The 57,671-nt window shown below is 41.3% G+C and carries 38 protein-coding genes, 2 rRNA genes and 1 pseudogene; 18 read left to right on the top strand and 23 right to left on the bottom strand.

All coding sequences use genetic code 11. From position 1 onward, the window contains the following. Positions 1-170 precede the first annotated feature (170 nt). The gene (gene pcrA / locus H6G08_RS12015) at positions 171-2,483 is read left to right on the top strand and encodes a DNA helicase PcrA (RefSeq protein WP_190542276.1); all 2,313 of its coding nucleotides are present in this window, start codon (positions 171-173) and stop codon (positions 2,481-2,483) included. Between the two features lie 265 nt (positions 2,484-2,748). On the opposite strand, the gene H6G08_RS12010 is transcribed toward pcrA, so the two are convergent. From H6G08_RS12010 to H6G08_RS11990, 5 genes are all read right to left on the bottom strand, one after another. Then, positions 2,749-3,042 (bottom strand): antibiotic biosynthesis monooxygenase family protein, encoded by a 294-nt coding sequence (locus H6G08_RS12010; protein WP_190542273.1) that lies wholly within the window; start codon positions 3,040-3,042, stop codon positions 2,749-2,751. Between the two features lie 120 nt (positions 3,043-3,162). Next, positions 3,163-3,846 (bottom strand): carbonic anhydrase, encoded by a 684-nt coding sequence (locus tag H6G08_RS12005; protein WP_190542271.1) that lies wholly within the window; start codon positions 3,844-3,846, stop codon positions 3,163-3,165. Between the two features lie 169 nt (positions 3,847-4,015). Then, positions 4,016-4,309, bottom strand: a complete 294-nt coding sequence (locus tag H6G08_RS12000) for a P-II family nitrogen regulator (protein ID WP_190542267.1) — start codon at positions 4,307-4,309, stop codon at positions 4,016-4,018. A gap of 4 nt (positions 4,310-4,313) precedes the next feature. Next, on the bottom strand, positions 4,314-5,303 hold the full coding sequence (locus H6G08_RS11995) for a sodium-dependent bicarbonate transport family permease (RefSeq protein ID WP_190542263.1): 990 nt from the start codon (positions 5,301-5,303) through the stop codon (positions 4,314-4,316). Between the two features lie 457 nt (positions 5,304-5,760). After that, positions 5,761-6,675 (bottom strand): metallophosphoesterase family protein, encoded by a 915-nt coding sequence (locus tag H6G08_RS11990; protein ID WP_190542260.1) that lies wholly within the window; start codon positions 6,673-6,675, stop codon positions 5,761-5,763. Positions 6,676-6,806: 131 nt separating this feature from the next. On the opposite strand from H6G08_RS11990, the gene H6G08_RS11985 reads away from it, so the two are divergent. From H6G08_RS11985 to H6G08_RS38675, 3 genes and pseudogenes are all read left to right on the top strand, one after another. Next, positions 6,807-7,706 carry a hypothetical protein gene (locus H6G08_RS11985; protein ID WP_190542257.1) on the top strand — a complete coding sequence of 300 codons (900 nt, stop codon included), beginning with the start codon at positions 6,807-6,809 and terminating at the stop codon, positions 7,704-7,706. Between the two features lie 313 nt (positions 7,707-8,019). Continuing rightward, the gene (locus H6G08_RS11980) at positions 8,020-8,421 is read left to right on the top strand and encodes a DUF4278 domain-containing protein (RefSeq protein ID WP_190542254.1); all 402 of its coding nucleotides are present in this window, start codon (positions 8,020-8,022) and stop codon (positions 8,419-8,421) included. A 171-nt stretch (positions 8,422-8,592) separates the two neighbouring features. Beyond that, a pseudogene (locus H6G08_RS38675) lies at positions 8,593-9,016 on the top strand (hypothetical protein); the annotation flags it as partial. A 298-nt stretch (positions 9,017-9,314) separates the two neighbouring features. On the opposite strand, the gene H6G08_RS11970 reads toward H6G08_RS38675, so the two are convergent. The 3 genes from H6G08_RS11970 to gap form a co-directional block, all read right to left on the bottom strand. Beyond that, a complete protein-coding gene (locus H6G08_RS11970) occupies positions 9,315-10,322 on the bottom strand; it encodes a transaldolase (protein WP_190542248.1) in 1,008 nt (335 codons plus the stop codon). Between the two features lie 446 nt (positions 10,323-10,768). After that, the gene (gene pyk, locus H6G08_RS11965) at positions 10,769-12,199 is read right to left on the bottom strand and encodes a pyruvate kinase (RefSeq protein WP_096643572.1); all 1,431 of its coding nucleotides are present in this window, start codon (positions 12,197-12,199) and stop codon (positions 10,769-10,771) included. Positions 12,200-12,629: 430 nt separating this feature from the next. Continuing rightward, positions 12,630-13,664, bottom strand: coding sequence for a type I glyceraldehyde-3-phosphate dehydrogenase (gene gap, locus H6G08_RS11960; protein WP_190542245.1), 1,035 nt, complete (start codon positions 13,662-13,664; stop codon positions 12,630-12,632). Positions 13,665-14,029: 365 nt separating this feature from the next. On the opposite strand from gap, the gene atpD reads away from it, so the two are divergent. From atpD to H6G08_RS11940, 4 genes are all read left to right on the top strand, one after another. Further along, entirely contained in the window at positions 14,030-15,478 is a 1,449-nt protein-coding gene (gene atpD / locus H6G08_RS11955; RefSeq protein WP_190542242.1) for a F0F1 ATP synthase subunit beta, read from the top strand. A gap of 92 nt (positions 15,479-15,570) precedes the next feature. After that, the gene (atpC, locus tag H6G08_RS11950) at positions 15,571-15,984 is read left to right on the top strand and encodes an ATP synthase F1 subunit epsilon (RefSeq protein ID WP_190542465.1); all 414 of its coding nucleotides are present in this window, start codon (positions 15,571-15,573) and stop codon (positions 15,982-15,984) included. Between the two features lie 273 nt (positions 15,985-16,257). Then, complete coding sequence (locus H6G08_RS11945; protein ID WP_190542239.1) at positions 16,258-18,351, top strand: SPFH domain-containing protein; 2,094 nt, start codon at positions 16,258-16,260, stop codon at positions 18,349-18,351. A 434-nt stretch (positions 18,352-18,785) separates the two neighbouring features. Further along, positions 18,786-19,253, top strand: coding sequence for a GNAT family N-acetyltransferase (locus tag H6G08_RS11940; protein WP_190542236.1), 468 nt, complete (start codon positions 18,786-18,788; stop codon positions 19,251-19,253). An 80-nt stretch (positions 19,254-19,333) separates the two neighbouring features. On the opposite strand, the gene H6G08_RS11935 is transcribed toward H6G08_RS11940, so the two are convergent. Next, the gene (locus H6G08_RS11935) at positions 19,334-19,564 is read right to left on the bottom strand and encodes an addiction module protein (RefSeq protein ID WP_190542232.1); all 231 of its coding nucleotides are present in this window, start codon (positions 19,562-19,564) and stop codon (positions 19,334-19,336) included. Between the two features lie 226 nt (positions 19,565-19,790). Further along, positions 19,791-20,939 (bottom strand): alanine--glyoxylate aminotransferase family protein, encoded by a 1,149-nt coding sequence (locus H6G08_RS11930; RefSeq protein ID WP_190542229.1) that lies wholly within the window; start codon positions 20,937-20,939, stop codon positions 19,791-19,793. Between the two features lie 619 nt (positions 20,940-21,558). On the opposite strand from H6G08_RS11930, the gene H6G08_RS11925 reads away from it, so the two are divergent. After that, a complete protein-coding gene (locus tag H6G08_RS11925; protein ID WP_190542226.1) occupies positions 21,559-22,773 on the top strand; it encodes a response regulator in 1,215 nt (404 codons plus the stop codon). A gap of 63 nt (positions 22,774-22,836) precedes the next feature. Here H6G08_RS11925 and H6G08_RS11920 read toward each other — a convergent pair whose 3' ends face one another. From H6G08_RS11920 to sbcC, 3 genes are all read right to left on the bottom strand, one after another. Next, entirely contained in the window at positions 22,837-23,607 is a 771-nt protein-coding gene (locus H6G08_RS11920) for a class II glutamine amidotransferase (protein ID WP_190542222.1), read from the bottom strand. A 107-nt stretch (positions 23,608-23,714) separates the two neighbouring features. Beyond that, complete coding sequence (locus H6G08_RS11915; protein ID WP_190542463.1) at positions 23,715-25,694, bottom strand: putative bifunctional diguanylate cyclase/phosphodiesterase; 1,980 nt, start codon at positions 25,692-25,694, stop codon at positions 23,715-23,717. A 1,204-nt stretch (positions 25,695-26,898) separates the two neighbouring features. Then, positions 26,899-29,925 (bottom strand): exonuclease subunit SbcC, encoded by a 3,027-nt coding sequence (gene sbcC / locus H6G08_RS11910; RefSeq protein WP_190542220.1) that lies wholly within the window; start codon positions 29,923-29,925, stop codon positions 26,899-26,901. Between the two features lie 765 nt (positions 29,926-30,690). Between sbcC and H6G08_RS11905 the strand changes: the two genes are divergently transcribed. Next, positions 30,691-33,948: an EAL domain-containing protein gene (locus H6G08_RS11905; protein ID WP_242046137.1), complete on the top strand. Its 3,258-nt coding sequence runs from the start codon at positions 30,691-30,693 to the stop codon at positions 33,946-33,948. Between the two features lie 185 nt (positions 33,949-34,133). Here the strand turns inward: H6G08_RS11905 and H6G08_RS11900 are convergent, their stop codons facing one another. Beyond that, the gene (locus tag H6G08_RS11900) at positions 34,134-35,888 is read right to left on the bottom strand and encodes an N-acetylmuramoyl-L-alanine amidase family protein (protein ID WP_190542214.1); all 1,755 of its coding nucleotides are present in this window, start codon (positions 35,886-35,888) and stop codon (positions 34,134-34,136) included. A gap of 83 nt (positions 35,889-35,971) precedes the next feature. Continuing rightward, positions 35,972-37,804, bottom strand: coding sequence for an N-acetylmuramoyl-L-alanine amidase family protein (locus H6G08_RS11895; RefSeq protein WP_190542211.1), 1,833 nt, complete (start codon positions 37,802-37,804; stop codon positions 35,972-35,974). A 194-nt stretch (positions 37,805-37,998) separates the two neighbouring features. Between H6G08_RS11895 and pyrG the strand changes: the two genes are divergently transcribed. The 3 genes from pyrG (at position 37,999) to H6G08_RS11880 (ending at position 42,361) form a co-directional block, all read left to right on the top strand. Then, on the top strand, positions 37,999-39,621 hold the full coding sequence (pyrG, locus tag H6G08_RS11890; RefSeq protein ID WP_190542208.1) for a CTP synthase: 1,623 nt from the start codon (positions 37,999-38,001) through the stop codon (positions 39,619-39,621). A 256-nt stretch (positions 39,622-39,877) separates the two neighbouring features. Continuing rightward, entirely contained in the window at positions 39,878-40,300 is a 423-nt protein-coding gene (locus H6G08_RS11885) for a hypothetical protein (protein WP_190542207.1), read from the top strand. Positions 40,301-40,516: 216 nt separating this feature from the next. Next, positions 40,517-42,361, top strand: a complete 1,845-nt coding sequence (locus H6G08_RS11880; protein WP_190542204.1) for a serine/threonine-protein kinase — start codon at positions 40,517-40,519, stop codon at positions 42,359-42,361. A gap of 84 nt (positions 42,362-42,445) precedes the next feature. On the opposite strand, the gene dxs is transcribed toward H6G08_RS11880, so the two are convergent. Both dxs and H6G08_RS11870 read right to left on the bottom strand, forming a co-directional pair. Beyond that, on the bottom strand, positions 42,446-44,353 hold the full coding sequence (gene dxs / locus H6G08_RS11875; RefSeq protein ID WP_190542201.1) for a 1-deoxy-D-xylulose-5-phosphate synthase: 1,908 nt from the start codon (positions 44,351-44,353) through the stop codon (positions 42,446-42,448). A gap of 764 nt (positions 44,354-45,117) precedes the next feature. Beyond that, positions 45,118-47,418 carry a monovalent cation:proton antiporter family protein gene (locus H6G08_RS11870; protein ID WP_190542198.1) on the bottom strand — a complete coding sequence of 767 codons (2,301 nt, stop codon included), beginning with the start codon at positions 47,416-47,418 and terminating at the stop codon, positions 45,118-45,120. A 486-nt stretch (positions 47,419-47,904) separates the two neighbouring features. Between H6G08_RS11870 and H6G08_RS11865 the strand changes: the two genes are divergently transcribed. The 4 genes from H6G08_RS11865 (at position 47,905) to H6G08_RS11850 (ending at position 53,244) form a co-directional block, all read left to right on the top strand. Then, positions 47,905-48,384, top strand: coding sequence for a hypothetical protein (locus tag H6G08_RS11865; protein WP_206758296.1), 480 nt, complete (start codon positions 47,905-47,907; stop codon positions 48,382-48,384). A gap of 118 nt (positions 48,385-48,502) precedes the next feature. Next, on the top strand, positions 48,503-49,324 hold the full coding sequence (locus H6G08_RS11860; RefSeq protein ID WP_190542192.1) for a hypothetical protein: 822 nt from the start codon (positions 48,503-48,505) through the stop codon (positions 49,322-49,324). Between the two features lie 300 nt (positions 49,325-49,624). After that, positions 49,625-51,634: a VWD domain-containing protein gene (locus H6G08_RS37475; RefSeq protein ID WP_242046136.1), complete on the top strand. Its 2,010-nt coding sequence runs from the start codon at positions 49,625-49,627 to the stop codon at positions 51,632-51,634. Positions 51,635-51,831: 197 nt separating this feature from the next. Further along, on the top strand, positions 51,832-53,244 hold the full coding sequence (locus H6G08_RS11850; RefSeq protein ID WP_190542189.1) for a M48 family metalloprotease: 1,413 nt from the start codon (positions 51,832-51,834) through the stop codon (positions 53,242-53,244). Positions 53,245-53,368: 124 nt separating this feature from the next. On the opposite strand, the gene H6G08_RS11845 is transcribed toward H6G08_RS11850, so the two are convergent. The 3 genes from H6G08_RS11845 to H6G08_RS11835 all read right to left on the bottom strand — a co-directional run bounded on the left by H6G08_RS11845 (position 53,369) and on the right by H6G08_RS11835 (position 56,222). Beyond that, a complete protein-coding gene (locus H6G08_RS11845) occupies positions 53,369-53,644 on the bottom strand; it encodes a MoaD/ThiS family protein (RefSeq protein WP_190542188.1) in 276 nt (91 codons plus the stop codon). 73 nt (positions 53,645-53,717) lie between these two features. After that, positions 53,718-55,022 carry a threonine synthase gene (thrC, locus tag H6G08_RS11840; protein ID WP_190542186.1) on the bottom strand — a complete coding sequence of 435 codons (1,305 nt, stop codon included), beginning with the start codon at positions 55,020-55,022 and terminating at the stop codon, positions 53,718-53,720. Between the two features lie 177 nt (positions 55,023-55,199). Further along, entirely contained in the window at positions 55,200-56,222 is a 1,023-nt protein-coding gene (locus H6G08_RS11835) for an isopenicillin N synthase family dioxygenase (protein ID WP_190542184.1), read from the bottom strand. Positions 56,223-56,516: 294 nt separating this feature from the next. Between H6G08_RS11835 and H6G08_RS11830 the strand changes: the two genes are divergently transcribed. Further along, complete coding sequence (locus H6G08_RS11830) at positions 56,517-56,771, top strand: hypothetical protein (RefSeq protein ID WP_190542180.1); 255 nt, start codon at positions 56,517-56,519, stop codon at positions 56,769-56,771. A gap of 301 nt (positions 56,772-57,072) precedes the next feature. Here the strand turns inward: H6G08_RS11830 and H6G08_RS11825 are convergent, their stop codons facing one another. The 3 genes from H6G08_RS11825 to H6G08_RS11815 form a co-directional block, all read right to left on the bottom strand. Next, the gene (locus H6G08_RS11825; protein ID WP_242046135.1) at positions 57,073-57,237 is read right to left on the bottom strand and encodes a helix-turn-helix domain-containing protein; all 165 of its coding nucleotides are present in this window, start codon (positions 57,235-57,237) and stop codon (positions 57,073-57,075) included. An 82-nt stretch (positions 57,238-57,319) separates the two neighbouring features. Further along, a 5S ribosomal RNA gene (gene rrf, locus H6G08_RS11820) occupies positions 57,320-57,437 on the bottom strand. Between the two features lie 132 nt (positions 57,438-57,569). Continuing rightward, a 23S ribosomal RNA gene (locus H6G08_RS11815) occupies positions 57,570-57,671 on the bottom strand; the annotation flags it as partial.

Below are 57,671 nucleotides of genomic sequence, written 5' to 3'. Positions count from 1 at the left end.
TGTTGACTGTTGACTGTTGACTTAATTTATCTGGTTACGGCTATGTAGGCTGAGTGAGAGAGTTGTTCAGGGAAATGAAACAAAGGTGAATTGAGATATTTTAATTAACCTAGAATAATATGCGTTGAGTGCGATACTCTCAAAATAAGCAATTCTCTGCCCAGTCATCCATGACCACAACTATAGACTTTCTCAGCCATCTTAACCCCAGCCAACGTCAAGCCGTAGAACATTACTGCGGGCCGCTGCTAGTTGTGGCTGGAGCAGGTTCCGGTAAAACACGCGCGTTGACTTATCGGATTGCTAACCTGATTCTCAAACATCGCGTCAATCCGGAGAATATTTTGGCGGTGACTTTTACAAATAAAGCCGCCAGGGAAATGAAAGAACGGATTCAAAAGCTGTTTGCGGAAGCAGAAGCGATCAAACAATATGACACCAAGTTTGATTTGTTGACTGAATATCAACAATCTCAACTGCGATCGCAAGTTTACCGCGAAACCATCAAAGATTTATGGTGCGGTACGTTTCACAGTCTGTTTTCCCGTATTTTACGGTTTGATATTGAGAAGTACCAAGACGAAAATGGTCGGCGGTGGAGTAAAAATTTCTCGATTTTCGATGAATCTGATGCGCAAAGTTTGGTAAAGGAAATTGTTACCAAACAGCTAAATTTAGATGATAAAAAATTCGATCATCGTTCGGTACGTTATGCAATTAGTAATGCCAAAAACCAAGGTTTATCACCCAAAGACTTTGAAAGAGAACAACCGAATTATCGCGGACGAGTAATTGCTCAAGTTTATAGTGCCTATCAAGATAGACTGGCACAAAATAACGCCCTAGATTTTGATGATTTAATTCTCATTCCTACCAGATTATTTCAGCAAAACGAACAGGTATTAGGTTATTGGCATCGCAAATTCTGTCATATCTTAGTTGATGAATATCAAGATACTAACCGTACTCAATATGACTTAATTCGCCTATTAGTTACCAATGGTGAAGATAGAAAGAGTGAATGGAATTGGCAAAACCGCTCGGTGTTTGTTGTGGGTGATGCTGACCAGTCAATTTACTCTTTTAGAATGGCTGACTTTACCATATTGCTAGAGTTTCAGCAAGATTTTGGCGATGGTTTACCTGATGAAGATACCAGAACGATGGTGAAGTTAGAAGAAAACTATCGCTCTTGTGAAAATATTCTGCAAGCGGCTAATGAATTAATTGAAAATAATACCCAACGAATTGATAAAGTTCTCAGACCAACAAGGGGAGCAGGGGAACAAATTTATTGTCATAAAGCAGATAATGAATTAGATGAAGCTGAGTTTATCATCAATCAAATTCGCTCTTTAGAATATCAAAATCCTGAGTTAACTTGGGGAAGTTTTGCTATTCTTTATCGGACAAATGCTCAATCTCGCCCATTTGAAGAACTGTTGGTGAAATATCAAATTCCTTATACAGTTGTCGGGGGAATGAGATTTTACGATCGCAAAGAAATTAAAGATGTGATAGCTTACTTGAGAGCGATCGCAAATCCTGCGGATACTGTAAGCTTATTACGAGTCATCAATACTCCCCGGCGCGGTATCGGGAAAACCACCATTGATGCTTTGATTAACGCTTCCCAGCAATTAGGAACCACCCTTTGGGAAATTTTATCTGATGATACATCAGTAAATACCTTGGCGGGAAGGGGTGCAAAATCGGTGAAAGGCTTTGCAGAAATGATTAACCGTTGGCAAGGCGAAATCGGCAATCGGCCAGCAGCAGAAATAGTTCAAGGTATACTAGATGACTCTGGCTATATTCAAGACTTGCTCAGTCAAGGTACAGACGAATCCCAAGACAGAATACAAAACGTTCAAGAACTTTATAACGCTGTACTGCAATTCCAAGAAGAAAACGAAGATGCAACTTTGCAAGGTTTCTTACAAAGTACCGCCCTTAGTTCCGATTTAGATAATTTAAAAGAAGGAAAAACTGCGGTTTCCTTGATGACTTTGCACGCTTCTAAAGGGTTAGAATTTCCCGTAGTCTTTTTAGTTGGTTTAGAACAGGGACTATTCCCCGGTTATCGTTCTTTAAATGATCCCGCAGCTTTAGAAGAAGAACGTCGCCTGTGTTATGTGGGAATTACCCGCGCTCAGGAAAGGTTATATTTGTCACATGCTCGCGAACGTCGCCTTTATGGTTCAAGAGAACCCGCAGTGCGATCGCAATTTCTCGATGAAGTACCAGAAGAATTGTTAACTAATGGGCGTAAGGTGCGCCAAACCTATACCAAAACTGCTGCAAATACCAATGGTAAGCAGAATTGGCACGTAGGCGATAGAGTATTACATAAATCTTTTGGTCTTGGTGAAATTACTCATGTATTTGGAGAAGGAAATAAGCTGTCTGTAGCGATTAAATTTGCCAATTTGGGACAAAAAATTATCGACCCCAGAGTAGCGCAGTTGCAAAAAGTAGATTGATAATTTGTCATTTGTCATTTGTCATTTGTCATTTGTCATTTTGATTTAATGATGAATTTCCCAATATCGGCTATTTTCATGTAGGGTGTGTTGTCGCGTAGCGCAACGCACCTTAAGATTTTATCTAGTATTTAAAAATACCTGAATATTTATGAATATATGTTACCAGTTCAAATAATTTTGGCGACACATTAATATATTCTAGAGGGCAAGGCAATGCCTTATCCCTACAATCTGTGGCATTCTTTTTTCAAATTGGTAGGAGTTAAATTTCTACTTCTGTAAAATGCTCAACAGTGGGAAATGGTTCATAAAAATGATGTAGTAATTGTTTCCATTGTTGATATTCAGCAGAACCGCGAAATCCTACCGTATGAGATTCTAAAGTTTCCCATCTCACAAGTAAGAGATATTTACCATTAACCTCAATGCAGCGATTGAGTTCATGAGATAAATATCCATTCATTGATGCAATAATTTTAGAAGCTTTTTTGAAAGCGAATTCAAATTCTGATTCCATCCCAGGTTTAACATGAAGCATCACTGCCTCAAGAATCATAAACTATATCCTGAAAACTGCAGCGGATGGTATTTAGTATAGTGCGATCGCGCACACTTGACTACTACTTTAAAAATACAGGGTTGGATGTTCTTCAACCCAACCCTGTAAATTAATCAATTAAACGGCATTTTTTGAATATGCGCCAAGCAGAGGATTTGGTACAGGAAAAGGTCGGTTATCTAAAATTTTAAATTGACCGATATTGGCGTCATAAGCAAAAACTTCGCCAGTTTCTATTTCATAAATCCAAGCGTGAAGAGTTAATTTACCACTATGTAATTTTGAGCGAACAGATGGATAAGTTTCTAAATTTTCTATTTGAGTTAAAACGTTTTGTTCAATAGTAATTTTTAGTAGTTTATCGGCTGGATAATCTTTATAATTATCAAGAACTATACGACGAGTTGGTTCAGCATATTGTTTTAGCCAATCATAAACTAACGGCATTTGTTGAGATAAATTTCCTATCTGTAACAGTCCTCTCATGGCTCCGCAGTGGGAATGACCACAAATAACAATATCTCTAATATCTAAAGCTTCAACAGCATATTCTATTCCCGCCGCTTCACCACTCTTGGGTGTACCATAGGCGGGAATAATATTACCAACATTACGAATAACAAATAATTCTCCAGGTAAACTTTGAGTAATTAAACAAGGGTCAATCCGCGAATCTGAACAAGTTATGAATAAGACTTCAGGATTTTGACCGTGAGACAACTGTTCAAATAATTCTCTATGGTTGATGAAGTAGTTGTCATGAAACTCATTTAAACCTGCTATTATGCGTTTTATTGGCACAATTGAATTCCTCTCACCAAAAATATGTTCAGTCTTTTATAGCTTCACAATCAGTAACCAAGTTTCCGCAATCAAATAAAATCTAGAGACACTAATCAGACTGTGATAATTTTTTTGTTTTGAACCCTGATGCTTTAATTTTTACACGAGTGTCTCTAGTTCAGTTTAGTTAATGTGCAATCCACTTGGCATCAGAAACAATACAGACACCTCCAAATTTTTTTAAAATAGGTGTAATCGCTGTTACTACTTCCGATTCTTGTTCTTCTGTACAAACGCTTAATACATATCCGTTTGTCAATGCTGGCGTTTCCAAATCATCAATTATTTTGCCTCTATCGCCTTTACCTGTGACATCTTTGATAATCGTGTAACCAGAAACACCTATACTGTCCAAAATTTTGATCACTTGAGACATTTCTAGGGAATTGGTAATAATTTCTAACCTTTTAACCCTTTCCACTTTGTTAAACTCCCATAGTTTTAATGATGTTCATGTATAACGGAATTCCCACAATAATGTTGAAAGGAAAAGTTAGCGCTAAAGCCATAGAAACATACAAACTGGGATTCGCTTCGGGGACTGTCATTCTCATTGCTGCTGGTACTGCAATATAAGAAGCACTAGCACACAAAACAGCAAATAAAAGTGTATTACCTTCGGAAATGCCAATACATTTAGCAATGATAATTCCGATAATGGCATTGGCTACAGGCATAAATACAGAAAATGCGATTAAAAAAGACCCAGTTTTACCCAAGTCTTTAATTCTTCTAGCAGCTACCATTCCCATATCAAGTAAGAAGAATGCTAGAACTCCATAGAAAATTTGTTGTGTAAATGGTTGCAGTTTCTCCCAGCCTTTTTCTCCTGTAAGAATGCCAATAATTACACTACCAACTAATAGAAATACAGAACCATTTAGAAAAGCTTCTCGCAATACTTCACCCCAAGAAAATTCTCCTTTTTCTTCTCCTGCTTCTCTTTTTCCTGTTTGTGCAAATATTCTCACTAATACAATTCCCACAATAATTGCTGGAGATTCCATCAGCGCTAAAGCTGCTACCATGTAGCCATCAGAGGGAATATTCAGAACTTTGAGAAACGACTGAGCAGTAATGAAAGTAACTGCACTAATTGAGCCATAAGTTGCAGCAATGGCGGCTGCATTATATGCATTTAATTTGATTTTGAGGATGAAAAAAGAATATATAGGAACTGCACAAGCCATGAAAATAGCTGCAGTCAATGTCATAGCTATTTGCGGACTAATTCCACTTTCTTCAAGTTCATAGCCTCCCTTAAATCCAATCGCAAGTAAGAGGTATAAAGAAAACAATTTAGGCAAAGGTTGGGGAACTTCTAAATCTGATTTACAGAAAATCGCTAGCATTCCCAGAAAGAAAAACAATACTGGTGGATTCAGTATGTTAGATAATATGAGGCTAGAATTCATTGGCAATAACCCTGTCCTAAGGAACTATGACTTGCGTTTACAATTTACGGGAGTAATAAAGTTAATTATTGTTGCCGATTGTTAAGTCTTTCCTGGACTATATTTCAAGTTTGTGAAGATCGAGTGTTAATTACTTGTCAACGTTGTGACAAGTGACAAAGTATTATTACTGTATTGAATGCAACAAAATATTAGGCAGATTAATGCTTTCAATGATAATCTGCCTAGAGAGGAGCGGAGAATTTTAAGTATATTCACCAACCAAGTGTGTATGATTATAATACTTACTATGAGTAATAGAGTAAATGCGATCGCTCTTTGGAAAATAGGGAATAGGAGCTAGCAAATAAAGAGTTTAATATTTTGTTAGAAAAATTTTTCGTAAATAGCTGTTATGAAAATATAAATAATGTGGTGGGTTAATGCCCACCCAATATTTAATCAGAAGGTAAGTAAATTAAGCAGATTTTAACGGAATAATAGCCCGATCAAAAACGCGGTTATTAGTGTCGATGCCACTTAATTCTATTCTGTCTGCATGGACATTATATGCAGCGAAACTTAAATCGCTAGTAGAATATTCTGTCCACTCATTTTTACCTACAGGACGATTACCTGCACCTGCGCCACATATTAGGTAAGTTGTACCATTAATTGCACGAGTACGTTCATAATGGTGTTCGTGTCCGTTGATATAAAGTTGTACGCCGTATTTTTGAAATAGGGGAGTGAAAGTTTCTATAAATTCGGGACTACTACCGTAAACTCCTGATGCATAAATTGGATGATGTCCAAAGACAATTTTCCAAGATGCTTTGCTCAGACTTAATTGTTTTTCTAACCAAGGTAGCTGGTTTTTCCAGTCAGCATTACCGTTAGTATCTAAAGCAAAAAATTGTACATCTCCCTGGCTAAATGTATAGTAACGTCCTTTCATATTAAAGCCGCGATATTTAACTTGTGGATCGCCGTTATCAGTGCGAATATCATGATTACCTAAACAAGCATGAAATTTCACACCTTGCTTGAGCAAATCTTTGTAGGGACGTTCAAAAACAGCATTAATTTTTTCAATTTCTCCGTTGTTATAAATGTTATCTCCAGCTAAAACTGCTAAATTGTAAGGATTTGTTTGGTGATAACTAGTCATTGCCTTAGCTACAGCATACTGTCCTTTAGCACCTGTGCCTGTATCGGCGACGGATACAAACCGCAGTAGCAAGCCTTTGTTAGCAGGATTGGCAGCGATCGCGGTTTGTGATTGAGCGAAATCGGTGCTTTGACTGTTTTGCTTAGTGAATATCCAGGTTAATCCTGTACCAAGGGAACCAAGGCTAGTTAAAAATAAAAATTGGCGGCGTTTTAGGTTCATAAATGATTAAATTCAACAACTAGTCAGTTTAGCCTGAGCATTGAGCAATGAAGTGATACATTACAAAAGCAGCTACATTGCTAACAATGTATTTGATTTTTCTTTGATTTGTTGCTCTTGGTAAAAGTTCCATGTCGCAAGACAATCAGAATCCACAACGTCGCCGTAATCCCTCCCAGAGAAACCAGCCAATTTGGAAGTCTACGATTATCCAGGTTCTTAGGGGAACTATTAGCCTGTTAGAAACGGCTGTGGTGAAACTGGAAACAGCACCGCCACCGGGAACTGCGGAAACTCGTGGTTTTTGGGGTGGATTGCTGGCTAAAGTCCGCAATGTTTTACCAGCGAATTTGTCTGCAAAGTTGTCTGATACAGCTTTGACAGGGATAATTGCGGGTATGACTGTGGTTTTAGTGTGGACAACTACGACATTTTTCACCAATAAACCGCCTGAGATAGCGATCGCACCTCCAGTTGAGGAAGTTCCCGCCGCAACGCCTACACCCACGCCAACGATCGCTATTTCGCCGCAGCCAGAATTAGCAACGCCAGAACCAGCAGCACCAGAAGAAGTTACGCCAACACCAACAGCAGAAGTTCCACCAGTGGAACCGACGCCAACACCAGAACCGACACCAGAACCAACGCCAACACCGGAACCAACACCTACGCCTGAACCTACGCCAGCAGTGCAATTAACTCCAGAACAAGTGTTAATTGCAGCTATTGAAAATCAAGTAGCAGAAATTAGCGATCGCGTTGCTTCTGGACTTATAAAATCAATTCAAGCTAATTTTCGTACTAGTAACCTAACTGTGAAAATTAGCGACGATTGGTATACTCTCACTGCATCTCAACAAGATCAACTCGCCGCCGATATTTTACAACGCTCTCAAGAACTTGATTTCACACATTTAGAGGTGGTTGATTTTCAAGATAGGCTGGTAGCGCGCAATCCGGTTGTTGGGAATGAAATGATTATTTTTAAACGGCGAATAATACCTTTTATCGGCAAAAATTCCGTAAATTGACGGAAAAATTCTCGTTGTTTTAAAGCTACAGGTAGAGGTTAAAGTGCATCTGCTAAAGGACTTGTTGTGTCTAATTTAGATTTTTAGCGCCTAAGCGCTTTATATTAGCTTTAAATAAATATAGAAATTAACACCGATGTCTAATAAAAGACTCAGTGCAAAAATAAAAGCTATCAACGAAAGCAAGTTTTAGGTAAAAAACATACCAATCTCATCAGTAATATTCTGGTAACACTATTTCTGCCAGATATCTTATCTGTAAAGGATTTAGGCTATGAATTACCTTTGCAAAACAGTAATCACATACTATAAAATGAAACTCTACTATCGCGGACTTACTTACGAATACAATTCCTCTGAAGTAGCTAAAAAAAGCACAAAACCTTTTGAGCCTGTTTGCCATCAAGGTTCTGCTTATAACTTGACTTATCGTGGAACAACCTACCGTGTTGACCCTAATATTGAGCCTACGCCAGTTCCAGCACCAACCGTAGCTTATCAATTAATGTATCGAGGAATCGTTTATTCTGTGCAGAGAACGCATACAGGAGAAGTTTCTACAACATCCTCTCAACCTGGAAATTGCGTCTCAGCAATGAAACCAAAGTCTATCCTAATAACTGATTCCTATAATCACAATCAAATTCCCAACTTCTTCAATTCCAATTTGTCACTATCGCGCTTTATTCAGGCAATAAGTGGATTATTCCTGTAGAAATCATAAAACGTTTTATTGTGCTGACTTGTCTGATTTTCTTTATTGTTTGTGTCTGTGCATAAGGCAAAAAAATATATAGCAGTCCTCTTTGATTTGTAAAAATCGATAGTATAAAATCCCCGACTTTTTCAAAAAGTTGGGGATATTTTAACGCATTAAGAATTAGCGACGCCAGAAGCAACACCAACGCTAGCAGTAGAATTGACTCCAGAATAAGTGTTAATTGCAGCTATCGAAAATCAAGTAGCAGAAATTAGCGATCGCGTTCCTTCTGGGTTTATAAAATCAATTCAAGCTAATTTAATTTTCGCACTAGTGGTCTGTCCCATTAATTTTGCTGGGTAAAAAACGAACCGCGAAGACGCGAAGTCCGCGAAGGAAGAGAAAAGAAGAAAAAACTTACCCCACAGAATTAATGAGACAAAGCACTAGTAACCTAACTGTAAAAATTAGCGACGATTGGTATACCCTCACCGCATCCAAACAAACACCTGGAAATGTTGGGTTACCCTTCGGGAAGCCGCTTCGCGTCTACGTTCCTCAACCCAACCTACGTGGCTTGAGGTTTTTGGCGCTAACTGAACTGTATTGATTTTTAAACGGCGAGTAAGTGAGCAGAAAATTAGCACGAAATGAATTAATTGAACCGCCTTCTCTGCGAGAGGCTTCCGCCAACGTGCAGCGTCTCCCAGAGAAGACGCCAAGTACGCCAAGAGTTCTTATCCCAATTGGAAAACAGAATGCGACAGATTGTAGGGGCACTGGCACTGCCATGCCCTCTAGAATATTTTGATGTGTCGCAAAGATTATATAAAAAACCCGATTAATAAATAATCAGGTTTGAGAGTCAACTATTAAGTTTTGAAGTGCTAACTAAATGGAGAAAAATTCTAAGCTACAGGAGTTGCAGATTTAGCTTCTAGGGTAGCCAATCTGTTAGCCAATAGTTTTTCTAATTCTTCTAAGGCTTTGGTAAAACCTTGAATACCTTCTGCTAGCTTGTCAGTCGCCATGCGATCGCTGGCGTGCATTTTGTCAAAGGTGGCTTTGTCGATGGAGATTTTTTCAATTTCCACGCTAGCGGCTTTAGCGGGATCGAGTTTGCGGGGTAATTCGCCAACGGTTGCTTGCAATTCCGCCAATAGTGAAGGCGAGATTGTCAGCAAATCGCTACCAGCTAACTCAGTAATTTCGCCAATGTTACGGAAGCTAGCTCCCATAACTTCGGTTTTGTAGCCGAATTTCTTGTAGTAGTTGTAAATTGTGGTAACAGATAATACGCCTGGGTCTTCTGCTGAGGGGTAGCTGTCGCGTCCAGTATCTTTCTTGTACCAGTCGAGAATCCGACCGACGAAGGGAGAAATTAGGGTAACGCCAGCTTCCGCACAGGCGATCGCTTGGTGCAAGCCAAACAGTAGTGTTAAGTTACAATGAATACCTTCTTTTTCCAGAATTTCCGCAGCCCGGATACCTTCCCAAGTGGTGGCAATTTTAATTAAAACGCGATCGCGACCAACTCCGGCGGCGGCGTATTGGGCAATTAATTCTCTAGCTTTGGTGACAGTAGCTTCAGTATCGAAGGATAACCGCGCATCAACTTCTGTAGATACTCGACCAGGAATGATTTGTAAAATCTTTAACCCGAATGCTACCGCCAAACGGTCAAAAGCGATGGTCACAATTTGTGCTTGGCTAGCACCTGCACCTGCATCTTTTTTTGCTTGCAGTAAAGTCTGATCGACAATTTCCTGATATTCAGGCATTTGTGCCGCCGCAGTAATCAGCGAGGGGTTTGTGGTCGCGTCTTGGGGTTTAAACTTTTCAATAGCTTGAATATCCCCTGTATCCGCAACTACTACAGTCATTGTCCGCAATTGCTCTAGTAGGTTCTTAGACATAAATTGCTCCGTGTTGTGTGCTTGTTTAGGATTTACATTAGGAAAGGCAGAGGGCAGTCTTGATGAAACAATTTTCATCGCCATGTATGAAAGGACAAGGGGGACAAGGGGGACAAGGGAGACAAGGAGGACAAGGGAGACAAGGGAGAAATAACTCTTTCAAGTTACAAGGGATGATTTTTGACTCAAGGCTAAAGGCTAGGTGTTGGTTGTCGGATTTCTCGTGAAGCTACCTGAAAAAATGCCTTGAAAACTACGATTGCTGATTCAAAAAACTAGCCCCTAGCCCCTAGCCCCTAGTCCCTAGCCCCTTCTGCCTCCTTTACCAATTACCCTCTTATTTCCACTCTTTGCTGTACCTACAATTCTGATTTTGGCAACTTTTCTTAATTCTTGCCTAAGCAAGTATTTTCAAAGTCTTGCGCCTCGCCCCTATTCTAGAAGGCTTATGCCAAAATCGGTTGTCCAATAGAATGCACTTTAATTAAACTAGTTGTTCCTGATTGACCAATTGGTACGCCAGAGGTAATAACTACTTGGTCGCCTTCTTTGGCTAAACCTATGTCTACGACTGTGTTCACCACATTCATAAACATTTCTTCGGCGTTGTGGACTGGCGGAATTAATAAGGGAATCACGCCCCAAGAAAGTGCTAGCTGACGGTAAGCCATTTCATCTGGGGTGAGGGCAATAATTGGTGTGGATGGGCGGTATTTAGATACGAGTTGGGCTGTACTTCCCGAAGAAGTATTACAAAGAATTGCTTTTGCGCCGATTTCATAGGCAATTCGACATACTGCTTCTGCTACCGACTCGGTAACGCTCAAACTACCCGCTTCATGACACCAGGCGTGGCTGCTACCTTCCTGTAACGATTGTTCTGTGCGCACGGCGATATTATGCATGATCTGGACGGCACCGATAGGATATTCGCCTACAGCCGTTTCTCCCGAAAGCATGACTGCATCCGTACCATCCCAGATAGAGTTAGCCACATCTGTAGCTTCGGCACGGGTGGGATCGGGGGCGCTAATCATCGATTCCAGCATTTGGGTGGCAGTAATCACAGGTTTTCCTGCTCGATTACAACGGTGAATAATATCTTTTTGAATGTGGGGAACTTCGTGAATTGGCATTTCCACGCCTAAATCACCACGAGCAATCATAATGCCATCGGCGGCTGCCAAAATGCGATCGAAGTTTTTGACCGCTTCTGGGCGTTCGATTTTAGCGATTACCCGAATTTTTGCTCCCGCAGCTTCAATCATTCTTTGGGCTGGTTCTAAGTCTCGTGGTGATTGTACAAAGGAGACTGCGACCCAATCCACACCCAACTGAATGCCAAATCGTAAATCCTGCAAGTCTTTTTCGGTGATGGAACTGACGGGTAAACGAGTTTCTGGGAGGTTTACCCCCTTGTGGGTGGAAATTAAACCGCCAATTTTCACATGGGCGCGAATGCGATCGGCATCGCGATCGCTCACAACTAATTTCACCCGACCATCATTAATCGAAATCGGTTCCCCTGGGCGCACCATTGCAAACAAAGTCGGCAATGGTAAAGGTAGTTCGTCAACACTTTCGCCCTTTTCTTGTAAGACAAAAGTTACCTCGCTACCAGCTTCCACCATCAGCCCTTCCGGTGGTAATTTGCCCAAGCGAATTTTCGGCCCGCATAAGTCTTGCATAATTGCGATCGGCTTGCGCTGTCGCGAACTAATCTGCCGCAGATAGCCAGCCGTTTGCGCGTGGAATTCATAGGCCCCGTGAGAAAAATTGAGCCGCGCCACATTCATCCCAGCTTCTACCAATGCTTCTAGCCGCTCAGGTGCGCATGTAGCAGGGCCAACAGTACAAATAATTTTGGTTCGACGCATAGGAATTGAGGGTTTAGGAATAGCCTGGGGTTTTCCCCAAAACCTGCGACCTGGATATCTAATACCAATTCAAAATTCAAAATTCTCTCTTGGAAAGTTCTGATCGCCGGAAGCCGGCGCTCAGACTTTCCGCAAAATTCAAAATTAAGAAATTCAGACTGTATCTGGGTTTCCGGTTTTGAATGTGTTGCTCTCTTTTAAAGAATCGGTATAAAGCATCCAAATTCACAAGTGCTTCATATCACTTAGCTGCCCAGTAAAATTACTCTTCTATCTAGTTTTGCTATCAAAAGTTATGCGTCGTTTTACCAAGAGACCAGAGTCAACAGTCAACAGTCAACAGTCAACAGTCCAGATTGCTTCACCAATGACCATTGACCATTGACAAATGACCATTGACCATTGACCAATGACCATTGACTCATCCCAATTAACTCACAGTAGCCAATTGTTCTTTCTGTGCCATAGATAACATTAAGTCAACTACACGATTGGAGTAGCCCCATTCGTTGTCGTACCAAGCAACCACTTTAAAAAAGTTGGAGTTGAGTTCAATGCCGGCACCCGCATCAAAGATGCTGGAATGAGTGTCACCCTGAAAATCTGTAGATACTACTTCTTCGTCAGAATAGCCGAGTACTCCTTTTAACTCACCTTCAGACGCAGCTTTCATGGCGGCGCAAATTTCTTTGTAACTAGTGGCTTTATCTGTCTTAAAGGTTAAATCCACTACAGAAACATCGGGAGTAGGAACTCGGAAAGCCATACCCGTCAATTTACCCTTCAATTCTGGTAAAACCAATGCCACAGCTTTAGCTGCGCCTGTGGAAGAAGGGATAATATTTTGGGCTGCACCCCGACCGCCACGCCAGTCTTTTTTACTGGGGCCGTCTACAGTGGGCTGAGTCGCAGTCATGGCGTGAACTGTGGTCATTAAACCTTCGCTCAAGCCGAAATTATCATTGATAACCTTAGCCACTGGAGCCAGACAGTTGGTGGTACAGCTGGCATTGGAAACAATGGTATGTTTACTGGGGTCGAATAGGTGATGATTAACACCCATCAGCAAAGTAGGAACCAAGTCTGGATCTTTAGTGGGAGCAGAAATTACTACCCGTTTAGCACCAGCCTTGAGGTGATTTGTAGCTCCCTCTTGACCAGTAAACAGCCCTGTAGATTCCACAACATAATCTACACCCAATTTTCCCCAAGGTAACTCGGCTGGATTACGAATCGACACACAAGGAATAAAATGTCCATCAATGACGATGCCATCTTCCCTTGCTTCCACCTTACCTTTAAATTTACCGTGGGTTGAATCGTATTTAAATAGATAAGCAAGATTATCTGGCGGTACTAGGTCATTAATCCCCACAAACTCAATATTGGGGTTATTAATGCCAGCGCGAAGCACAAGCCGCCCGATCCGGCCGAATCCATTGATACCAACTTTCAACTTCGTCACAATTAATCTCCTGTTCTGATAACCCAAAAGGGCTATTACCCTATCTTCAACGCTGCATTCATCTAGATAGTTTTGGTCTGACTTAGCTGATCGTTACAGTCACCAGAAGAGAAACCCTGATTTTATTGGCATCTTTTAAGGTTTTGGTCAGAAAAAAATTTGGCAGATCGAATCTTTCATGCTGCGATCCCCGTCGTGCCTGATATCTACTGACTCAAGACCAGAAATTATCAACAACCCAGTCTTAAGAATGAATATTATGGCAGAGAATGGGTTCGTTCAGTGTTAATCTGAAAAGTGACATTACTTCATATTATGTCGTCTACGACCCTATCTGAAATATAGCTTCAATCATTAGGCTCAGCATGGTCACCACCGCAGAAAAAACAAACATCGGTTACATTACCCAAATCATCGGTCCTGTTGTAGACGTTAAATTTCCCGGCGGGAAATTGCCGCAAATCTACAACGCTTTGACCATCAAAGGCTCCAACGAAGCTGGACAGGAAATCAACCTGACCGTCGAAGTACAGCAACTGCTGGGCGACAACCAGGTGCGGGCTGTTGCAATGAGCTCCACCGATGGCTTAGTGCGTGGTCTGGAAGTAGTAGATACTGGTGCGCCAATTAACGTACCAGTAGGTAAAGCTACTTTGGGTCGGATTTTCAACGTCCTGGGCGAACCTGTAGACAATCAAGGGCCTGTAAATCCTGAGGCTACATTGCCTATCCACCGCGAGGCTCCCAAATTCACCGATCTGGAAACCAAACCTTCAGTGTTTGAAACCGGAATTAAAGTTGTAGATTTGCTGACTCCTTATCGCCGTGGCGGTAAGATTGGTCTGTTCGGCGGTGCAGGTGTTGGTAAGACCGTGATCATGATGGAGTTGATCAACAACATCGCGACTCAGCACGGTGGCGTATCTGTATTCGCTGGCGTGGGCGAGCGCACCCGCGAAGGTAATGACCTCTACAATGAAATGATTGAATCTGGGGTAATCAACAAAGATAACCTCAATGAATCAAAAATTGCTCTAGTTTACGGTCAGATGAACGAACCACCTGGAGCAAGAATGCGGGTAGGTCTGTCTGGCTTGACAATGGCAGAATATTTCCGCGATGTTAACAAACAAGACGTATTGCTGTTTGTTGACAACATCTTCCGGTTCGTACAAGCAGGTTCTGAAGTATCTGCGCTGTTGGGACGGATGCCTTCTGCGGTAGGATATCAGCCTACTCTGGGTACTGACGTAGGTGCATTACAAGAGCGGATTACCTCAACTACAGAAGGTTCTATTACCTCTATTCAAGCTGTATACGTACCTGCGGACGACTTAACTGACCCCGCACCTGCAACCACCTTCGCTCACTTGGACGGAACAACCGTACTGTCTCGTGGTTTGGCTTCTAAGGGCATTTATCCAGCAGTAGACCCCTTAGGCTCTACTTCCACCATGCTTCAGCCAGAAATCGTTGGTGATGAACATTACAGCACTGCCCGTGCGGTACAAGCAACATTGCAGCGCTATAAAGAACTGCAAGACATCATCGCTATTCTCGGTTTAGATGAATTGTCTGAAGAAGACCGTCTAACAGTAGCACGCGCCCGGAAGGTTGAGCGCTTCTTATCTCAGCCATTCTTCGTAGCAGAAGTATTTACCGGTTCTCCTGGTAAATATGTGAAGTTGGAAGACACCATCAAAGGGTTCCAAAAAATTCTGTCTGGTGAATTGGACGATCTGCCAGAACAGGCTTTCTACTTGGTGGGCGATATTAACGAAGCGATCGCCAAAGGCCAAAAGCTCAAAGGCTAGAAATTTTGTCAATAGTCCAGAGTCAATAGTCCAAAGTAATTTGACTATTGACCATTGACTGTTGACCGTTGACTATTGACAATTCACAAGTTATGACATTAACCGTTCGTGTAATTTCCCCAGATAAAACTGTGTGGGATGCTGCTGCTGAAGAAGTAATTCTCCCCAGCACTACTGGTCAGCTAGGTATCCTGAGCGGACACGCACCCCTGTTAACCGCCCTAGATACAGGTGTAATGCGGGTACGTGCCGACAAAAATCAAGATTGGCAAGCGATCGCTCTTTTGGGCGGTTTTGCCGAAGTTGAAGAAGATGAAGTCACCATTCTTGTCAATGGTGCTGAACGCGGCAGCGCTATTAACCTCGATGAAGCCCGTGCTGCATATAATGAAGCACAAACCAAACTAAATCAGGTTGCAGCAGGCGATCGCCAAGCTCAGATTCAGGCAAATCAAGCCTTCAAACGCGCCCGCGCTCGGTTTCAAGCTGCTGGCGGTTTGCTCTAAAATCTTACTCAATATTTCAACTTTTGAGGGTGGGCGATATGTCCACCCTTAATTTTTTGGAAATAGGGGCTGGGGGCTAGGGACTAGGGACTAGAGGCTAGGGAGACAAGGAGGACAAATGACAAATGACCATTGACTATTGACCATTGACAAATGACCATTGACTATTGACTATTAACTTCTAACAAAAAAATTACACCAAGTTTAAGAAATCTAATATCGTCCAAGTGAAGTGATAACTTAGATAATTAGTTGCCCAGAAGGGCACATATTATGAATAAGTTTAAATCTTCTTTTGCTAAGATTGCCGGATCTTTAGTTGCATCATTAGCAGTAGCTGGCAGTGTTAGTTATACCAGCTTTGCCAATGCATCAACAGTAGAAACACTTAGAGCAAACAATATCGCCTCAGTTTCAGTCAAACCGACACAGCCACAACCAGTCATTGCCCAGTTACAAACCAGCAATACTCAATACCAGGCAATGCAATTATCGCCTGGGGTGCTAGTCCCAATTATTGTTTTGGGTGGTGTAATTGTCTTTGTTCCCCTGTTCTTTGGTGGTTTGGTAGTCATTGGCGAACGGGAAGTTGGTATTGTCGTCCGAAAATTTACCTTATCTGGACGCGGACTTCCTGCAGGACGACTAATTGCGCTCAATGGTGAGGCGGGTTTGCAAGCCGATACCCTAGCACCCGGTTGGCATTGGGGATATTGGCCTTGGCAATATTCTGTGCGTAAAGAATCGGTGGTAGTTGTACCTCAAGGTGAAATCGCCTTAATTGTCGCCGCAGATGGTGCATCCAACCCGCCAGAACGCATCCTGGGTAAAATTGTCGATTGTGATAACTTCCAAGATGCGCGGAAATTCCTCACCCACGGTGGCGAAAAAGGTCGGCAAATGGGCTTTTTGACGGCTGGTACTTATCGTATCAATACCGCCTTATTTAAAGTCATCATGGCGTCAAATGCCTCCGCTCATGGCATGAATCCAGAACATTTGCGGGTGTACAACGTTGCATCTGATAAAGTTGGCATCGTAACTACTCTAGATGGTTTACCAATTGCTGGTGGAGAAATCGCCGGGCCGACAATTGACGGACATGACAACTTCCAAAACGGACAGAAATTCATTGATGCAGGCGGACGCCGAGGTTTACAAGAGCAGATTCTCCTTTCTGGTTCTTGGAACTTGAATCCTTGGTTTGTTCAGGTTGAGCAAGTACCAATGACGGAAATTCCGATTGGTTATGTAGGTGTGGTAATTTCTTTCGTAGGTCAAGCTCAAGAAGATGTCAGTGGTGCAGCCTTCACCCACGGTAATTTGGTGAACCAGGGACATAAGGGTGTATGGGTTGAACCACTGTATCCAGGTAAGCACCCGCTAAATTCCCGCATCATGAAAATTGAATTGGTACCGACGACCAACATTGTTTTAAACTGGTCGGGTCGTACCGAACGCCACAGTTATGATGCGAAACTCGCTTCTTTAACAGTGCGATCGCGTGATGGGTTCGCTTTTGATTTAGAAGTAGCGCAAATTATCCACGTTGGTGCTTTGGATGCGCCAAAGGTAATTTCTCGCGTTGGTTCTATGCAAAACCTGGTAGACCATGTATTAGAACCAACTATCGGTAACTATTTCCGAAATTCAGCCCAAAACTGCACTGTCCTTGACTTTCTCACCGCTAGAAGCGAGCGTCAAGCGGAAGCTGCTGAGTATATTAAAGTAGCAATCCGGGCTTATGATGTGCAAGCAATAGACACCTTAATTGGTGATATTCAACCGCCAGCAACCCTGATGCAAACCCAAACTGACCGGAAAATAGCCGAGGAACAGCGCAAAACCTACGAAGTGCAGCAAGCGGCGCAAACCCAACGCCAACAACTAGTCAGGGAAACAGCATTAGCTGATATTCAGCAAGAAATGGTGAAATCAGAGCAAAGCGTGCATATTGCTGACTTGAAAGCACAAGCGCAAATTAAGCAAGCTAATGGGGAAGCCGAAGGTACAAAACTCCGCGCGATCGCGGAAGCTGAAGGTATCCGCGCCACAGGTAACGCTAAAGCCGAAACCTACCGCGCTGGTGTGGAAGCCTTGGGGCCACAAGGTTATACCGCGATGCAGTTGATGCAGATTATTGGCGATCGCAATGTCCGCCTGATTCCCGATATCCTAGTTGGTGGTAGTAACGGCAGCACTAACGGTTTAGTTGATGGTTTACTTTCACTAATTTTGTGGAATCAAACTGCTAAACCTGGTGAGACATTACCCACACCATTACATCCCCAACCAATAGTTAAAACCCAACCCAACGGACAAAGTACAATTCCGCCAATAGTTGTTGATTTTACTGGGGATAAATAACGTTGAACTACTACACCCTTGTTTTTATTTCAACAAAACAGGGGTAATATTCTCAACAAATAATTAATCAATATTGTAGGGGTTTAGCATTGCTAAACCCTCTATATTATAGATATTTCCGCTATCAAATTAATGATTAATAAAGTAAGTCTGTGGAAAAAAACCAAACTATGTTACGAAACGTAAACTGGCTTGAAACCCTTACCAATGACAAATGACAAATGACAAATGACAGCCCTCGCCAGTTATGTTTAATTGCACCGCCCTACTAATACCAATTTAAATATTGTTTGCGGTACATTAATATATTCTAGAGGGCATGGCAATGCCAAGCCCCTACCATCTGCCGTATTCTTTTTTCAAATTGATATAAAAATTATAAAATTACTTTTTTGTAAAATTGTATAATAATACGATGCGTAAATATTAATTTTATGCAAATAAGATTATTTAAGCCGCAAGATGCAGAGCAAATAGCGCAATTATTTCACGCAACAGTACGTGAAGTTAATATTCGTGACTACTCAAGCAGTCAAGTTACAGCATGGGCACCAGATGATATTAACTTTCGAGATTGGGCAAAAATTTGTTCAGAAAGATTTACTTATGTTGCTGAAGATGAAGGTGTAATTGCAGGTTTTGGCGAGTTAGAACTCAACGGACATATAGACTGCTTTTATTGCCATAAAAACTATCAACGGATGGGTGTTGGTAGTAAGATTTATGCGGCAATTGAAGCAAAAGCTTATGAGTTAGGAATTAAGCGCTTGTACGTTGAAGCAAGTATTACCGCCAAGAGATTTTTCTTAAATAAGGGTTTCTCTATCATTACTGAGCAACAAGTAGAACGTAGAGGAGAAACTTTTATTAATTATGTAATGGAAAAAGTTTTTAATTGCTAATTAATATTGCTTACTGCATTCATCATACCCTATTGCTGCATCAAGCTCTTTTCTAGCTTCAGTATGGATGACAATAAACTTCACGAGTACTTTTCTCTTAACTCAGAAAAAACTTGCAACGCGGATTCACCAATAGCAGGATTACGATTAATTGCATCCAAGCGTTGGCTTAATTCCTCGTCCCAAATTACTTCTAGATTATCATCTATACCCTCATCCAGAGAATGAATTAAAAAGTAGGCAATTTCAGCACGTTCTTTTGCAGATAGCTGAGAAAGTTCGAGTTTAAGTTTTTCTGCTGTTTCGCTCATACTTTGAGGTCTTGCCAATAATTATGACCTAACAATTATAAGTTTAACAGCCGCATCGTAATTGTGCTTTATGGGTAAACTACTCTCACGCAGCGACTTTCCAAAGGATAGCATTTTGAAGAGAGAATATTTTGTGGTGCGATCGCACTTACGCCACTTGATTACCAAGATTGAATCATCCCCCGCTATACTTTTGAAGTTAGCGGAGGAAAGATTTTCAGAAACACTATTTAGCTAAAACTTGGCGTAATGCTTCTAAAAGTTGATCGACACTTTCTTTGCGACTATTAAAACCCATTAGTCCAACGCGCCAAACTTTACCAGCTAGTTCGCCTAAACCACCACCAATTTCAATGTTATGTTCGTTAAGTAATTGTCTCGCAATTGCTTTACCATCCAACCCTTCGCGAATGCAGACAGTTGTGAGAGTTGGTAAGCGGAACTCTCGCTCAACATGCAAACTCAGTCCTAAATCTTCCAGTCCATCCCACAGATACTCTACGTTCTTTTGATGCCGTTGCCAACAGTTAGCTAATCCTTCTTCTGCAACTAAACGCAGTGCTTCCCGCAGTGCATAGTACAAATTAATCGGGGCTGTGTGATGATATACACGCTCGCTACCCCAATATTTACCTAACAAGTTCATATCTAAATACCAGTTAGCCACCTTGGTGCGGCGCTGTTGCAATTTTTCTATGGCGCGAGGACTCATGGTAAAGGGAGAAGCACCAGGAGGACAACCCAAGCCTTTTTGACTACAGCTATAGGCTAGATCAACTCCCCAATTATCTAAGAATATGGGCACGCCTCCTAAACTGGTAACTGTATCTACTAATAACAGCGTGCCAAATTCACGACATAAATCACCAACTCCTTCTAAGGGTTGACGCGCACCAGTGGAAGTTTCTGCATGAACTAAAGCCAGGATGGCGGGACGATGAGTTTCTAAAGCATTACGCAGTTCTTCTAAGTTAAAAACTTGTCCCCAGGGTTTGGTAATAGTGCGGACATCTGCGCCGTATCTTCCCGCCATATCAACGAGGCGATTGCCAAAGTAGCCAGCGACACCTATTAATACCACATCACCTGGTTCGGTAATGTTGGCAATAGTCGCTTCCATTGCGGCGGTACCGGTACCGCTAACTGCAATTGTCAAGGGGTTTTCTGTTTGCCACACATAGCGCAGTAAGGATTGAATTTCATCCATGAGGGCAAGAAAAGCGGGATCTAAATGCCCTACAGGTGAAGTATTCATGGCTTGTAATACCGCCGGATGAGCATTAGAGGGCCCTGGCCCCAAAAGTAAGCGAGATGGGACTTCTAAAGGTGAAATTTGCAACCTTTGGCTATCGTTGATTGAGACTGTTGATGTCATGATTGGTTCTAAGCTATATCGTACATATCCGCATCATAGAGCGATCGCATCACCGTTGTTTGATTTTGTTTACCGACGGTAACTACAGGAATCCTCTAATCAAGGAAAATCAAGCTTCTGCACCAGCATCATCAATAATCAGTTGGGAAAATTATCGATTTTCGGTGTTAATAGTCAAAAGTTCACAGTCTACAAGGCTTTATGTCAGATTTCATTAATTCAAGAGCAGATGGCTATATAAATCTGCAATTCATAGGTAAATAGAGACTTGATTACAAAATTACCTCTTTTTGACTGAATTAAACTTATTTTTATCTTCATATTTTCCTCATTTTCTCTAAATATTATTAGGCGCAAAGGGTGAATAATCACCACAGCAAATTCTTTGGTTATATCTACTTAATCCACTCGTTGAAAATGCGTAATTTCTATAGAAATCAAACATTGATCGCTGTATCTTTAGCCAATTGTAATATCAGAACTTATACTGATATTCTTTACATGGAGCAACATTAATTTATTTTTTAGAATTATGTTATTATAATATTTCATAATTCCCTAACATTAATTCCCCCAGCATTTCTACCACAATTGGCTAGTTAGTTTCAGGTGATGCAGTATGAACAGTATAGAAATCACAGAATTGAGTAAATTACTCAATGGATTAAATAGGTTTACGCTAATTCAATATAACGGTAGATTAAATTTTCAAGATTCTTCAGGCATCAAATGGTCTTTGTATTATCGTTTGGGGCAAATAGTTTGGGCGACAGGTGGAAGTCATCCCCATCAACGTCTGCGCAGATATCTCACCCAAAAATGCCCCCAAATTGATATTAATACCATCGTACTCAATCATGAGAATTTATCAAAAGAACATTGGGATTATTGCCTTTTAGAAGGGTTATTTAATAAACATCAAATTAAAACATCACAATTTAACGCTATTGCCGAAAGTATAATAACAGAAGTTTTATTTGACATGGCGCAAAGAGTAAATAGCGAGGCTTTAAGTTGTGATTTCGATCAAGATGTCATCTTAGATGCACCGATGAATTCCACAAGCGGCCAGATGTATTTAAAACACATGCTAGATGCTTGGAATAATTGGAAAAACGTTGGTTTAGACAAAATTTCTCCTAATTTATCACCTGTATTGCGCAGACCAAAAGAACTCCAAGAGCAAGTTAGTTCCTTTGCCTACAACTACTTTGTGAATGTCCTCAACGGCAAATATACATTTTGGGATTTAGCTGGGAAAATGCATCAGAACGTTTTACCAGTCACTCGTTCTTTGCTGCCTTATATTAATCAAGGAATTATCGAACTGGTAGAAATAAAAGATATTCAATTTCCAGTTACTCAACCAAAAAGTAATGCAGCTTCGGCACCAACAAATACAGCAAATGCGCCACTGGTAATTTGTATAGATGATAGCGCTCAAATCTGCGCTATGTTGCAGCAAATACTCACCGCTCACGGCTTGAGATTTATTGGGATTCAAGAGCCAGTGCAAGCTTTACCAATTCTGATTCAGAAAAAACCAGACTTGATTTTTCTAGATTTAATTATGCCAACTGTGAGTGGATATGAAATCTATGCTCAACTGCGCCGGAGTTCTTTTTTGAGCAAAATTCCTGTGGTGATTTTAACAGGTAGCGATCGCCTATTGGAACCAGTTCTTTCTAAAGGATTTGGCGCAACGGAATTTATGACTAAACCAGTCATCCCCGCTCAAGTCAAAGAGATAGTCAATAAGTTAATTGGTACCAAAATCGCAGCAACTGTTAATCAAGGGCATCAATCGCCTAATTTAGCTGTTTGTTCTTTATAAATAGTTTGTAGTCAGGACTTTAGTCCCAACTACAAACTTCTTGGATGGAGTTGAATTCACAGGCTATACTTCTAGAGGTAAACCATCCTGAAAAACTAGCAGTTCTCCTATTGGGATTGTTGTCCATACCTCATTGTCAGTCAGGGGAGTAGTAGCGATAATAGCAACGCGATCGCTTAGGGAAGTTAATTCCCGAAAATCTACAGTCATATCACTATCAATTAAATGCGCCGCAGCAAATGGCGCTTGGCGCACGATGTAGCTGAGTTTGGTTGAACAGTGAGCAAAGAAATGTTCGCCATCAGATAATAAGTAATTAAATACACCTGCTGATGCGAGTTTAGCAGTAATTGTTCGCAGAACAGGATACAGTTTTTCTAAAGGTGGCTTACCCTGGGGAAAGCTTTGTCTAAGAGTCTCTAAAATCACACAGAATGCTTTTTCACTGTCTGTTTCACCCACAGCTTGGTAAAAGCCCATATTCTCCGGCTGAAAATCTGGTAAATTGCCATTATGGGCAAATACCCAATACCTCCCCCACAGTTCCCTTTGGAAAGGATGACAGTTTTGTAGCCTCACTTCGCCTTGGGTAGCTTTGCGGATATGGGCGATGACATGGTTAGAGTGAATGGGATAACGCCGCACTAAATCCGCTACAGGAGAAACGATCGAAGGTTTATCATCGATAAAAATCCGACATCCTTTTTCTTCAAAGAAGGCTATACCCCAACCATCAGAGTGATCGTCAGTTTTTCCTCCCCTAGCAGAAAACCCTTCAAAAGAAAAGCAAATATCTGTTGGGGTATTACAATTCATTCCCAGCAGTTGACACATTTTTCAAACCTGAGGATATTATCTGGGATTACAATACTTCAGATTGCTGCTCAAGTTCTGGTGCGATCGCATCAATTTTAAGATTTCATTACACTGGGCTATTTGTACTAAGCAACTAAAAAGGATGTACTAATGCGCCGGGATTTAGACTTTCGCAGCAATTTTGTTACATCCTCCGCAGGTAAGGGGCGACTAAACAGGTAACCTTGCATTAACTGACAATCTAGAAGTTGTAATAAATTCCGTTGTGCTTCAGTTTCTACGCCTTCAGCAACAACTGCTAACTTCAATCCATGCGCTAAACGAACGATCGCAGTTGTAATTGCGGCATCATGATTATCATGGGATAAATCGCGGACAAAAGATTTGTCTATTTTTAAACAATGAATCGGAAAATTTTTCAGATAGCTTAGAGAACAATATCCTGTGCCAAAATCATCTATGGATATGGAAACACCTAAATTATATAATTCACTCAAAATTTTTCGTGTGAATTCTACATTTTGCATGGCTACGCTTTCAGTGATTTCCAACTCTAAGCACTGGTGCTTTAATTTAGTTTCTTTTAATGTCTGCGATACTATATTTACTAAATTACGTTGCTGAAATTGTCTAGCGGAAAGATTAACAGCGACTGAGAGTGATGGTAAATCGAGATTTTCTTGCCAAAATTTAGTTTGGGCGCAGGCTGTTTTTAAAACCCATTCACCAATAGATAAAATTAATCCAGTTTCTTCAGCAATGGGAATGAATTCATCTGGAGATATCAGACCTAATTCTCGATGTCGCCAACGTAATAAAGCTTCGATTTTGGTAATTTTACCTGTAGTAATATTTACTTGTGGTTGGTAGTAAATTTCAAATTCTTGGCGCTCTAAGGCATAATGCAAGCTATTTTCTAAAATTAATAATTTAGAGGAATCGGCATTAATTTCTGAGTTATAAAATTGATAATTATTGCGTCCTTGAGACTTAACAATATATAGTGCAGCATCAGCATTTTTGATTAAGGTTTCCGCATCGTTTCCATGCATGGGATAGACAGCGATACCAATACTAGGGCTGATATGCAACTGATAATTTTCTATATCAAATACTGGTTTGAAAGCTGCTAATATCCTATCTTGGATTGCAGCAACTTCTTTCGTATCTTTGATATTGGGTAAAATTAAGGTAAATTCATCGCCACCCCAGCGCGCAAGGGTATCAGTCTCTCCTATACATTCCATTAAACGTTGGGCAACAATCTGCAATAATCGATCGCCTATACCATGACTGAGTGTATCGTTGATGGTTTTAAATCTGTCTAGATCTAAAAAACATACAGCTAATTTATTACCACTTTTTTGGGCTTGGGCTAATGCTTGAGACAATCTTTCATTGAATAATACTCGATTCGGTAGATTGGTTAAAATATCGTGCAAAGCTTGATGACGAATTTTCGCTTCTGCTAATTTGTGAGCTGTCACATCGCGAAAACTCCAGACTCTACCGACTATTTCACCATTGATACATTGCGGTTGAGAATAACGCTCGAATACTCTGCCATCTTTAAAGGCGATCGCATCATAAATCTGGATATCTGGATTTAAGTTTAATTCTCTAATAGTAGCAATATACTGTCTTGGCGCTTCTAGCTGTTTAATAGCCAATCTTAGCGCTTTTGTATGATTTCCAGAGGATATGACTGACTCAGGAATGCACCACATCTGGAGAAACTTTTGATTAAAGCCTGCAATTTTACCTTGGCTATCTACTACTAAAATCCCATCAGCAGTAGATTCTAAAGTTGCATATTGCAAGGAAAGAGATTTTTCCAGTTCGGTTTGTATTCGCTTGCGTTCGGCAATTTCTTTGTGTAATTCTGAGGTACGTTCAAAAAATACATGTTCTAACTGAGAAGCACAATTTTGAATTTTTGACATTACTGTCTGTATCTCATCATCTGTTAATTGCGGTTTACAGAAGATTTTTTTCGGCTCAGAATTTGAATTATTTCTGACTTTAGGTAATAATAAATTTGCTAAATACTCAGCAAATAATTTAACTCCTAAGCAGGTCAATAAACCAACCATTAAGATAATCATGGTAGTTTCTGCTATGGTAAATAAGTTATGTTTTATTTGTAAGAATACTCTTGTGATTTGCATAATCAATCACCTGATTTAATATATAGCCAATAGGGCTTTTTCAGTATGTATTTATTTTAAAGATTTTTTATACTTATATTTCATTTTTTTAGTATTTCATTTTTTTTAGATTTTCCGGGGTGATTGTAGTTTCTTAGCTACCAATATTGTTAGTATTTGTTGCTTTGTGACTTTGAGTGCAATTGATATGCATGATGTAGTCATGGCTTTCTTGCCAAAAGTATTGTCTCTAGTCTCATGTAGAAAATCAGCAATTACATTTGAAAAAAATCGATTTTCTGATAATTTTGGCAATTTTAAGAACTTTTTAATCGGCTGATTTATGGTTAGCTCTACAAGATTCTTTGTACTAATTGAGAGTTTGCACATAATAAAATATTATATGATTCCCCAGGAATTTCTGAACTGTAAAAGAAATTAACTTATAGATAAAAGTCACTTACATTAAATAAAGTTTTGCGATTAAATGGCTACTGATTTAACATAATGACCTTAATTTTAGACAAACTTTACAAAAGTTAATAATTATTTTGCTGAACTCGAACCACATATCTATTTGCCTAACGGCGAAGATGTAAGACTAATTTTATATTCCCCATAAAAGATTAATCATATTTAGAAAAGCAGGAAAATAAAACAAGGTATACAGATTTTTTGGCAAAAATCAAATATGAGTCCGCTTTCATTTGCTAATACTATACGATCGCCAGGATTTATATTTTTCAAATACCACACTTATTGAAATATTTTTGTGGTAAATCATGATTAGGAAATGCTACATAACAGCGTAAATAGCAAGGAAGCAGAAACAACAGGTAAATCTCAAATGTAGAGGTTAAAAGAGTAATACCGTTGAATTGCAGCGATTTTTAGGTGAATTAACCACATTTGCGTTGGCGAAGCTTCTCCCACAGAAGCCTCTGGTAGAGAAAATACAAAGATCCCTTGGGGTAATTAAGTAGGGAGACATAATTATTTGTAGGATGGGTTAGCGATAGCGTAACCCATGCGGGTGTTGGGTTTCGTTCCTCAACCCAACCTACGTCCATCTTATATTTAATTCCAACTACCTACTTATTAAAAAACCCACAACGAAAGTGGGTTTTTGTCAATCAAGTTTATTTGAAAGAAAACGTAGGTTTTAGATTAACAAACGTACTTGTGAACCTTGTTGATTTTTATTGACTTCGATTCGCGCTTGAAAAGCTTCTTTGAGGTGGGGCATGTGGGTGACGGTGAGAATACAAGCGAAATCAGAAGCGATCGCATTAATCGCCGCAATCAAGCGATCGCATCCTTCCGCATCTTGAGTACCAAAACCTTCATCCACAATCAACAATTGCAACGCCGCCCCCGCTCTCTGCGCCAACAATTTGGCTAAGGCGAGGCGAATGGCAAAGTTAATTCTAAAGGCTTCTCCGCCAGAATAGGTTTCGTAAGCCCTAGTACCTCTGGCATCGGCAATTAAAATGTCTAGAGTATCTATTAATTTGGCATTCTTCTTGGTAGATTTACTACTCTTGCCAGCTTTTTGTGTGATAAATTGCACGTGCAACTGATTGGCGCTGAGGCGCGAAAGTAGTTGATTTGTCTCCGCTTCTAACTGCGGCAACACGTTTTCTATCATCAGTGCTTGGATACCATTTTTACCAAAAGCCTGGGCTAATTCCTGATATACCCGTTGTTGCTGCTTGGTGGCTTGTAATTGCTGCTGCTGTTGTTCATACTGATTTTGCATGGTTTCCAATTGCGCCGCCAACTGTTCTAATCGCCCTAATTTGGCGATTTGCTCGTCTAGTTGGCGTCTACGTGCGTGTAATTGCTGCTCTAAAGCTTGAATTTGCGCCGTAGGGTTAGCAGTTTCTGTCAACTGTTGTTGAATACTGTCGATTTGGCTAGCTAATGTTTGCCTTTCCGCCAATCTCGCAGTTTTCGCAGCAACTAATTCTTGCGATCGCATTTGCAGTTGGGGATACTGTTGCTGGGCTGACAACATTTGTTGATGGCGAAATTGCCAAGGTTGATTTTGCTTTACAGCCTGACGTAATTGATTGTGCTGCTCGGAACTGTAACCGAGTTCTGTAATATAGCGATCTAGGGCGGCGATTTCTCTGGCGCAGTCAGAATCAGTTTGTTCTTGCTGAATTCTCAGTTCTAATTGGGCAATTGTGGCTGCTAACTCTGGTTTTCTCGCCGCTAACTGAGTCTGACGCTTGGTTGCGTCTTTAATCTGCTGTAGTTTAATTTCTGCCCAGCGCCAGCGCTCCACTTCACTCCGCGCTAGGGCATGATCTTGCTCATTGTAATTGAGTTGTTGCAGATATTGGTCTAATTGCCGCAGTTCCGCTTGTTTATCTGGGGCATAATCGCCTAATTGTAGCGATCGCTCTAAATGTTGTCTTTCAGCAGCAATTTGTTGTAGTTGTTGTTGTACATCGCTAGTCGCTTCGAGTTGGGCTGCTAACTGTCCTCTCTGTTCCCGTAATGTATCATAAGTTGCTAACTGTTGCGAGATATCACGGTATTCTTGCCGCAGCACTTGAATCTCTCTGTCCGACACAGCCATCTGTTCCCGGACTACCCAAAATTGTCCCTGTGTATCTTTTAATTCTGTTTCTGTCTTCTCAATTACGCGGTTCCAGTGATGCTCATCTAAAGGACGTTCGCATAAGGGACAAAGTGCATTGGGATTTTGCAGCATTTGCAGCTTTTGCTCTAATTCTCCCAGGAGTTTTTCATAATCTCGCTGGTGGGCTTGCAATCTCTCGATAAAATGCCTTCTTTCTTGTCCTTTTTCTTGAACTCGCTGTAAATAAACCCGCTTTTTCTCCAATTCTTCAATTTGAATCGCCACATCCATTACAGCTTGTTGCAGTTGGGGTTGGCGATGTTGCTGGCGTTGGAGTTGATTTTCTGTGGTTGTTAGCTGTTCTAAGCGCGCTACCAAACCAGCGTGAAATCTATCGATTTGACTTTGTAAAGTGGCACGTTGTTGGATTAAAGGAGCCACTTGCATCTGCAATTGATCGAGATGGGCTACCCGTTGACGCGCGGCGGTGAGTTGAGCTAATCCTGCTTCCACATCGCCCGATTTTGTCAGAGTTTGCTGAATTTCTCGCTCTTGTTGCTGCACAGCTTCTAATTGCGCTGCGGCTTGTTGCAGTTGGCGTTCAATTTCTTGAATTTGTTTATCGAGCTGCTGTTGCTTTTGTTGGCGGGTTTGTTGAGCGCGGGTATATGCGTCAAATTTCGTTGTAAAAACTTCTTCTTGGGATTGCAGATGTTGATAATGAAGATATCCGGCTTGAATCTCGGCTTCTTGGCTTAAAATCTTTTCTAAATCGGCAATTTGACCTTTAACGGCTAACTGCTGTTGTTGTAGGCGATCGCAATCTTCGCTGAGATTTTGGTATTGTTGTCTTACAAAACTCAGTTGTTCAACTTTAGTTTGGCGTTGGTGCTGTACCACCTGCAAACTTTGTAATTGAATCGTTTCAAAAGCTTGTACCTGTTGCAGTTGATTCAAATCTGCTGCTAACTCTGTTCTTTGCGCCTCAATAGTTTCACGCTGTTGGAGTTGAATCTTCATCGATTCTAAAGAACGTTCCAATTCCTCCGCCCTAGCTTTAAACTGGCGAGATGATTCTTTAGCGCGTTCTTCTAAATCATCGTACTGATTAAGTTTTAATAACTCGGCTAAAATTTCCTTGCGTTCTGTGGGACGCTTGAGCATGAATTCATCCGCCCGACCTTGACGCAGGTAAGCAGAATTAATAAAAGTATCGTAATCAAGCTTAATATGTTCTAAAATCAAATCCTGGGTTGCCCTTACACCTTTACCAGTCAAGGGACGAAAACCCGAAGGCGTTTCGATTTGAAATTCTAAAACGCTACTCCCATTCCGTACACGAGTGCGAATGACTCGGTATTTTTGCTGATTACTTAAGAAAGTAAAATCAACCCGGACTTCTTTAGAGCCTGTATGAATCACATCATCTTCAGCAGCAGCGCGGCTTTCACCCCAAATTGCCCAAGTGATTGCTTCTAAAAGGGAAGATTTACCCGCACCATTGGAACCACAAATACAAGCTGTATGCAAGCCGCGAAAATCTAAAGTTGCTTCGCGGTAACTGAGGAAATTTTTCAGAATTAGTTGTATTGGGATCATTGAGGCTATTAGGCCACATTAACTTTTAATGATTAGCAGTAAAGATGTACTTCTTGTTAGTTTAGCTATCTACATATCAGTATTCTAGTCTTGAAGACTTTGATTTTACAAAAATTAACAATACAATTAACTCATTTTTCTTGTGGATGAAAAAATTTTTGTCAATCCCAAAGAAAAATAGCTAGTCGGGAAGAGTGAAATTTTTGCTTGTTAACTTCTGCATTTAGGTAAGAAGTAGAGTAGTAACTGAGAATTTTCTCTCCTTAACTAGTCCAAGAAGACAGGCGAAAGCTTTGCCAAGCAAGCTAGGTAAATCTCATAAACTCAGGCTAGAACCAACCAGCCAAAGTAAACAATCAAAAGATAACCATGAATTCGGTTTAGATTAGCTCCAGGGTAGTAACTTGACTAAAGTATTTTACTTTTATCATAGAAAAATCAAAATTATCCATATTTGACTCAAAAAATTGCCAGTTTGTCAACTGGATTCATGGCAAATATCGAGCAAATTTCCATCCCAAGATTGGTTTGAAGAGTCAATAGTCAATAGTCAATAGTCAACAATTATTTGTCCCCCCTGCTCCCTGCCCCCTGCCCCCTGCCCAATGCCCAATGCCCCCTGCCCAATGCCCATCCTTCATACTCTCTGCATGAAAAATGTGGCAAATCTACTGTTGGAATTACGGTACTGATAAGGGCACGATCGCAGTAACAATTTAAGAAATTCTTAACTATCTTGCCAGAATGATCCTATCTTCCACTGCTTTGACGGCAGCTGATCTGGAGTCAGCAATTGTACGTAACCCACTGATCGTTTCGCCAGATACACCTGTGAGCGTAGCGATCGCGCAGATGAGTGGGATTCGGGCGGTGTGTTCTTCTACCAGAGCAGCAGACACGGAAATTGCTGTCTTACATCAGGAGGCAAGATCTAGCTGTGTCCTGGTAGTAGAAGATGCCAAATTATTAGGGATTTTTACAGAGAGAGATGTAGTACGCCTGAGTTGCCAAAAGCGATCGCTAGAACAGCTATCAATTCGGGAGGTAATGACACATCCAGTAATTACCTGGCAAGCATCTGCTTTTACTAATTTGTTTGTTGCAGTTAACTTGCTCCAGCAGTACAATATCCGCCACCTACCATTGTTAAACGAGCAGCAGCAAATTGTCGGACTTTTAACTCATGAAAGCTTGCGCCAATTATCACGCCCTATAGACTTGCTACAATTACGGCTGGTAAGAGATGTGATGTCTTCACAAGTCATCTGTGCGCCTCCTGATGTTTCGATGTTAACAATTACCCGGTTGATGGCGGAAAATCAGGTAAGTTCGGTGGTAATTGTCGCCGAAGCATCTGTAAGCTTACCAATTGGAATTGTCACAGAGCGGGATATTGTACAATTTCAAGCCTTAGAACTAGATTTTGAACTGCTGCAAGGTCAAGATGTCATGAGTACCCCAGTGTTCTCAGTCAACCAAGAGGACTCTCTTTTAATTGTGCAGCAGATTATGCAGCAATATTTAGTTAAAAGAGTCGTAGTAGTTGGTAAGCAAGGAGAATTATTAGGAATTGTCACTCAGACAAGTATCCTTAAAGTTCTCAATCCTTTAGAGCTAAATAATTTAGTTGAAGTATTAGAAAATCGGGTATTGCGATTAGAAGCCGAGAAATTAGAATTACTGCAAAATCGTAACGCCGAACTAGAAAAGCAAGTTCAAGAGCGTACAGCGATACTCAAAGCCAAAGCCGAACGAGAAAAGCTAATTGCTACCATTGCAACCCAAATCCACTCTTCCCTCAACTTACAGGATATTCTGCAAACCACAGTGAATGAAGTGCGATCGCTCTTAAAATGCGATCGCGCCGCTATTTGGCAATTCCAACCAGATTGGAAACTCGTAGTAGTAGCCGAATCCGTCGCCAATGGTTGTGATTCTCTGACGGGTAAGGAAATTTACGATGCTTGTTACACGCCAAATTGGTTAACTAGCGATCGCAAAGAACGGGTGCGAGTTGTGGAAGATATCTACACCACGCCGATGAGTGATTGTCATCGCCAGTTACTTAAATCATTGTACACGCGGGCGAAAATTTTAGTCCCCATTATCGAAGGTGACAACTTATGGGGATTGCTGAATGTGGTGGAAGGTGAAAAGCCGCGCCAGTGGGAAGCCGAAGAAATTAAACTGATGCAACAACTTTCGACACAAGTTGCGATCGCGATTCAACAAGCTACCGCTTACCAAAACCTGCAAACAGAATTAGCCGAACGACAACGCACAGAAACCGATCTTCGCCAAAGCGAACAACGCTATATTTCTTTAGCTGCTGCTGTACCCGTGGGGATTTTCCGCACCGATACCCAAGGCAATTATCATTATGTTAACGAACATTGGTGTCAAATTACCGGACTCACACCCCAAGAAACCGCCGCTACTGGATGGATAAAAGGATTGCACCCCGAAGATAGGCAAAAAGTTACGACAGAGTGGAATGCGGCTTTGCAAGAAAATCGTTCTTTTCAGCTAGAGTATCGCTTTCAACATCCTGATGGTAAAGTAACTTGGGTCTTTGGACAAGCCGTTGCCGAATCAGAAAAACCTGGAGAAATCACCGGATATATTGGCACCATCACCGATATTAGCGATGCCTATCGGCAAGCTGCGCAACGCAAACATGCAGAAGAGCAATTAACCTACAATGCTTTGCATGACGCCCTCACAGACTTACCCAACCGTAACATGCTCATGGAACGGTTAGAATTAGCTATTAACCGTGCCCAGCGAGTAGAAAATTATCATTTTGCGGTTTTGTTTCTCGACATGGATCGGTTTAAAATCATCAATGATAGCTTGGGGCATTTAGCGGGAGATCAGCTACTGCGAATCATTTCCCAAAAGCTTAAATCCAAAATTCGGGCAATGGATTTAGCTGCTCGCTTAGGTGGTGATGAATTCGTCATTTTACTCGAAAATCTCGAAGGAATTGAAGAAGCAATTGTTGTGGCTGAGAGAATCTTGACAGAATTTCAGTCCCCATTAATCCTCAATGGCTATGAATTTTTAATTACTACCAGCATCGGTATTGTTTTAGGCACAGCTCGTTACCATCAAGCTTCCGACTTATTGCGCGATTCAGATATTGCCATGTATCAAGCCAAAGCCCAAGGCAAAAGCTGCTATAAAATATTTGACGCGCAAATGCACGCTAAAGCATTGATCAGACTCAATTTAGAGCATGAATTTTGCAAAGCTTTAGAACGCAAAGACTTTATACTTTACTATCAACCTATTTTTGATATTAATACCAATCATCTCATTGGATTTGAAGCTTTAGTTCGCTGGCAACATCCTATTTGGGGTTTTGTTCCTCCCGCCGAATTTATTCCCATAGCTGAAGAAACAGGTTTAATTGTGCTTTTAGATAACTGGGTACTTTACACAGCCTGTCAACAGCTAGCAACCTGGCAAAATCAGCACCCCAATTTACCGCCTTTAAAAATGAGTGTGAATTTGTCCGTTCCCGATTTGCGCAAAGCTTCTTTAGTTCGAGATATAGAAACAATTTTAGCAGAAACTGGTGTAGATGGTAATTGTTTAACTTTAGAAATTACCGAAACTATGCTGATTAATAATATCAATGATACGCTGATTGTCTTAGAACAATTAAAGACATTAGGTATTCAAATTAGCATTGATGATTTTGGCACTGGATATTCATCGCTAAATTATCTCCATCGCTTACCCGCAGATGCTTTGAAAATCGACCGTTCCTTTATCAATCAAATGCAAGCAGGCAACCGCAATTATCAACTTATTAAAACTATTATTACAATTGGCAATCAGCTTGGTTTAGCAGTGATAGCCGAAGGCATTGAAACCCAACAACAACTGCAATGGTTACAGGAACTCGGCTGTGAATTTGGTCAAGGTTACTTGTTTTCACCGCCTCTATCTGCTCCTAAAATTGAAGCATTATTTATGAATACAGGTTGTAGTCATATTTCTTGCCAATTGCAATAATTAGTCGGCGTAATTAAATATAACTAGCAAGGGCTGTTATTAGTCATTTGTCATTAGTCATTTGTTAGAGACGCGATTAATCGCGTCTGTACAATTATCATTAGTCATTTGTCCTCTTTCCCATGCCCAATGCCCAATGCCCCATGCCCAATGCCCAATGCCCAATGCCCCATGCCCCATGCCCATCACCTAGACTTAAACCACTCAACAATCCCATCTGCTAACGCCTTCGCTTTCTTTTTCTGTGCTTGTTGGTTGACTATCTGCTCAAATTCATCGGGGTTACTCATAAAACCTAACTCCAGCAACACCGATGGCGCAATATGGGGACGTGTCAACGCCAAGTTATTCCAAAATACGCCAAAAGAAGGTCTACCTAAATTTTTCACTAGCCGATTTTGCAGGAACACCGCCAAACTTTGTGCTTGGGGATGATACCAATAGCTACTTACACCTTTAGTATTTTCGGCATCACCATCATCAGGTAAAAAGCGATAATGAAAAGTAAGAGCGATCGCAGGTTCTTCTTGTTCAATCATTTTCTGGCGTTCTCCCAGTGATAACTCCCGATCCTCTTGTCTTGTCATGACTACCGTTGCGCCTCGCTTTACCAACTCATACCGCAATAATTTTGTCACCTGCAAATTTAAGTCTTTAGCTAACACACCATTAGGCCCCGCAGCACCCGATTCTTGTCCCCCTTGTCCTGGATTGAGTAAAATCTTGATTCCCGATAATGGCTGTTGTTGCTTTTTGGCAATTTTTGGTGGATGACGCAAACTTAAAACTAAGCTGGTATTTCTGTATATCAGCTTATATCCCCATTGTTGTTTGTTTTTGAGGTGAAAGGTATATTGCACTGTTTTGGGGGCAATTTGCTGCCAATCTAGGCGAGAAATTACAGGGCTATCATCTAGGCGAATAATGTCTGTTTGGGCATGAGTGTTATGTAGGGTGAGGGTAAAAGTTCCATCACCGTGGGTAACGCTGACAGGTACGGGTACTTGCAGGGGAAAAATTATCTCCGTTGCTGTGGATAATTGCCGTGATGTGACGCTGCGAATAACTGAACTAGTGGCAACTGTACCCGCCAGCAGCCGCGTTTCTTGGCTATTAATCCAGCCGCCGTAGTCAAGACGTAACCAATCACCTTCTTTCGCCGTCACTGCTGCCACAACACCCTTTGGTAGCGGTGTCAGCCGCGAATAATCTGTACTAGGCCCGGTGCGGGCTACAGCAGTTTCGGCTGTAACTTCCACCACAGGTAATTTATTTGGTGTTAAAGTTTGCACCTTGCCGATACTAGGCTGAGTCAGGGTTTTACCATTGAATGTGAGTTGAAATTCTGGTTGTTGCCAATCACCACCTGTCTGCAATTTTCTACATCCCCGATACTTACCGGGAGTCAATTCTGGGATAGGCTGATTTTTGTTGATGAAGATAGCCGAATTGCTGGGTAGAGAAATCTGTTGTGGTTGCGGTAATAAATCAACAGTTTGCTTGCCAATATTCACCGCTACCTTAGCATTGAGAGGAGCGATGGCATTAAAACAAATTTCTTCTGTGGGTAGGCGGGAGATATCAACAGCAGGAGTGAGAGAATTGGGGGCAAAGGCTAATCCCTTTGGTATTTCTGCTTGATTTGCCAACCTTGTCACCCGCAGCAGCAATTCTTGGTTTTGGTAACGCACAGTAAACAAATTCTCTCCCAACTTTAAGGGAAAACTAGGCGCAAAATGACCAGCTTGACTGCGCTTAATGGGTTGAGTGTTAATAAACACTTGTCCTGTTGCTGGTGCGCTACCCAGTAAGAAAATTTTATCTGTCTTCGTTTGGTGATTGGTTGGCGGATACACCAGCTTGATTGTATTTTCTTGTCCCCAAGCTACCCTGGCAGTGATGAGAGAAGTGAAGGCGATTAATTTGATCAATGATTGCATGAGAGTTGTACCAATTCAAAATTCAAAATTCAAAATTAAGAATTCTATTTGCCCCATGCCCAATGCCCCATGCCCCATGCCCATCACCTAGACTTAAACCACTCAACAATCCCATTAGCTAAAGCTTTCGCCATCTTTTTCTGTTCTTGGGGGTTGACTACTTGCTCAAATTCATCGGGATTACTCATAAAACCCAATTCCAACAACACCGCAGGCGCAGCCGTGGGGCGCGTTAGGGCGAGGTTATTCCAAAAAACACCATAGGAAGGTTTTTTCAAATTTTTGACTATGTAATTGTGCAAAAATAATGCTAAACTGTGTGATTGGGTGTTATACCAAAACGTGCCAAATCCCTTGGTTTTCTCCGCATCACCGTTATCGGGTAGGGAATTGTAGTGAATCGAAAGAGCGATCGCAGGTTCTTCTTTACTAATAATTTGTTGCCTTTCCACTAAAGACACATCGCGATCGTCCTCCCTGGTTAACACCACCGTTGCGCCTAGCTTCACCAACTCATCGCGCAACAACTTGGAAACTACCAAGTTGACATCTTTTTCTAAATAGCCAGTTGGGCCACTGGCACCTGATTCTTTGCCCCCATGACCGGGATCGAGTAAAATCTTGATACCGGATAAAGGTTTGCGTGTTTTTTCTCTCAATGCAGGTGGATGACGCAAAGTTAAAACTAAGCTCGTACCTTCATATCTCAACTTGTATCCCCATTGTTGAGAGTTTTTGAGATTAAAGGTGTATTGTACTTGTCCGGGCGCTACCTGTTGCCAATCTAGGCGAGAAATTAGGGGACTATCATCCGTGCGAACAATATCTGTTTGGGCGGTTGTATTGTAAAGAGTGAGGGTAAAAGTGCGATCGCCTTGTTTTACACTCACAGGTACGGGAACTTCTAGGGGAAAGACAACCTCTGTCGCACTAGAAAGTTTTCGATAACCAACACTGCGCATGATGGTGTGTGGTGAACTTGCACCTGGTAAAACTTGGGTTTCTTTACTATTAATCCAAGCACCATAATCCAGGCGTAACCATTCGCCTTCTTTAGCAGTGACGTTGCTTCTTGTGCCTTTGGGGAGTGGTGTCAGTCTTGAATAGTCAGTACTAGGGCCAGTCCGCGCTACGCCTGAGTCGGCTGTAATTTCCACAACAGGTAATTGTGAGGGTGAGAGAATTTGAATTTTTCCAGTACCCGACTGCGTTACAGTCTGACCATTCATTGTCAGTCTAAATTCTGGTGTACCCAAATCAATATTTTTACCGGAATCTGGAATTACAGCACCGGAAATATTATTATTACCGTCAACTGTCGTGCGGCTGGAAATTGGGTAATCAAGCTGTTGGGCTACAGTGCAACCCTCATACCTTCCTGCGATAGACTGGTTAGCAGGTTGATTTTTCCCCGTTAAGGCTGCCAAATTATTTGGTAGTTGTGCCTTGATGGGTTGGGGTGCAAGAACAACAGTTTGATTGGCTAGAGTGACAGATACGCTGGCGTTAGGCGGTGCAATAGCGCTAAAACAAATTAATTCCCCCGGTAGTCTGGCGATGTCGGCTACTGGCGTTAACGAATCTTTGGCAAAGGCTAAACCCTGTGGTAGCTGAGGCTGAGTGGTAAGTCTAGTCACCTTAATCTGAAGTTCTCGATTTTGGTGGCGGACAGTAAACAAATTATCTCCCACCTGCAAGGGAAAGCTTGGGGCAAAATGACCAGCTTTGCTCCGAGTAACTGGCTTACCATTAAATAACACTTGGCCATTTGCTGGTGCAGTACCAAGAAAAAAGATTTTTTCCGCAGTTGTTTGGTGGTTTGTTTGGGGAAAGACAACTACAAAAGATGAATCTGCCAATGTTATGGGGGAGGTGACAACAAGGCTTAATAATACTAGTCCTAAGAGTTTTTTCACAGCAAGATCGCGGAAGATTTCACAATAGTTACTGTGGCACAATGACCACAAAAGGATGAAGGCTGAAGACCTAAGGATGAAGGTTAAAGCATGTTGGTGGAAATTTCATACTTTACACTTCACACTTCATACTTCATACTTCATACTTCAGATGACGGATGTATTTTTAGAAGTGGCCGGAAATTCAAATTAGTATGACTAAGTTTATTTTTGTAACTGGGGGCGTAGTTTCCAGTATCGGCAAGGGAATTGTAGCAGCAAGTCTGGGGCGATTGCTCAAATCGCGCAATTATTCTGTGTCGATTCTCAAACTTGACCCTTATCTGAACGTCGATCCTGGTACCATGAGTCCCTTTCAACATGGGGAGGTTTTTGTTACCCAAGACGGCGCAGAAACAGATTTGGATTTGGGGCATTATGAACGCTTCACCGATACTTCAATGTCACGCCTCAACAGCGTTACTACTGGCTCAATTTACCAAGCTGTAATCAACAGAGAACGACGCGGTGATTACAATGGCGGGACTGTGCAAGTCATTCCCCACATTACTAATGAAATTAAAGACCGCATATTAAAAGTCGCGAAGAATACAAATCCTGATGTGGTAATTACAGAAATTGGCGGTACGGTAGGCGATATAGAATCCCTGCCGTTTTTAGAAGCAATTCGCCAGTTTCGCAAGGAAGTAGGGCGACAGAACGTGCTGTACATGCATGTTACTTTGTTACCTTGGATTGCCTCAGCTGGGGAAATGAAAACTAAGCCCACACAGCATTCGGTGAAGGAACTCAGATCCATTGGCATTCAACCAGATATTTTAGTCTGCCGTTGCGATCGCCCTTTACCTGTCGGCTTAAAACGCAAATTATCCGAATTTTGCGATGTGGCTGAAGAATGCGTGATTACTTCCCAAGATGCTAAGAGTATCTATGAAGTCCCCTTAATGCTAGAAAGGGAAGGTATGGCCGAGCAAGTCTTAGATTTGCTGCAAATGGAACAACGCCACCCAGACTTAGTACAGTGGCAAAATCTCGTCCAGCATTTACACAGCCCCAAACACGACATTGAAATTGCCATTGTCGGTAAATACGTGCGCTTGGGCGATGCTTATATTTCCGTAGTCGAAGCCTTACAACATGCCGCTATTTCCACTCATGGCAGGTTGCGTCTGCGCTGGGTAAACTCGGAAGATTTAGAAAATGCACCAGCAGAAAGCCAACTAGAAGGCGTTGATGGTGTTCTTGTACCCGGCGGTTTTGGTGTTCGGGGTGTCGATGGGAAAATTGCCGCCATTAAATATGCCCGCGATCGCCAAATTCCCTTCTTAGGTTTATGCTTGGGAATGCAATGTTCTGTCATTGAATGGGCGAGGAACGTTGAAGGCTTAAAAGATGCCAATAGCGCCGAATTTAACCCCTATACCAGCGCCCCAGTCATTAACTTATTACCAGATCAGCATAATGTGGTCGATTTAGGCGGCACAATGCGCTTAGGAGTATATCCTTGTCACGTACTTCCCAATACCTTAGCGTTCAAACTCTATCAAGAAGATGTGATTTATGAACGTCATCGCCATCGCTATGAATTTAACAATCATTACCGCAGCCTGTTACTAGAGTCAGGTTATGTAATTAGCGGTACTTCCCCCGACGGGCGCTTAGTGGAAATAGTCGAATTACCCAAGCACCCATTCTTTTTAGCTTGTCAATTCCACCCAGAATTTCAATCCCGCCCTAGCAATCCTCATCCATTATTCCAAGGATTTATTAAAGCTGCGATCGCTCATTCTATTCCCCCATTGGTACAACAGCACTAATCTAGCCTGACTGAACTAGAAATTACCAAAAACTGATCGTTTGGGGTTCTCGTCTATCCTGCAAACCCATGACTGTTACTCTGACTTATAAAATTGGCTGATACTGCACCGATAGGTATGGCATCTTTATTCCCTACGTGCTGTACTAGTGTAAGCTGACAACAATAAACTAAAATTCACAATTAGCAGTAGCTTGTTTACGATGAGAATTGTGAATTTTTTTAAGAGTGACATCACGGGTAGCTGAGGAGATGTTGTGGCGTACTGGGTGAAAATCCTTTACGAAAGGAAAAAATATGTGGTCAATTTTGACCGTATAAACGCCTTTTGTTATGAACAAAATGGCAGAGTTACCTTTTGGTTACCAGATTCTGCTATTCCTATAGTGATTAACCCACAAACTAATCCCCAAGACTATCAGAAAATTTTGAGATACATAGAACATGTGACAGACTTAGAAGTCGAACATCCCCATTGGGTAAAAATTTTTTATGAAAACAATGAATATGTAATTAACCTCAATTGCATCAGTTCTTTTTGCCAAGAGGCTAATGGCAGGATTACATTTTGGTTACCAGATGGCACAATTCCCATCATTATCAATCCCGTGAGTAATCCTGAGTCTTATCAAAAAGTTTTGCAATTCGTTCAGAAGGCGACGGGGTATTCTTTGTCTTAAGGCAGAAGGCAGGAGGCAGGAGGCAGAAGGGAAGGGGGGACAAGGGAGACAAGGAGGACAAAATCAATTCAAAATTCACGCATTCAGAAATATTTTTGACTTTTGACTTTTGACTTTTGACTTCTTCTGCCCAATGCCCTATGCCCCGCATTTGGTATACATTGGAAAGGGCTGTGTCTTACGACAGGCTACTAGGCGTCCACGCTTTCTTAGAGCATGACAATAACCCTTCTCAACAATCGGTATCAAGTTATTCAGGTACTCGGCGCTGGAGGTTTTGGCGAAACCTTTCTGGCAGAGGATACTCACATGCCTTCTCGCCGTCGCTGTGTGATTAAACAACTCAAACCCATCAGTAATGACCCGCAAACCTACCAATTAATTCAACAGCGCTTTGAAAGAGAAGCGGCTACTTTAGAATATTTGGGTAAAAGTAGCGACCAAGTACCAGAACTCTATGCCTATTTTTCGGAACATGGGCAATTTTACTTGGTTCAAGAATGGATTCAAGGTCAAACTTTAAGAAATGTTATCCAGACTCAAGGAAAGTTAAACGAAACATCTGTCCGCGAAATTCTCTTAAGTCTGTTGTCTGTCTTAGAATATATTCACAGTAAAGGTATTATTCACCGAGATATCAAGCCCGATAATATTATTATTCGCTCGCCTGATAGCAAGCCAGTGTTGATTGATTTTGGTGCTGTTAAGGAAACTATTCGTTCAGTGGTGAGTTCTCCGGGATTACCTGCGCAATCGCTGGTAATTGGGACGCCAGAGTATATGCCCAGCGAACAAGCTTTAGGTCGCCCAGTCTATGGTACTGATATTTATAGCTTAGGTTTAACAGCAATATATCTACTTACAGGTAAATCACCCCAAGAATTAGAAACTAACCAGCAAAATGGCGAAATTCTCTGGCAGAATTATGCCCCAAATGTTTCTCCTGGTTTGGTAAAGGTACTGAATCAGGCGATTAAACCCCATGCTAGCGATCGCTACACCACAGCTAGTAAAATGCTTTATGATTTGGAATCTGCCAGTTATATCATCCCGCCTCAAGCTACCTCAGCGCGGACACAGAGTTTATCAACTAACCAAACTCAGCCTTTATATTCTCCACAATATCCTCCGCAACAACGCCAAGTAATTCCGACACCAGTTTGGCAAAAGCCTGCGGTGGTTTTTGGTGGTTTAGCAGTCGGTGGTTTGTTAATTGGGGTATTATTTTCTAACCTTACCCGCCAACCAGTAGCAGACACGCCAGTTGTCACTAATACTACTCCTTCCCCTGAACCTTCAGCTATTAATACTCAACCAACCGCTAGTCCTATTAATACTCAGCCTTCACCAACTGCATCACCATCACCTGTAGCAGAAATTCCCGCACCAACTTCTACCTTTGAACCTAACGTTAACCCCAATGTAGAAACCAAGCCCCCAGTTACATCTACATTGCCACAGCAGCAAGCACCTGTTATAGCTGATACTCCAGAACCAGTGGCGACAGTAGCACCACAGCCAAATACTCAAAATCAGCCGCCTGTAGTACCAACACCAGAAGTCCGTTCCACACCAGAAAATAATACTCAGCAGCCGAAATCAGTTACTAATAACGTCAGACAACGAGTTCCCGCATTTCCTACAGGGACATCTAGAAGCAGCGTAGAAGCTACCCTGGGTAAACCGGCTAGAGACTTAAGAGGACTTTGGCGAAATACGCGGGCTGTTACTTATAAAATAGTACCTAATCAAATTGATGTTGGCTACTTATTTGATCGCAATACTGGTGCATTACGCCAAACTGAAGCAGCTTTTGCCCAATCAGTAGACCCCCAAGTGATGGAAAATACTTTAGATGGCATGTTAGGCGGTAAAGCTAATGAAGAAATTAGACAGGGTTTAAGACAAATACAGCAGCGTCAATCTGATAATTTCCAGTTTTCTAAAGGCGGTGTTAAGGGTCAGATTGTCCGCCAAAACTGTGATTTTATTTACATCAGTATTTGGGATGCGGATTTACATGATTTTGTTAATCCGGCTGATGCTAAACAGTGTAGTTAATCTCTGCTATTTTCATAGCAAGTAAAAAAATACACCCCACAGCAGCGCTGTTAGGTGTATTTTTAATTGGTGTTGAAGAATTAACTAACCAACAGCCGATGGTTGAAGCTGAAAATAAGCTTGCAAAACTCTTTCGGCGATTTGACGACTAGTTAAACCTAATTCCGCCTTAGATTCATCTGGTGTCGCATGATCTACTAAGATGTCTGGAATACCGATGCGCTTCACGGGAACGACAACATCAGCATCGAGTAAGGCTTCTGCTACCGCCGAACCAAAGCCGCCCATGACGCAGCCTTCTTCTAAGGTGACAACGCGGCCGATTTTCTGAGCTAGAGGTACAATTAACTCAGTATCTAAGGGTTTAGCGAACCGGGCATTAACTACGGTCGCTTCAATACCATGTTCGCTGAGAATTTCTGCGGCTTGCATACTGGGGTAAACCATTGTGCCATAGCTGACCAGTAATACATCATCACCAGTGCGGAGAATTTCCCCTTTACCGATTTCCAAAGGTTCCCAGCCTTCTTCCATCAAGGGTACGCCATGACCGTTACCACGGGGGAAACGCATAGCGATCGCGCCTTTGGTATAGTTAACTCCAGTAACGATCATCCGTTGCAGTTCGGCTTCGTCTTTGGGTGCCATTAACACCATGTTAGGAATGCAACGCAGATAAGCGATATCATACATCCCTTGATGGGTGGGGCCATCAGCGCCAACAATTCCCGCCCTGTCTAAACAGAAGAACACTGGCAGGTTTTGAATGCAGACATCATGGATAATCTGATCGTAAGCCCGTTGTAGGAAGGTCGAGTAAATCGCCGCTACAGGGCGCATTCCCTCACTTGCTAAACCAGCCGCTAAGGTAACGGCGTGTTGTTCGGCAATTCCCACATCAATATATTGATTGGGTAATTTGGCTTGGAGTTTATCTAAACCTGTACCTGTCGCCATCGCTGCTGTAATCCCGATAATTTTCGGGTTTTGTTCAGCGAGTTTAACCAAGGTGTGGGCAAAAACTTTGGCGTAAGCTGGGGGTTTGGGCTTACTCGAAGGAATAGCTTTACCAGTTGTCAGATTAAAAGGATTTTGGGCGTGGTAGCCTACTTGGTCTTGTTCTGCTAGTTCATAGCCTTTACCTTTAACAGTAGACACATGTACCAAAACTGGCCCGGGGATTTGATGTGCTTGTTGGAAGGTAGCAATTAATTCTTCTATATTATGCCCATCTACTGGCCCGATATAGGTAAAGCCTAGTTCTTCAAATACTGCACCCACTTTAGGAACAGCCAAACGTTTCATCCCTTCTTTGATCCGTCCCAGTTCGGGAGACAAAGATTCACCGACAAAAGGAATGTGCTTGAATTGTTCCTCAAAATTATCTTTAATAAACTGCACGGGTGCGCTGAGGCGCATTTTGTTGAGATAGCGAGGAATTGCGCCTACGTTGGGCGAAATGGACATTTCGTTGTCGTTGAGGACGACTAGTAGGTTAGTTTTGGGTAAATGTCCGGCATGGTTGATTGCTTCTAACGCCATCCCGCCAGTTAAAGCACCATCACCAATCACAGCTACGGCTTTAAATTTTTCCCCCTTTAAATCGCGGGCTAAAGCCATACCCAAAGCGGCGGAAATACTCGTAGAAGCATGTCCCGCGCCAAAGTGATCGAACTTGCTTTCACAGCGTTTAAGATAACCAGCAACACCATCTTTTTGTCTAAGGGTGTGGAAGTTGCTGTAGCGTCCTGTAATTAGTTTATGGGGATAAGCTTGGTGTCCTACATCCCAAATAACTTTATCCCGATCTAAGTCCAGTGTTTGGTAAAGCCCTAAGGTTAACTCTACAACACCCAAACCTGGCCCCAGGTGTCCCCCAGTTGCTGCTACCGTTTGTAGGTGCTTATCGCGGATTTGACGGGCGATTTGTTGCAGCTGCCGAATCGATAAACCGTGCAACTGATTGGGATGGGTGATTTCGCTCAGATGCATATTATAGGGTTTTCCTCTCTAATCTCTACTTCTGAATATTCTCTGATTTTCCCACGGTAATGTTGCTTACAGAACCATAGTTAAAATAAGTTGTATTTTCACAATCAAACGGCGCAAAGTTGAGGCATTGCGTTGCAGGGGTTAGGGACTTACAAAAAATAAATTACCCAAATTCCGTAGTGCGAGCATCTTGCTCGCTTTTGAACACCAGCGAGGGAGACGCTCGCACTACAAATTGATTGGGTATTTAAAAAATTGGATGTCCCTTACCCCCGTTGTAGCAATTGCCGATTCGCAAAAGTCATTTGTTAATTTTCTGCCCTTGCGCGCTTTGGTTCACAAATCAAAAATCCTCCTCTGAGTCAGTAGTATGAGGATTTTTCAGCCTCATTTTTGCAGGTAAAATTCAGCCCATACTTTTCCGGAGACAAGTGGGATTGATTTACCTTTATTAATGTAACAAATTGTAATAAAAATGTTGGAGAAACTTGGTAAAATACCAAATTTTCTCGGTTGGATAATCGATAAAATTATCCTATTGTTATTCGAGATTTTGTATTAAGAATTACCATCAGCATATATTGCGTCAAAATTTATCTATCAACATCATTTTTTTACTAAAATTTACTGAGTTTGACGCTTGATAAAATTGCCAAATTGAATTACCAATTAAGCACAAAATGAACTAATTTGTGCATATAAAAAATCTCTATACCTGTAGGGTGGGCAATGCCCACCAGCTAATTTACAGGCATAAATGCTTTTCAGGCTTCTATGCGATCGCTTTTGACTACGGGCAAAGTTAAGGGTACGGCGTCGGGTGCAGTAAACAACGGTTGTAGTTGATTCAAATTCGCCAAACCGCCACATAACAATACTTGATCGCCATCTTTCAAGTCCATGTGGCTATCGGGAGTGCGGATAAACTTACCATCGCGCCGAATCGCTGCGATTTTTACGCCATATTTATCGCTAATATCTAAATCTTCAAGAGTTTTGCCTAAAACTGGAGTTGCGGCATTAATTGTCATCCACTGACAAGCGCTATCTTCTCCGGGTACAGCCGTTCTGCCAATAGCAAATTCTGCTAAAGCTGCTAGTTCTTCATCGGCTCCCACTACCAACAAGCGATCGCCTTCTTCTAATCTGGTGTCGTTACTGGGATAATCTATCTCTTCCCCATTAGCGCGGCGGATTGCCATTAAGCTTACCCCAATTAAGTAACGCATATCCGCTTCTTCTAAGCTCATGCCAATCAGGGGGGAACCAGAAGGTAGGGGATACCAGCGCCGATTTAAATCGCGGGTGGCTTGCTGTAAATCGCGGGAAACTTCCAATGCAGTCTGTTCTGGGCGCAAGTCTAAATAATGATCCTTGCGAATTTGCTGCATTTCCCGTTGCACCACATTGGCTGGTAAACCTAAACCTGTTAATAAATAGGTTGCCATTTCTATACTGGCTTCAAACTCTGGTTGTACAACTTCTCTAGCTCCCAGTTGATAAAGCACTTCAATATTTTTATCTTGGGTAGCACGCACCACTAAATCGAGTTCTGGACACAATTCCAAGGCGCGTTTCAGACAAAGCCGGGTACTAATTGGATCGGGAAGTGCGATCGCCATTCCTTTCGCATGGTTCACCCCAGCCGTTTCTAGAACATGTAAACTCACGCAATTACCATATACATAAGCCACGCCAGCATCCCGTAATTGCTGAATCCGACTTTCCGATTGATCGATGACTACTACAGGTAACTGGTGCTGCTGCAATAACTTGACTAAATTTTTACCTACTCGCCCATAACCACAAACTACCACATGGTCTTTTAAGGGCAAATCTTCAGCCACATCTCGCGGCTGTACTTCCTCTAAATAAGGTTTCAGCCAAGGCATCGATTCTGCCAAAGTAAATAAAAATGGCACTAACCGTAACACAAATGGTGTCAAAACAAGTGTTACAGCTGTAGTTCCTAAAATCAGTAGATATACTGAACGAGAAACTAAGCCCAGTGCTTGCCCTTCACTCGCCAATACAAAGGAAAATTCCCCAATTTGCGCTAGTCCCAGCCCCGCAATTAAAGCTGTTTTTAAGGGATAGCGGAATAGTTTCACCAACGGTGTGACGATTAAAAATTTACCGATGAAAACTATTGCCACTAAACCTAAAATTAATTCCAGGTTTTTCCACAAAAACACTGGGTCAATTAACATGCCAATAGCGGCGAAAAATAAACTGGCGAAGATATCTCGGAGTGGTTCTACATAAGTTAAAGTTTGGTCGGCGTATTCCACCTCAGAAATCATTAAACCGGCGACAAACGCCCCCATTTCAATGGATAAGCCTAAATATTCTGTCAACAGTGCAATTCCCAAGCACAATGCAACTACACCTAATAAAAATAGCTCTTTGCTTTCCGTCCGGGCGAGGAGTCGCAATAACGGCGGAATTAACCAAATTCCTGCTACCACTGCACCAGCCGCAAATAAGCCAATTCTCACTAAGGCTGTCACTACCGCAATCCCAATAGCTTCACCAGGCTCATGGAGGGCGGGTAAGACTGCTAGCATTAATCCTAATGCTAAGTCTTGGACTACCAAAATACCTAGCATTACCTGTCCGTGAGGGGTTTCCGTTTCATTGCTTTCCATCAAGCATTTAAGGACAACGGCGGTGGAAGATAAAGACAGAATTGACCCCAAAAACACGCCCTTAGCAGGTAAAGCGCCCCAAGCACCAGTGACGCCACAAATCGCGACTGTGATTAAAATTGTCAGCGCAATTTGTAGCCCACCACCACCTAGTGCGATCGCTTTTACTTTCTTCAGTTCGGCAAAAGAAAATTCTACGCCCAAAGCAAATAACAAGAAAGCGACCCCAAACTGAGCCAGAGTCTCTACTTGAATCACTTCTTTAATCAATCCCAGCCCTGCAGGCCCCACGACCATACCGCCGATGAGATACCCTAACAACACAGGCTGTCGTAACAGCGCCGCCAACAGTCCGCCACCAGCAGCAACGGCGAGAACGGAGACTAAATCAACAATTAACCTAAAATCTTCTTGCACCAGTTTAAAAAAAAGAACTATTAAGACCTATTAACCTCAGCATACAAATTTTTATATATCTATGCTCAAGTTATCGAAAAACTGGGTCTACAACCCCATACTAGATGCACAGCTTGCAGAGGCGATGGGGTTGGGAACGATCTCGAACACTCACCAAGGCGCGTGGAGTTTCCCTTTGCTGTCGATGAATCGAATAAGCGATCGCCTGCTAAAAATGCCATAGGCTCTATTTAGGCTTTTTTAAGCTATTTTTCAACCATAAGAAGAAATTAAATTATTTTAAGTTCAGTAGATCTACGGTTAAATCCTGTAATACTACTTAAATACAAATTCTTTTCAGCACAATTTTATCTAGCTTAACTGTAGTTGTCTAAGTGTTTTGTCACCATTCAACTCAATATTTATGCTGTTTAATTTTTCACTGGGTGCAGTTTAAGAAGATTTTTGTAATACAAAATTATGTCTAACATTGTAATTCAAAAAATAATGACAGTTGTTGTATTTAGTTTTGTCAATATTTTGATATTGCCAACAGATGTTAAAGCACAGGATTTAACAGCAGCTTGTAAAGGTGCGATCGCTAATGCAAAAACTAGTTTACAGAAAGTGCCTAATGTCTTAATTCAAGATATTTATCAGAAAAAAAATTCCGAAAATTATTCCGATTCAGCAGCAGAGCGACCTATCGAATATATATTTCATCTCACTGGTACAGTGCGTAATGGTCGTATGGTGGAAACTGGTATAAAACAGCTTGGAAACTCCCCTAAATTTCTGAAAAGTATCAGCCAAAATATAATCAGCCAATGTAACTCAATAGGTGCAGTTTCTTTTGGTAGTACGTTAGCACCAGGTTGCGGAATTACCTTTGGATTAATGGGTGATGGCACAGTTAAAGAATTTGAGAATGTCGATGCTCCAGCGTTAGGAAGACCGCTTAAATGGGGAGAGACATTCTGTAGTTAAAAGAAAGGGTAATCATATTAAGTTCAGATACTAATACTCTAAGGATTTTACTGCTGATACTTCCATAACTGAGAAATTTATTTTCGGTTGAATAAAATACAATAATAATGATTCAATTATGAAAATAATGATAAGAATAAAAAATTTATCATCCTGCTTACTTGCCAGTTTTACTATTACATTTTCCAGTTATATAAATGTAGCTAAGGCTAGTCCCTATGTGAGCGCAGATTTTATTAGCCAGAGCCAATTAAATTTAAAACCTGCAATTTCTTATGTTGATTTAGCAAAAGTTAAGCAAATTTCGCCTAGTAACTATAAATACGTTAAAAGCTTTGTAGCAGCAGAATTCGTAGCAGAATTTGTACAATCGGAAAACCGTGTAGAAAAAAGAAAATTCTTAGAAAGTGAAGTTAATGTCAACTGTAACGATATAAACTCTGTCAAAATTTTGCAAAACCGTTACTTTAAAAACGGTAAATTAATCAGGGTAGAAAAGCTTAATAAAGTTATCAGACATAGCGAAGCTAACCCATTAAAAGAAGCTAACTTACTTGTATGTCGTCTTTTTGATCCGGCTTCTTCACAAGAATTAAAATCAGGTTTTTATTCTCTAGGATCTAGCAGTAGTACTCGAATCGCCATCCAAGGAAATCGCATTTGTTATGAAGAAATTGGCCGCCTTGGTAGAACAGTTGCTTCTGTTGTTCGTGACCCCCGATACCTCAGTTTATATAAACTTGAGTCGGTTGAAAAAAAAGGTTGGTCAAAAGAGCCATTTTATTTAATTCAGTTGACATCAAATGAACTTCATTATGGCCCACTCATCGCCCTTGGAAGTAAACAAATTACTAGCAGTTGGGAAAACAGTAAAGAAATAGAACAATGTTTAAATTCTAATCAAGTTTTCTGGTACTTTCAAGAATATTTTCCCAATTAATCCCAAAACTAGCACTGAATTTTAAAGTCAATATCATATCGCCTGACTATAAAATAAGTTATTTATTGTATCTTTATTAAATATGTTTTATAGTTTTAAGCAGTAATGATCAAGTATATTCGTCCATTAATCATTGGATTTATTAGCTTTGCAATTGCTATAAATGAAAAATTTTTTATAAATAATATTCTAATATTTATATGTGGAATTATTACCTTAAACTCACCAATTTCCAACACTTTTTTGCATGATACTGGCAAAGCAAATGCTGCTGACACATATTCAAGTACTAACTCTATCATGCAAGTTGTCGATAATAGAGTAGGTAGTGAGATTCAGTTTTATAACTCTCAACTAGCTGTGCCTTCAGAACTCGCACAAATTCCTCGTGTTCGGCAGCAGAACCCCCAGCCTAGTAATGTACCTAAGAATAATTCTCCGGCAGTTTTACCGCAAGACTCAAGCCAAGATTCCCTCAAATCACCAATTCAAACTCAGGCTTCTAAATCAGATTCTCCTTGTCAAGATAAAGTTAATGGCTTTAGTCTCTACCAATCTGCCAATGGCGTATGTCTCTACTCTCAAGAATCATCATATATAACCACAGTAGATCTGAGTAAAGCTAAACTTTTTAACTTGACTGGGCCAATAACCAAAAATAATACCATTAAAGCTAAAAACCCTGATTATTTTCTCAATGAACATAATGAAATTGAGAACCTTAACAGACAAGGCTTAAAGTTGAGAGCGATGGTAAATGGGACATTTTTTAGTACTATTGATGGAAAATCAGACGTTACCATCGGAAATATATTAGTCGATGGCGAACGCATCATCCCTCTGGGACTAAGAACTGAGGGAAAAATAATTCAGGAATATAACCCTCAGAAAATCGACTCTAATTTTGCTCACCGAGCATTCTGTTTTGACTCAACAACAGCCTCTATTCGAGATGATGTTGCTCAAGCTTTTAAAGATACTAGCAAATGTCCAAATTTTATTGGTCTTTATGCTCCTTATGCTCCAAAACCTCCAGATGAAAAACCTATTCCAGGAGGGCGAACTTTCGTCGGAATCCGAAATGGTAATGCTCAAGGTAGTACAGTCTTGTTTTTCTCTAGTAATTCAGCAACTCTGAAGCAAGCTAGAGATACATTAACAAGTTTTGGGGCGACATCAATTGCTCAGTTAGATGGAGCTGGAAGTTTACTTCTGACCTGGGGTCAAGATATCCTCCTTAAAGGCGATCGCTTTAAAATCAGGATTGGTATTCCATCAGCGATCGCAATCTACTCTAAAGAACCGGAAGAAAAACCCCAAGATAGAACAGGAAAGCCAGTCAAAGGTACAAGTTACGGCGATCCTCACCTCATAACCTTCGACGGACACAGATACAGTTTTCAAACAGTCGGAGAATTCATCCTCGCAAAATCAACTGATGGTATTTTTGAAGTCCAAACCCGTCAATCTGCGGTGAACAAATCCCTTTCTCTCAACAGTGCAGTGGCGATGAAAGTTGGCAAGAATCGTGTAGCTTTTTACTCAAAAGATTTCCCAGATTCCAATACTGATACCCCCCTACGAATTAATGGAAAACCTACTGTTGTAGAAGGTGATTCCTTATCTCTACCAGGAGGTGGGGTAATTCATAAACAAAATGATAGCAACTATGTAGTTGAGTGGTCTACAGGTGAGAAAGTTGCCATCACAATTTATAGCCGTGGACAGTTTAAATACATGGATGTCTTTCCTTTTGTTCTAGAATCTCAAGCCAATCAAATGGTGGGTTTGCTGGGAAATGTTAACGGTAATGTTAATGATGATTTACGGTTCCGTAGTGGAGATATTCTCCCTTCTAAATCAACTTATGGAGATGTTCGCCAATTAATTGAGCGTGTATCACCAATTCGGATTCCATTAGGTGAACTGGAGAAAATCTACCTTGATAAATTAAATAAAGATTTCGGTAATAGTTGGCGAGTCAGTCAGGAAGAATCTCTATTTGACTATGGACAAGCTCAATCCACAGCAACTTTTACAGATAAAGCTTTTCCTGATGCCTACCTGACACTAGATATGCTATCTCCTGCACAACTTGAGGATGCGAGATCGCAATGTCTTAATGCGAGAGTTGATGCAAGTTTATTAGATGGTTGTATCTTTGATGTCGGCTTTACAGGATACAGTGAATTTGCTTATCGTGCGGCACAAGTTTCCAATATTTTGAATGTGGTTGAATCTGTTATTCCAGGTTTTAAAAATCCCATTCCGGGGATTCTGCGTCAAGTTCCCAAAATTCCCGGATTGTAATTTTCAATAGGGTTACAACTATTTGTCAAAAACATAAAAATATCTCTTCCCAGTCAACAGTCAACAGTCAACACTCTTTTCAAGCTAGCCCCGCATGGGAAAAACCCACAACCAAACATGAAAATCTCTCTTTCCCATGCCCCATGCCCCATGCCCCATGCCCATTTTCAAACTAATAAACTATCAAGGTGCTATCAATGAAAAAATTCCACAAATTTTTATGGGTGGTGGTTGGTGCAGTTTTATTTCTCTGTCTAAACTTACTAGTACCCATAATTTCTTCTGCACAAAATTCTAATATAGCTAACCGATTGCAAACTTTAACCAAAGCAGATGAACTTTACCTTGCAGGAAATACCGCAGGTGCGGAAAAACTCTATCGCCAAGCCAAACCTCCATTTGCTAAAGAAACAGCCACAGCTAATAGCATTCCTAAAGCCATTACTGATCCTGAACAACTTTCAGGAGCAGGTCGGGTATACTGGCGTAATGCCACCGAGGGAATGCAACAGGGACTAACGAGTAAAATTTTTGTACCGCTCAAAATGCTGTTAGAAAAACAGCCGGAATTTGTCCCTGCGTATGCACTGTATGCTGAAGCTTCTAAGAAGTACGGCGATCAAAAAGATGTAATTCCCATTCTAGAGAGGGGAGTGGCAACCTTCCCTGATTCTGTAGAGTTAAATAAAGCTTTAATCAAAGCTCAGGAAGAAAACGATCAATGGTTGGAAGCTTCTATTATTGCTCGTCAATTTGCGATTGTTTATCCTCAACATCCAGAAGCGACGGAGTTTGCTAGCATTGCAGATAAGAACTTTAATCGCTTTCGTAGCAAGCTCAACGAACAAATTATCTTCCAAGGAGTTGTGGGTGCAGTTGTTGGGATTCTCACAGGTGATGGAGCTAACCAAGCTGTACGACTTGCTCCTTTGATGCTTCAAGGTGAATCTGCTATGGGGGCACAAGTTGCTGCTGCTTATAAACAGCAATTACCTCTGATAGATGACCCAAGTATTTTAGAATATGTCAGCCGTATTGGTAATGATATTGCTAATTTGATGGGGCGGGCTGATTTTAAATATGAATTTAACGTAGTTAAAGACAATTCTCTTAATGCTTTTGCTCTCCCTGGTGGCAAAGTATTTATCAACACCGGAGCAATTATGGCTGCTAACTCAGAAGCAGAATTAGCAGGATTATTAGGACATGAAATTGGTCATGCAGTTTTATCTCATGGATTTCAGCGAATTACCAATGCCAATTTACTTGCTAATGTAGGGCAAATCATACCTTTTGGCAATCTGATTTCTACTTTAGCAAGTCTAGATTATAGCCGTCAAAACGAGACTCAATCTGATATTATTGGCACTCGTGTATTAGCTGCTGCTGGTTATGCGGCTGATGGTTTACGCAACTTATTTGTGACTTTCAAACAACAAGAAAAAGGACAAAGTACTCCAGCTTACCTGCGTACTCATCCCACTTCTGAAGCACGAGTTCGCTATTTAGAAGAAATCATTCAGCGCAATGGTTATAATCGCTATGCTTTTGAAGGCGTACAAAGACATATAGAAATTAAACAAAAACTGCAAAAAATTCTCGCCAGTTGATCGGCGATCGCAGTTTCAGTCCATAGTGACCCCTAAAAAGCTTAACCACATGGTATGAAACAATACAAGCGTGCTGTTAGGGCACGCTTGTATATATATTTAACAAATATACAACTTCTCGCTATCAACCACCTGCCACAGCAGGGACAATACTAACTTCATCGCCATCTTTGAGAGTTGTAGCTGTCCCATCCAAAAAGCGAATATCTTCGCTATTGACATATAAATTCAAAAATCGCCGTGGTGCGCCTGTTTCATCACACAAGCGGGATTTAATTCCAGGACAAACAGTCTCTAGAGAATCAAATAATTCTGCGATGTTACTACCAGTGCATTCTAGGACAGCTTGGTTATCGGTAAATTTTTGAAGAGCAGTGGGAACTAAAACTGTTACAGACATAGTTGAAGTATGAAGTGTGAGATATGAAATATCAAGGATGGAAGGTGAAGTTAAACTATTTAACCTTTATCCTTTAAACGAGTACTTGCTGCCATTCCAAACGATCGAGAGTCCGCGAACGCTCTAGTGCGTTTTCAAAGCTGTCGAGTTTGGCATCAATTGTCAAAGGTTCGCCAATATAGCCGTGAAGAGCTTCTTGGGTTTTCAAACCATTGCCAGTGATATATACCACAGTAGTTTCATCTGGATCTATTTTGCCAGCTTCTACTAATTTTTTCAGCACGGCAACGGTGGTACCGCCAGCAGTTTCTGTAAATATACCTTCAGTTTCTGCTAATAGCTTGATACCTTCAATGATTTCTGCATCATTAACAGATTCGATATTACCGTTGGTTTTGTTAGCTATTTCCACAGCATAAACACCATCTGCTGGGTTACCGATCGCAATCGATTTCGCAATCGTATTAGGTTTAACTGGCTTGATAAAGTCCCGTCCTTCTTTATATGCTTGGGCGATAGGCGAACAACCTTCAGCTTGCGCGCCACTAAACCGGACTTTCTTATCTTCTACTAAACCAACTTCAACAAATTCTTTGAATCCCTTATAAATTTTTGTAAACAAGGAACCAGATGCTAGGGGCGCAACGATATGGTCTGGTAATTCCCAACCTAATTGTTCAGCTACTTCAAACCCTAATGTCTTAGAACCTTCTGAATAGTAGGGGCGGAGGTTAATATTGACAAAACCCCATCCATGTGTATTAGCTACTTCCGAGCAGAGACGATTGACTTGATCGTAGTTACCTTTTACAGCCATTAATGTGGGGCTGTAAATCAGGCTACCCATAACTTTCCCAGCTTCCAAATCTGCGGGGATGAATACACAGCAATCTAAACCAGCGTGAGCTGCGATCGCGGCTGTGGAATTAGCCAAGTTACCAGTGCTAGCACAAGAAACTGTCGTAAAACCTAATTCTCTAGCTCTTGTTAAAGCGACAGACACCACCCGGTCTTTGAAGCTGAGGGTGGGCATATTCACAGCATCGTTTTTAATATAAAGCTTATTTAGACCCAGACGACGCGCCAGACGGTGAGAACGCACTAAGGGAGTCATCCCAGTTCCCACATCAATTACATTATCAGTTGCAACAGGCAAAAAGGGACGGTAGCGCCAAATGGAATTAGGGCCAGCTTGAATTTTTTCTCTAGTGACAGTATTGCGTAGCAGATTGTAGTCATACTTGACTTCCAAAGGCCCAAAACATAATTCACAAACATGGTTAGCTTTCAGTTCATACTCCTCACCACATTCCTTACACTTCAAGGCTTGAAAAGAGATAGTGGCGGCTTCGGTGAGTGCGGATTTTGTCTGAGTCATAACCTAGCTTTCCCTGTTTGTCTGTCAACTGTCGCCTGATAGTAACACGAGTACAAATACGAGTCAAACATACCCGATAAAAAAAGTCGGGTATGATTCTGAAGTCGTTTGTTTTTGACTACAACCCTGGCTAGACAAAGATTTTGGCTTTTGTAGCGAGAATTAATTTGTCAATTTCTACAGCACAGTCCGTTGCAACTCGGGAAAAACTTTAGAAACCTTACTTAAAACATAATCCCCATAAGTCCCGCGAAATTCATGAACGCTAGCACCATCCCAACGTTCTTGGTAATCGTCAGCGATCGCTACTTCATTTAAAGGAATGGGTTGAACTTCTACATCAAAATTAGGATCGAAAAAGAAAGGGAATGAAAGGCGATCGCGTCTTGACAAATTTTGTACTCGATGGGGTGTAGAACGATATAAACCGCCAGTCATGCGATCGAGCATATCCCCAATATTGCAGACAAAGGAACCAGGAATAGGAGGCGCAGCAATCCAGCCAGATTTAGATTTCACTTGCAATCCGCCTGATTCATCCTGTTTAAGAATAGTCAGAACACCGTAGTCTGTATGTTCTCCCACACCCCACCTATTGTCTCCTTCTAGCGGTGATAAATCTGGCGGGTAGTTAAAAATCCGAAATAACGTTAATGGATCTGATGTATAACGTTCAGCAAAATAAAATTCTTCCAATCCCAAACTTAAAGCAATCCCAGCCATAAGCTTATGTCCCAGTTGCGTCATCGCCTCCATATATTCCAGCACCGTCTCGCGGAATAAGGGAATATTGCTGGGGAACAAGTTAGAACCATGCATAGGTGTTTGTGCTTTCACCAGTGGGTGATCTGCTGCTAGTTCCGCACCAAAATAGATACCTTCTTTAAGATCCGGTTTACCAGATGTCAATTCATCCCCAACCGGAAAGTAACCTCGCCATGCTTTCCCAGCCAAAGCCATGCGAATTTCTAGTTTAGTTTCCAAATCTTGAGCAAAAAACTGGCGACTGAGTTGTTCTAGCCTTTGCTGTAAGCCTTCATCCACACCATGTCCGACAATATAGAAAAATCCAGATTGGCGACATGCTTGTCCAATTTGAGATGCAACTTTCAGGCGATCGCCTTTTCGAGAAACTAACGCACTAATATCAATTACCGGAACCTGCGAAAATTCTTCTTGCACAACTTGCGAGATGTTCATCTAACAATCCTCCTCATTGTGTAGGTTGTAAAACTTTTATGTAACCTCTTCCACAAAAATTTTTAATTCAAATTGCGATATATCTAATCTGGCGAATAATTTATAACGCTATTAAAAATAACAATTACTGTTACATCCTCTTATACACATAGTGACATGATTAGATGTCAAGACAACGCTTTTTATCGTTTATTACTTTAATAAATTATATTTATCAATATCAAAAGAAAAAATATTTGTTGTTATCCAATATGGAGCATACATTAAAATTATCAACTAAAAAATTTAAAAAATATGAGTTCCCATCTTACTGCAAACAAGATTGACTGGAATCCTATTCTTCGCCAAATAAGGTTTACAAAAGGTCACAGTTTACCTACTTATAATGGTGACTTGAAAGCAGCCTTACTGAATCATGTAGGGCTAGCAAATAATTCTAAGGGAGAAGAAGCATATCAGCTAGCCAGAGAAATTGCTCGCTTAACAACCTATTCCGATCCAGAGATTGTCTATTGGTTCTCTCGTCTCATATATCTAATTAATGATTGAACTTACCATTCATAATTAGTTTCACCAATCTCTGCCTTAAGATATGACTTTAGATAGATTGCAAACAGTAGATTTTATAGCATTGATTTTCTGGCGATCGCCTAATCATAAATAAGTGAGTACTACAAGATTCACAAAATATTTCTCTGTTTGCATTTTTATATTTATTGTTCTTTTTTGATTGGCTTAAGTAAGCGGGTATAAATAAACCAAACTATATTACAAAACGTCAATAGACTTGAACCCCTTACCAATGAAAAATGACAGCCCTTTCCAGTTATATTTAATCACGCCAGCCTAATTATTGAGCCTTGGCTGTCGCTGCCAAGGCTTTATTAAAAACTAGCCGCACACAACTAATTGTCCGACGCAATATTGGTTTTTGCTCGGTAGTTAGGTATATTCCATGTAAAGCCATCTTTCTAGGACGGGGTTTCAAAGCCAGGAGTTTCCATGGAGTTTCCATAATGTGCGAAAGCTCATACAGATCGTTAAAATAGCAAAAAACCGCTCCAATAAACAAAGGAGCGGCTTTTTGTGAAAAATAGACCTGGCATCGAGCTATTGTAGCAGGAGGCAACCCTCAAACTATCGTCGCCGCAGCAGCGTTTCACCTCTGAGTTCGGGATGGGGTCAGAGTGGTTCCACCGCGCAATAGACACCAGGAAAAATTGGTGGGGGCAGGGGGCGGGGGGAAGAGGGAAACAAGAATCTTAATCTCCCTTGCTCCCTGCTCCCTGCTCCCTTGCCTGTTCAAAACCCTGAAGACTGCAAGTAACGCGATTGTCAATAGTTTGTGAGGTCAAGCCCTCGGTCTGTTAGTACTCCTCTGCTACATGCATTACTGCACTTCCACATAGAGCCTATTAACCTGTAATCTACAGGTGACCTTACCTACTA

This window comes from Calothrix anomala FACHB-343, from assembly GCF_014696435.1.
Taxonomy (GTDB): Bacteria; Cyanobacteriota; Cyanobacteriia; order Cyanobacteriales; family Nostocaceae; genus Aulosira; species Aulosira anomala_A.
This window is presented reverse-complemented; position numbering and strand designations above follow the sequence as displayed.

What these genes read in the sequence shown, in the direction of transcription:
- pcrA (WP_190542276.1), top strand. Translation starts at nt 171, where the DNA reads ATGACCACAACTATAGACTTTCTCAGCCATCTTAACCCCAGCCAACGT.
- H6G08_RS12010 (WP_190542273.1), bottom strand. Translation starts at nt 3,042, where the DNA reads ATGATTCTTGAGGCAGTGATGCTTCATGTTAAACCTGGGATGGAATCA.
- H6G08_RS11995 (WP_190542263.1), bottom strand. Translation starts at nt 5,303, where the DNA reads ATGAATTCTAGCCTCATATTATCTAACATACTGAATCCACCAGTATTG.
- H6G08_RS11990 (WP_190542260.1), bottom strand. Translation starts at nt 6,675, where the DNA reads ATGAACCTAAAACGCCGCCAATTTTTATTTTTAACTAGCCTTGGTTCC.
- H6G08_RS11985 (WP_190542257.1), top strand. Translation starts at nt 6,807, where the DNA reads ATGTCGCAAGACAATCAGAATCCACAACGTCGCCGTAATCCCTCCCAG.
- H6G08_RS11980 (WP_190542254.1), top strand. Translation starts at nt 8,020, where the DNA reads ATGAAACTCTACTATCGCGGACTTACTTACGAATACAATTCCTCTGAA.
- H6G08_RS11970 (WP_190542248.1), bottom strand. Translation starts at nt 10,322, where the DNA reads ATGTCTAAGAACCTACTAGAGCAATTGCGGACAATGACTGTAGTAGTT.
- pyk (WP_096643572.1), bottom strand. Translation starts at nt 12,199, where the DNA reads ATGCGTCGAACCAAAATTATTTGTACTGTTGGCCCTGCTACATGCGCA.
- atpD (WP_190542242.1), top strand. Translation starts at nt 14,030, where the DNA reads ATGGTCACCACCGCAGAAAAAACAAACATCGGTTACATTACCCAAATC.
- atpC (WP_190542465.1), top strand. Translation starts at nt 15,571, where the DNA reads ATGACATTAACCGTTCGTGTAATTTCCCCAGATAAAACTGTGTGGGAT.
- H6G08_RS11945 (WP_190542239.1), top strand. Translation starts at nt 16,258, where the DNA reads ATGAATAAGTTTAAATCTTCTTTTGCTAAGATTGCCGGATCTTTAGTT.
- H6G08_RS11940 (WP_190542236.1), top strand. Translation starts at nt 18,786, where the DNA reads ATGCAAATAAGATTATTTAAGCCGCAAGATGCAGAGCAAATAGCGCAA.
- H6G08_RS11935 (WP_190542232.1), bottom strand. Translation starts at nt 19,564, where the DNA reads ATGAGCGAAACAGCAGAAAAACTTAAACTCGAACTTTCTCAGCTATCT.
- H6G08_RS11930 (WP_190542229.1), bottom strand. Translation starts at nt 20,939, where the DNA reads ATGACATCAACAGTCTCAATCAACGATAGCCAAAGGTTGCAAATTTCA.
- H6G08_RS11925 (WP_190542226.1), top strand. Translation starts at nt 21,559, where the DNA reads ATGAACAGTATAGAAATCACAGAATTGAGTAAATTACTCAATGGATTA.
- H6G08_RS11920 (WP_190542222.1), bottom strand. Translation starts at nt 23,607, where the DNA reads ATGTGTCAACTGCTGGGAATGAATTGTAATACCCCAACAGATATTTGC.
- H6G08_RS11915 (WP_190542463.1), bottom strand. Translation starts at nt 25,694, where the DNA reads ATGATTATCTTAATGGTTGGTTTATTGACCTGCTTAGGAGTTAAATTA.
- sbcC (WP_190542220.1), bottom strand. Translation starts at nt 29,925, where the DNA reads ATGATCCCAATACAACTAATTCTGAAAAATTTCCTCAGTTACCGCGAA.
- H6G08_RS11900 (WP_190542214.1), bottom strand. Translation starts at nt 35,888, where the DNA reads ATGCAATCATTGATCAAATTAATCGCCTTCACTTCTCTCATCACTGCC.
- pyrG (WP_190542208.1), top strand. Translation starts at nt 37,999, where the DNA reads ATGACTAAGTTTATTTTTGTAACTGGGGGCGTAGTTTCCAGTATCGGC.
- H6G08_RS11880 (WP_190542204.1), top strand. Translation starts at nt 40,517, where the DNA reads ATGACAATAACCCTTCTCAACAATCGGTATCAAGTTATTCAGGTACTC.
- dxs (WP_190542201.1), bottom strand. Translation starts at nt 44,353, where the DNA reads ATGCATCTGAGCGAAATCACCCATCCCAATCAGTTGCACGGTTTATCG.
- H6G08_RS11865 (WP_206758296.1), top strand. Translation starts at nt 47,905, where the DNA reads ATGACAGTTGTTGTATTTAGTTTTGTCAATATTTTGATATTGCCAACA.
- H6G08_RS11860 (WP_190542192.1), top strand. Translation starts at nt 48,503, where the DNA reads ATGAAAATAATGATAAGAATAAAAAATTTATCATCCTGCTTACTTGCC.
- H6G08_RS37475 (WP_242046136.1), top strand. Translation starts at nt 49,625, where the DNA reads ATGCAAGTTGTCGATAATAGAGTAGGTAGTGAGATTCAGTTTTATAAC.
- H6G08_RS11850 (WP_190542189.1), top strand. Translation starts at nt 51,832, where the DNA reads ATGAAAAAATTCCACAAATTTTTATGGGTGGTGGTTGGTGCAGTTTTA.
- H6G08_RS11845 (WP_190542188.1), bottom strand. Translation starts at nt 53,644, where the DNA reads ATGTCTGTAACAGTTTTAGTTCCCACTGCTCTTCAAAAATTTACCGAT.
- thrC (WP_190542186.1), bottom strand. Translation starts at nt 55,022, where the DNA reads ATGACTCAGACAAAATCCGCACTCACCGAAGCCGCCACTATCTCTTTT.
- H6G08_RS11835 (WP_190542184.1), bottom strand. Translation starts at nt 56,222, where the DNA reads ATGAACATCTCGCAAGTTGTGCAAGAAGAATTTTCGCAGGTTCCGGTA.
- H6G08_RS11830 (WP_190542180.1), top strand. Translation starts at nt 56,517, where the DNA reads ATGAGTTCCCATCTTACTGCAAACAAGATTGACTGGAATCCTATTCTT.
- H6G08_RS11825 (WP_242046135.1), bottom strand. Translation starts at nt 57,237, where the DNA reads ATGGAAACTCCATGGAAACTCCTGGCTTTGAAACCCCGTCCTAGAAAG.